This is a genomic window from Ruegeria sp. YTSA072 (genome assembly GCF_059610285.1).
The window spans coordinates 572,606-628,647 of record NZ_JBXWNI010000001.1 but is presented as its reverse complement, the minus strand read 5'-3'; the positions used below and the strand labels follow the sequence as shown (position 1 = coordinate 628,647).

Annotated in this window: 58 protein-coding genes and 1 other RNA gene (2 of these 59 running past the window's edge); 26 read left to right on the top strand and 33 right to left on the bottom strand. The window is 56.6% G+C overall.

Annotated features, from left to right (window positions below; genetic code table 11):
• The 6 genes from AC2FIB_RS03050 to AC2FIB_RS03025 all read left to right on the top strand — a co-directional run.
• A protein-coding gene (locus AC2FIB_RS03050) for a DUF4345 family protein (protein ID WP_058277883.1) crosses the window boundary here: on the top strand, positions 1-137 show its end. 226 nt of this gene lie to the left of the window's left edge; only the last 137 of its 363 coding nucleotides appear in the window; its start codon lies off the left edge, out of view; the stop codon is at positions 135-137.
• 36 nt (positions 138-173) lie between these two features.
• Positions 174-519: a transfer-messenger RNA gene (gene ssrA / locus AC2FIB_RS03045) on the top strand.
• Between the two features lie 99 nt (positions 520-618).
• A complete protein-coding gene (locus AC2FIB_RS03040) occupies positions 619-1,050 on the top strand; it encodes an ester cyclase (RefSeq protein WP_496733178.1) in 432 nt (143 codons plus the stop codon).
• A gap of 126 nt (positions 1,051-1,176) precedes the next feature.
• Positions 1,177-1,992 carry a chromate resistance protein ChrB domain-containing protein gene (locus AC2FIB_RS03035; RefSeq protein ID WP_496733177.1) on the top strand — a complete coding sequence of 272 codons (816 nt, stop codon included), beginning with the start codon at positions 1,177-1,179 and terminating at the stop codon, positions 1,990-1,992.
• Positions 1,989-3,242, top strand: a complete 1,254-nt coding sequence (chrA, locus tag AC2FIB_RS03030) for a chromate efflux transporter (protein ID WP_496841715.1) — start codon at positions 1,989-1,991, stop codon at positions 3,240-3,242. The genes AC2FIB_RS03035 and chrA overlap by 4 nt, the downstream gene beginning before the upstream one ends.
• A gap of 76 nt (positions 3,243-3,318) precedes the next feature.
• Positions 3,319-3,780, top strand: a complete 462-nt coding sequence (locus tag AC2FIB_RS03025; protein ID WP_058271556.1) for an SspB family protein — start codon at positions 3,319-3,321, stop codon at positions 3,778-3,780.
• Positions 3,781-3,813: 33 nt separating this feature from the next.
• Here AC2FIB_RS03025 and AC2FIB_RS03020 read toward each other — a convergent pair whose 3' ends face one another.
• Complete coding sequence (locus AC2FIB_RS03020; RefSeq protein WP_496733175.1) at positions 3,814-4,401, bottom strand: hypothetical protein; 588 nt, start codon at positions 4,399-4,401, stop codon at positions 3,814-3,816.
• Positions 4,402-4,584: 183 nt separating this feature from the next.
• Between AC2FIB_RS03020 and fumC the strand changes: the two genes are divergently transcribed.
• From fumC to AC2FIB_RS02995, 5 genes are all read left to right on the top strand, one after another.
• On the top strand, positions 4,585-5,976 hold the full coding sequence (fumC, locus tag AC2FIB_RS03015) for a class II fumarate hydratase (RefSeq protein ID WP_109311562.1): 1,392 nt from the start codon (positions 4,585-4,587) through the stop codon (positions 5,974-5,976).
• Entirely contained in the window at positions 5,973-6,497 is a 525-nt protein-coding gene (gene aroQ / locus AC2FIB_RS03010) for a gamma subclass chorismate mutase AroQ (RefSeq protein ID WP_496841714.1), read from the top strand. Before fumC ends, aroQ begins: the two co-directional genes overlap by 4 nt.
• Positions 6,494-6,670: a DUF4169 family protein gene (locus tag AC2FIB_RS03005; RefSeq protein WP_058277875.1), complete on the top strand. Its 177-nt coding sequence runs from the start codon at positions 6,494-6,496 to the stop codon at positions 6,668-6,670. The genes aroQ and AC2FIB_RS03005 overlap by 4 nt, the downstream gene beginning before the upstream one ends.
• Positions 6,667-6,885 (top strand): ribbon-helix-helix domain-containing protein, encoded by a 219-nt coding sequence (locus AC2FIB_RS03000; RefSeq protein WP_496733173.1) that lies wholly within the window; start codon positions 6,667-6,669, stop codon positions 6,883-6,885. The genes AC2FIB_RS03005 and AC2FIB_RS03000 overlap by 4 nt, the downstream gene beginning before the upstream one ends.
• 63 nt (positions 6,886-6,948) lie before the next feature.
• Positions 6,949-7,551, top strand: coding sequence for a DNA-3-methyladenine glycosylase I (locus AC2FIB_RS02995; RefSeq protein ID WP_496733172.1), 603 nt, complete (start codon positions 6,949-6,951; stop codon positions 7,549-7,551).
• Positions 7,552-7,554: 3 nt separating this feature from the next.
• Here AC2FIB_RS02995 and AC2FIB_RS02990 read toward each other — a convergent pair whose 3' ends face one another.
• The 4 genes from AC2FIB_RS02990 to AC2FIB_RS02975 all read right to left on the bottom strand — a co-directional run bounded on the left by AC2FIB_RS02990 (position 7,555) and on the right by AC2FIB_RS02975 (position 11,885).
• Positions 7,555-8,436 carry a fructose bisphosphate aldolase gene (locus AC2FIB_RS02990; RefSeq protein WP_496733171.1) on the bottom strand — a complete coding sequence of 294 codons (882 nt, stop codon included), beginning with the start codon at positions 8,434-8,436 and terminating at the stop codon, positions 7,555-7,557.
• A gap of 72 nt (positions 8,437-8,508) precedes the next feature.
• On the bottom strand, positions 8,509-9,858 hold the full coding sequence (locus tag AC2FIB_RS02985; protein WP_496841713.1) for a cytochrome P450: 1,350 nt from the start codon (positions 9,856-9,858) through the stop codon (positions 8,509-8,511).
• The gene (locus AC2FIB_RS02980; RefSeq protein WP_496733169.1) at positions 9,855-11,069 is read right to left on the bottom strand and encodes a hypothetical protein; all 1,215 of its coding nucleotides are present in this window, start codon (positions 11,067-11,069) and stop codon (positions 9,855-9,857) included. Before AC2FIB_RS02980 ends, AC2FIB_RS02985 begins: the two co-directional genes overlap by 4 nt.
• Before the next feature lie 63 nt (positions 11,070-11,132).
• Positions 11,133-11,885 carry a cytochrome c biogenesis CcdA family protein gene (locus tag AC2FIB_RS02975; protein WP_058271899.1) on the bottom strand — a complete coding sequence of 251 codons (753 nt, stop codon included), beginning with the start codon at positions 11,883-11,885 and terminating at the stop codon, positions 11,133-11,135.
• A gap of 105 nt (positions 11,886-11,990) precedes the next feature.
• Between AC2FIB_RS02975 and AC2FIB_RS02970 the strand changes: the two genes are divergently transcribed.
• Positions 11,991-12,224 (top strand): sulfurtransferase TusA family protein, encoded by a 234-nt coding sequence (locus AC2FIB_RS02970; protein ID WP_109311569.1) that lies wholly within the window; start codon positions 11,991-11,993, stop codon positions 12,222-12,224.
• 45 nt (positions 12,225-12,269) lie between these two features.
• On the opposite strand, the gene AC2FIB_RS02965 is transcribed toward AC2FIB_RS02970, so the two are convergent.
• From AC2FIB_RS02965 to purC, 7 genes are all read right to left on the bottom strand, one after another.
• A complete protein-coding gene (locus AC2FIB_RS02965; RefSeq protein ID WP_496841772.1) occupies positions 12,270-15,098 on the bottom strand; it encodes an Rne/Rng family ribonuclease in 2,829 nt (942 codons plus the stop codon).
• A 508-nt stretch (positions 15,099-15,606) separates the two neighbouring features.
• Positions 15,607-16,941, bottom strand: coding sequence for a sigma-54-dependent transcriptional regulator (locus AC2FIB_RS02960; RefSeq protein WP_108858689.1), 1,335 nt, complete (start codon positions 16,939-16,941; stop codon positions 15,607-15,609).
• A 12-nt stretch (positions 16,942-16,953) separates the two neighbouring features.
• On the bottom strand, positions 16,954-18,732 hold the full coding sequence (locus tag AC2FIB_RS02955; RefSeq protein WP_496733168.1) for a sensor histidine kinase: 1,779 nt from the start codon (positions 18,730-18,732) through the stop codon (positions 16,954-16,956).
• A gap of 36 nt (positions 18,733-18,768) precedes the next feature.
• Positions 18,769-19,437, bottom strand: coding sequence for a phosphoribosylformylglycinamidine synthase subunit PurQ (gene purQ, locus AC2FIB_RS02950; RefSeq protein ID WP_496733167.1), 669 nt, complete (start codon positions 19,435-19,437; stop codon positions 18,769-18,771).
• 23 nt (positions 19,438-19,460) lie between these two features.
• Positions 19,461-19,691 carry a phosphoribosylformylglycinamidine synthase subunit PurS gene (gene purS, locus AC2FIB_RS02945; protein ID WP_058271544.1) on the bottom strand — a complete coding sequence of 77 codons (231 nt, stop codon included), beginning with the start codon at positions 19,689-19,691 and terminating at the stop codon, positions 19,461-19,463.
• 118 nt (positions 19,692-19,809) lie between these two features.
• Positions 19,810-20,478, bottom strand: coding sequence for a MarC family protein (locus AC2FIB_RS02940; RefSeq protein ID WP_496733166.1), 669 nt, complete (start codon positions 20,476-20,478; stop codon positions 19,810-19,812).
• A 138-nt stretch (positions 20,479-20,616) separates the two neighbouring features.
• Entirely contained in the window at positions 20,617-21,372 is a 756-nt protein-coding gene (gene purC, locus AC2FIB_RS02935) for a phosphoribosylaminoimidazolesuccinocarboxamide synthase (protein ID WP_108858692.1), read from the bottom strand.
• A 187-nt stretch (positions 21,373-21,559) separates the two neighbouring features.
• Between purC and AC2FIB_RS02930 the strand changes: the two genes are divergently transcribed.
• The gene (locus AC2FIB_RS02930) at positions 21,560-21,877 is read left to right on the top strand and encodes a DUF1476 domain-containing protein (RefSeq protein ID WP_108858693.1); all 318 of its coding nucleotides are present in this window, start codon (positions 21,560-21,562) and stop codon (positions 21,875-21,877) included.
• Positions 21,878-21,992: 115 nt separating this feature from the next.
• Positions 21,993-23,009 (top strand): betaine--homocysteine S-methyltransferase, encoded by a 1,017-nt coding sequence (bmt, locus tag AC2FIB_RS02925; protein WP_496733165.1) that lies wholly within the window; start codon positions 21,993-21,995, stop codon positions 23,007-23,009.
• Between the two features lie 5 nt (positions 23,010-23,014).
• Here the strand turns inward: bmt and AC2FIB_RS02920 are convergent, their stop codons facing one another.
• The 10 genes from AC2FIB_RS02920 to AC2FIB_RS02875 form a co-directional block, all read right to left on the bottom strand.
• Positions 23,015-23,791: an enoyl-CoA hydratase-related protein gene (locus tag AC2FIB_RS02920; RefSeq protein WP_496733164.1), complete on the bottom strand. Its 777-nt coding sequence runs from the start codon at positions 23,789-23,791 to the stop codon at positions 23,015-23,017.
• A 75-nt stretch (positions 23,792-23,866) separates the two neighbouring features.
• Entirely contained in the window at positions 23,867-24,322 is a 456-nt protein-coding gene (locus AC2FIB_RS02915; RefSeq protein WP_058271538.1) for a cytochrome c-type biogenesis protein, read from the bottom strand.
• Complete coding sequence (locus AC2FIB_RS02910; RefSeq protein ID WP_496733163.1) at positions 24,319-26,283, bottom strand: heme lyase CcmF/NrfE family subunit; 1,965 nt, start codon at positions 26,281-26,283, stop codon at positions 24,319-24,321. Before AC2FIB_RS02910 ends, AC2FIB_RS02915 begins: the two co-directional genes overlap by 4 nt.
• 74 nt (positions 26,284-26,357) lie before the next feature.
• Positions 26,358-26,936, bottom strand: coding sequence for a holin family protein (locus AC2FIB_RS02905; RefSeq protein WP_496733162.1), 579 nt, complete (start codon positions 26,934-26,936; stop codon positions 26,358-26,360).
• The gene (locus AC2FIB_RS02900) at positions 26,927-27,538 is read right to left on the bottom strand and encodes a holin-associated N-acetylmuramidase (protein ID WP_496733161.1); all 612 of its coding nucleotides are present in this window, start codon (positions 27,536-27,538) and stop codon (positions 26,927-26,929) included. The genes AC2FIB_RS02905 and AC2FIB_RS02900 overlap by 10 nt, the downstream gene beginning before the upstream one ends.
• Before the next feature lie 124 nt (positions 27,539-27,662).
• Positions 27,663-28,109 carry a cytochrome c maturation protein CcmE gene (gene ccmE / locus AC2FIB_RS02895; RefSeq protein ID WP_108858699.1) on the bottom strand — a complete coding sequence of 149 codons (447 nt, stop codon included), beginning with the start codon at positions 28,107-28,109 and terminating at the stop codon, positions 27,663-27,665.
• Positions 28,110-28,116: 7 nt separating this feature from the next.
• Entirely contained in the window at positions 28,117-29,145 is a 1,029-nt protein-coding gene (gene argC, locus AC2FIB_RS02890) for an N-acetyl-gamma-glutamyl-phosphate reductase (protein ID WP_496733160.1), read from the bottom strand.
• A 94-nt stretch (positions 29,146-29,239) separates the two neighbouring features.
• Positions 29,240-30,049, bottom strand: coding sequence for a glutamate racemase (murI, locus tag AC2FIB_RS02885; protein ID WP_496733159.1), 810 nt, complete (start codon positions 30,047-30,049; stop codon positions 29,240-29,242).
• Positions 30,050-30,057: 8 nt separating this feature from the next.
• On the bottom strand, positions 30,058-30,936 hold the full coding sequence (locus AC2FIB_RS02880) for a lysophospholipid acyltransferase family protein (protein WP_496733158.1): 879 nt from the start codon (positions 30,934-30,936) through the stop codon (positions 30,058-30,060).
• 80 nt (positions 30,937-31,016) lie between these two features.
• Positions 31,017-34,436 (bottom strand): indolepyruvate ferredoxin oxidoreductase family protein, encoded by a 3,420-nt coding sequence (locus AC2FIB_RS02875; protein ID WP_496733157.1) that lies wholly within the window; start codon positions 34,434-34,436, stop codon positions 31,017-31,019.
• 171 nt (positions 34,437-34,607) lie between these two features.
• Between AC2FIB_RS02875 and AC2FIB_RS02870 the strand changes: the two genes are divergently transcribed.
• From AC2FIB_RS02870 to grxD, 6 genes are all read left to right on the top strand, one after another.
• Positions 34,608-35,513, top strand: coding sequence for a LysR family transcriptional regulator (locus tag AC2FIB_RS02870; protein WP_058271530.1), 906 nt, complete (start codon positions 34,608-34,610; stop codon positions 35,511-35,513).
• 278 nt (positions 35,514-35,791) lie between these two features.
• The gene (locus AC2FIB_RS02865; protein ID WP_496733156.1) at positions 35,792-38,038 is read left to right on the top strand and encodes a mechanosensitive ion channel family protein; all 2,247 of its coding nucleotides are present in this window, start codon (positions 35,792-35,794) and stop codon (positions 38,036-38,038) included.
• A gap of 189 nt (positions 38,039-38,227) precedes the next feature.
• Positions 38,228-40,387, top strand: a complete 2,160-nt coding sequence (purL, locus tag AC2FIB_RS02860) for a phosphoribosylformylglycinamidine synthase subunit PurL (RefSeq protein ID WP_496733155.1) — start codon at positions 38,228-38,230, stop codon at positions 40,385-40,387.
• Between the two features lie 136 nt (positions 40,388-40,523).
• Complete coding sequence (locus AC2FIB_RS02855; RefSeq protein WP_058277851.1) at positions 40,524-40,760, top strand: BolA family protein; 237 nt, start codon at positions 40,524-40,526, stop codon at positions 40,758-40,760.
• Positions 40,761-41,010: 250 nt separating this feature from the next.
• On the top strand, positions 41,011-41,301 hold the full coding sequence (locus AC2FIB_RS02850) for a hypothetical protein (protein ID WP_496733154.1): 291 nt from the start codon (positions 41,011-41,013) through the stop codon (positions 41,299-41,301).
• A complete protein-coding gene (gene grxD / locus AC2FIB_RS02845; RefSeq protein ID WP_108858708.1) occupies positions 41,288-41,650 on the top strand; it encodes a Grx4 family monothiol glutaredoxin in 363 nt (120 codons plus the stop codon). The genes AC2FIB_RS02850 and grxD overlap by 14 nt, the downstream gene beginning before the upstream one ends.
• Here the strand turns inward: grxD and AC2FIB_RS02840 are convergent, their stop codons facing one another.
• The 3 genes from AC2FIB_RS02840 to AC2FIB_RS02830 are packed head-to-tail and all read right to left on the bottom strand — an operon-like array spanning position 41,651 to position 43,190.
• Entirely contained in the window at positions 41,651-42,001 is a 351-nt protein-coding gene (locus AC2FIB_RS02840; RefSeq protein WP_496841712.1) for an MliC family protein, read from the bottom strand.
• A complete protein-coding gene (locus AC2FIB_RS02835) occupies positions 41,998-42,393 on the bottom strand; it encodes a cell division protein ZapA (protein ID WP_058277846.1) in 396 nt (131 codons plus the stop codon). The genes AC2FIB_RS02840 and AC2FIB_RS02835 overlap by 4 nt, the downstream gene beginning before the upstream one ends.
• Positions 42,393-43,190, bottom strand: coding sequence for a hypothetical protein (locus AC2FIB_RS02830; protein ID WP_496695367.1), 798 nt, complete (start codon positions 43,188-43,190; stop codon positions 42,393-42,395). Before AC2FIB_RS02830 ends, AC2FIB_RS02835 begins: the two co-directional genes overlap by 1 nt.
• Before the next feature lie 234 nt (positions 43,191-43,424).
• On the opposite strand from AC2FIB_RS02830, the gene tkt reads away from it, so the two are divergent.
• Positions 43,425-45,449, top strand: coding sequence for a transketolase (tkt, locus tag AC2FIB_RS02825; RefSeq protein WP_496733153.1), 2,025 nt, complete (start codon positions 43,425-43,427; stop codon positions 45,447-45,449).
• Between the two features lie 77 nt (positions 45,450-45,526).
• Here tkt and AC2FIB_RS02820 read toward each other — a convergent pair whose 3' ends face one another.
• Positions 45,527-45,913, bottom strand: coding sequence for a hypothetical protein (locus AC2FIB_RS02820; protein WP_496841711.1), 387 nt, complete (start codon positions 45,911-45,913; stop codon positions 45,527-45,529).
• A gap of 15 nt (positions 45,914-45,928) precedes the next feature.
• Positions 45,929-46,900: a DUF808 domain-containing protein gene (locus AC2FIB_RS02815; protein WP_496733151.1), complete on the bottom strand. Its 972-nt coding sequence runs from the start codon at positions 46,898-46,900 to the stop codon at positions 45,929-45,931.
• Positions 46,901-47,081: 181 nt separating this feature from the next.
• On the opposite strand from AC2FIB_RS02815, the gene gap (AC2FIB_RS02810) reads away from it, so the two are divergent.
• The 3 genes from gap (AC2FIB_RS02810) to gap (AC2FIB_RS02800) all read left to right on the top strand — a co-directional run bounded on the left by gap (AC2FIB_RS02810) (position 47,082) and on the right by gap (AC2FIB_RS02800) (position 49,385).
• Complete coding sequence (gene gap / locus AC2FIB_RS02810; RefSeq protein ID WP_496841710.1) at positions 47,082-48,083, top strand: type I glyceraldehyde-3-phosphate dehydrogenase; 1,002 nt, start codon at positions 47,082-47,084, stop codon at positions 48,081-48,083.
• Between the two features lie 71 nt (positions 48,084-48,154).
• The gene (locus AC2FIB_RS02805) at positions 48,155-48,298 is read left to right on the top strand and encodes a hypothetical protein (RefSeq protein ID WP_282151119.1); all 144 of its coding nucleotides are present in this window, start codon (positions 48,155-48,157) and stop codon (positions 48,296-48,298) included.
• Positions 48,299-48,380: 82 nt separating this feature from the next.
• Entirely contained in the window at positions 48,381-49,385 is a 1,005-nt protein-coding gene (gene gap, locus AC2FIB_RS02800) for a type I glyceraldehyde-3-phosphate dehydrogenase (protein WP_496733149.1), read from the top strand.
• Here the strand turns inward: gap (AC2FIB_RS02800) and coaD are convergent.
• The 3 genes from coaD to AC2FIB_RS02785 all read right to left on the bottom strand — a co-directional run bounded on the left by coaD (position 49,377) and on the right by AC2FIB_RS02785 (position 51,354).
• Complete coding sequence (gene coaD, locus AC2FIB_RS02795) at positions 49,377-49,868, bottom strand: pantetheine-phosphate adenylyltransferase (protein WP_170412872.1); 492 nt, start codon at positions 49,866-49,868, stop codon at positions 49,377-49,379. The two genes, gap (AC2FIB_RS02800) and coaD, sit on opposite strands and share 9 nt — an antisense overlap.
• Before the next feature lie 85 nt (positions 49,869-49,953).
• Positions 49,954-50,391, bottom strand: a complete 438-nt coding sequence (locus AC2FIB_RS02790; RefSeq protein WP_496733148.1) for a CBS domain-containing protein — start codon at positions 50,389-50,391, stop codon at positions 49,954-49,956.
• A gap of 60 nt (positions 50,392-50,451) precedes the next feature.
• Positions 50,452-51,354 (bottom strand): LysR family transcriptional regulator, encoded by a 903-nt coding sequence (locus AC2FIB_RS02785; protein ID WP_496733147.1) that lies wholly within the window; start codon positions 51,352-51,354, stop codon positions 50,452-50,454.
• Positions 51,355-51,458: 104 nt separating this feature from the next.
• Here AC2FIB_RS02785 and AC2FIB_RS02780 point away from each other — a divergent pair, with 104 nt between their 5' ends.
• Complete coding sequence (locus AC2FIB_RS02780; RefSeq protein ID WP_108858716.1) at positions 51,459-52,958, top strand: CoA-acylating methylmalonate-semialdehyde dehydrogenase; 1,500 nt, start codon at positions 51,459-51,461, stop codon at positions 52,956-52,958.
• A 66-nt stretch (positions 52,959-53,024) separates the two neighbouring features.
• Here the strand turns inward: AC2FIB_RS02780 and AC2FIB_RS02775 are convergent, their stop codons facing one another.
• Complete coding sequence (locus AC2FIB_RS02775; RefSeq protein WP_496841709.1) at positions 53,025-53,810, bottom strand: EF-hand domain-containing protein; 786 nt, start codon at positions 53,808-53,810, stop codon at positions 53,025-53,027.
• A gap of 251 nt (positions 53,811-54,061) precedes the next feature.
• Here AC2FIB_RS02775 and AC2FIB_RS02770 point away from each other — a divergent pair, with 251 nt between their 5' ends.
• On the top strand, positions 54,062-54,661 hold the full coding sequence (locus AC2FIB_RS02770; RefSeq protein WP_496733144.1) for a L,D-transpeptidase: 600 nt from the start codon (positions 54,062-54,064) through the stop codon (positions 54,659-54,661).
• A 53-nt stretch (positions 54,662-54,714) separates the two neighbouring features.
• Here the strand turns inward: AC2FIB_RS02770 and AC2FIB_RS02765 are convergent, their stop codons facing one another.
• Both AC2FIB_RS02765 and AC2FIB_RS02760 read right to left on the bottom strand, forming a co-directional pair.
• Positions 54,715-55,191: a fasciclin domain-containing protein gene (locus AC2FIB_RS02765; protein ID WP_496722649.1), complete on the bottom strand. Its 477-nt coding sequence runs from the start codon at positions 55,189-55,191 to the stop codon at positions 54,715-54,717.
• 71 nt (positions 55,192-55,262) lie between these two features.
• Positions 55,263-56,042 carry the 3' portion of a class I SAM-dependent methyltransferase gene (locus tag AC2FIB_RS02760; protein WP_496841708.1) on the bottom strand. It continues 72 nt past the right edge of the window, so 780 of the gene's 852 nt are visible here — the last part of the coding sequence; its start codon lies beyond the right edge, outside the window — the gene reads right to left on this strand; it ends in the stop codon at positions 55,263-55,265.

The following is a 56,042-nucleotide window of genomic DNA, read 5'->3' as shown; positions in this document are numbered from 1 at the left end:
ACGCGGGCGCGGCATTGGGCCGGTTTGTTTCAGTTTTTCTGGACAACCCACCACTGGTCAAGGCGGCTACTTTTGGTGGAATCGAACTGGTACTTGCACTTTGGCTGATACTGGCCAACATCAATAGGGCCGCCTAACCCACTGTAATTATTTCCAACGCCCGGCCAGATTCCCGGTTTGCATCCGGCTGCTGGCTCACCTATATAGGTTATGTCCTTCGGGACTATGGACATAAACGCGCTCGTAATAAGCGGATCGGACCCGGGGGCGGTACCCGGCGGCTCCACCAACATCCTTCATTTGGGGATCATGGGGCCGAAATAGGATCGACGAACGTCTAAAGGGGTTAGCTTTGTCTCGGCGGGGTGCCACCGTATCGGCCCGAAAAGTACAATTGCAAATGACAATCGTGCTCCGGTTGCAGTTGCTGCGTAAGCAGTAGCAAGACCGAAACTTAAGCCCTTGCGCCTAGCCGCGTAAGGCGGGGTTCGCAGGTACCTGGCAACAGAAACCTGCACCTTCCACTTAAAGTCTGAGTTTTTCGCTGAGCATGATCATGTTCAGAGTTTTTTCACTATTTAGTCTCATGCTTACCCCAGCAGAATAAGGAGAGCTGGGATGTCGCACGCAGATCTACTCAGAGAGTGGTATTCCGAGGTTTGGGAAAACGGCAATACCGACGCGATTGACCAATATTTTGCCCCCGAAGCCATGGCTGAAGGGCTTATTCCGGAAATGCAGGTCGGTGCGGATGATTTCCGGGATCTGGTCATGGCCTTTCGCCATATCCTTGGGGACATTCAGGTCGATATGCCCAAAATCATCGAAAACGGCGATTGGGTATCCGCCATCATTCACCTGCGCACAACGCGCGCCGATAACGGTGCCCCGCTTCAAGCCACGGGCAGCGTCATGGGGCGGATTAAAAACGGGCGCATGGTTGAAGCGTATAACCAGTTCGATTTCATCTCACTCTTCGAACAGCTCGGCCAGCTCCCGCAGGACACTTTGCCCGTGTGTATGACCGGTCAAAGGCTGGATTGGGCTTGACCATATAAGCAATCTTGACCCCCTCGGCGCTTACGCGGTAGCAAGTGCCATGGGGTAAGATTGCGAACACCCCGTGAGGCGTCAGCCCAAGTTTCGCATGTATCCGATAAAACCAGGAGACATGCTGTGCCCGCACCAAACTCGATCACCCCAAAGCAATTGTTAAGACTGATCGGCACGCCGCAATCCCCCATACTGATTGACATCTGTATGGATGCGGATTTTGAGGCTGACCCCTATCTTATCGCAGGCTCTATACGCCATCCTGCGAAGGATCTCGAAGGGCTGGTCAACCTGATCGGTGACCGACCTGCAGTCGTGATTTGCCAGAAAGGCAAGAAACTCAGCCAGGCCGTCGTTTCTTTGTTGCGGGGCGAAGGTGTGCAGGCCGAGTATCTGGAGGGCGGCATGTTTGCCTGGCGAGACATGCCGGACGCTCCGCGTGTGCCTGCGAAAGCGTTGTCGATGCTGCAGTCCAAAGGATCTCTTTGGGTGACCCGACACCGACCAAAAATCGACCGCATCGCCTGCCCTTGGCTGATCCGGCGGTTTGTGGACCCAAATGCCCGGTTCCTGTTTGTTGCCCCGTCGGAAGTCGACGCCACCGCTGCAATATTTGACGCGACCCCTTTTGACATCGAAGGCGCTCATTGGAGCCACCGGCAAGACAAATGCACCTTTGACACCATGCTGGACGAATTCGCACTGCACATGCCCGCGCTGGATCGGCTTGCAATGATCGTTAGGGCCGCAGACACCAATCGCCATGACCTCGCACCGGAAGCCGCCGGGTTGCTTGCTGTCTCTGTCGGGTTGTCCCGGCAATACCGTGACGATCACGAAAACCTTGCTGCAGGAATGCATCTGTACGATGCGCTGTATCGCTGGGCGCGCGACGGGTTTGAAGAACAACACGACTGGCCAATGGACCGCAAATCATGACCCCGACCCTATCGGAGCTGGCCCGTATCTTTGGTCGCATCGGGCTTTTGTCCTTTGGGGGGCCTGCGGCGCAAATCTCACTGATGCATCAGGAATTGGTGGAAAAACGCCCGTGGCTGGACGAACAATCGTATCTGCGGGCGCTGTCTCTTTGCATGCTGTTTCCCGGACCCGAGGCCATGCAACTTGCCACATATGCCGGCTGGCGGCTGCGGGGCGTGACCGGAGGGTTGATCGCCGGCGGCCTGTTCGTCATCCCTGGCGCACTGATCATCGCTGTATTGGTTGGGCTTTACGCAGCTTTCGGGGACCTGCCACTGGTTCAGGCCGCTTTTCTTGGGGTGAAGGCAACGGTAATCATCATTGTCCTTCAGGCGCTTAGAAACCTGTCGCGCAAAGCCCTGACCGATGTGGAGCACCGGGCAATAGCCGGATTGGGCTTTGTCGCAATCTTTGCCTTTGACCTGCCTTTTCCCTTGATCATTCTGGCTGCAGCGCTTTGGGGGTATCTGAGCTTCAAGGGTGAGGCCAACACCGCCCAAACGCCCCCTGCCCCAAGTGCGACGCGCCCGCTGCGCACCTGTGCAATCTGGCTGACCCTATGGCTTGGCCCATTGGTGTTGCTGAGCGTTACTGGTCAGAAATTGCTGAGCGATCTCGGGTGGTTTTTTGCCCGCCTGGCTGTTGTTACGTTCGGCGGCGCATATGCGGTTCTGGCGTATATGACCCAAACCGTCGTGGACAAATATCAGTGGATCAGCACGGATCAGATGATTGATGCGCTGGGGCTGGCGGAGACGACACCCGGTCCTCTGATCTTGGTCACACAGTTTGTGGCCATGCTGACAGGGCAGCTCTCAGGGGGGATCCCTTTAGCACTTGCCGCTGGTGCGGTGGCCCTTTGGGCCACGTTTGTTCCGTGTTTCCTGTGGATCTTCCTTGCCGCACCTTATCTGGACCAACTGGCCGCCCGTCCACGGCTGTCCGCAGCCCTGCACGGGATAACAGCGGCGGTTGTCGGTGTGATTCTCAACCTTTCCGTGTGGTTTGCTCTTAACGTTCTTTTCGGAACAATCCCGGAATTGGCATGGGGACCCCTAACCATCCCATGGCCCGAACTTGCAACACTGAACATAAAAGCGCTCCTTTTAACCTTCATGGCCGGGGTGTTGATATTCAAGCTAAAATTCGGCATGGGAATGACCTTGGCCCTGATGGCCATGGCCGGAGTTGGATTTCATTTTCTTTGAACAATCCACCAACTCCCGGTCTTTCGTTTCCGAACGAATCCCCTATGCTTGAGATAACCGCTTTTGAGGATGAAACATGTCGCAGGACATTGACTATGGAACCCTGATGCACACCGCCATGCGCGGCCTCATTCAGAAGGTTCTGACCAACGTTTCTGAAAACGGTCTGCCTGGGGCGCATCATTTCTTCATCACCTTCGATACCCGGCAGGACGGTGTTGAACTGGCCGATTGGCTGCGCGAACGTTACCCCGAAGAAATGACGGTCGTCATGCAGCACTGGTTCGAAAACCTTGATGTCGGCGACAACGGTTTCGCGATCACGCTGAATTTCGGTGACGCACCAGAACCGCTTTATATTCCGTATGATGCGATCAAAACCTTCGTGGATCCGTCGGTTGAATTCGGACTGCGTTTCGAAAGTCCGGAAGACGAAGAAGAGGTTGCGACCCATATCGTCGAAGAATCGATTGAGGTTGAGGAAACTCCGGTTCAGCAAGACGCGGATGTCGTTTCACTGGACAGCTTCAGAAAGTAAACTCAGACTTACAAACCCCGCCTCTCGCGGGGTCTACTGTTTTTCGAGGAACGTATCGACCGAGCGGGATTTAATCCCGTTACGGAACCGCGAAAAGGACAGGTTAAGCCCACCGTCGGCCAGCGTGCGATCGAACTGCTGCAATTCATAGCCACCGTTTTCATCAATGAACAACGAAAACACCGTCAGAGTCTCGCCCTCGATCCGGCCCCAGACGAACGGTTCACCCTGCATCGGGTCCAGGGGCACCTCGTGACCAAACACATTGCGCTTCATCGCCGCTGAATAAACGTCTGACCTGTCAGATTGCTTGAAATCGATCGAGAAGGATTGATCTTTGACCCGGCCATCCGGCTTATAGGTCGTGGTCTTCCAACTGACGTTGAACCCTTCTTTCGTTTCATGGATCGAAACGCTCATATCGCGTGGGGTTTCGGTACCATCATCGTCAACTAAATTGGCTGAACCGACATAATCCCCGATAAAGGGCGTGATGTCCCCGGCCTGGGCCTGAAGATTGGCAAAGACAAGCCAGAATACGGCACCCACCGCGAATGCGGTAAGCCGCAGCGGATTAACCCGGTTAAATTGCAGCACCTGACCCTCCAGCGTTTTGATCATGCTATTCTACCCCAGTCACAGGCGCACACAATGGTCCTAGTACCTGTGTATCAAAGAAAAATGCCCCACCCCAACGCCTATACCTTTGGTCGGCTTACGCTTATGGTGCGCGCAACTGGCCGATTGCGCGATGACGCCGTCACGGGTAAACGGCATACGACTGCATACTAGACGGAGTGACCGATGTCCCAGACCCGCACCGAATCCGACAGCTTTGGCCCGTTGGAAGTTCCCGCCGACAAGTATTGGGGTGCACAGACTCAACGCTCGATCATGAATTTTCCGATCGGCTGGGAAAAGCAACCCGTCGCTATCGTACGGGCGCTGGGCGTTATAAAAAAGGCCTGTGCGATGGAGAACAAAGCTATCGGCAAGCTGGATGCCAAGATCGCAGACGCCGTTATCCAGGCCGCGGGTGAAGTGATTGAGGGTAAGTTTGACGACAACTTCCCGCTGGTCGTGTGGCAAACCGGTTCGGGTACTCAGTCGAACATGAACTCGAACGAAGTGATCGCCAATCGCGCGATTGAAATCATGGGCGGTGTGATCGGCTCGAAAGAGCCTGTGCACCCGAACGATCACTGTAATATGGGTCAGTCGTCGAACGACACTTTCCCGACGGCAATGCACATCGCCACCGCCATGAGCGTACGCGACGTATTGCTGCCCGGGCTTGAGAAATTTGCGTCGGCACTGGAGGCCAAAGCGAAAGAGTTCGCAGGTATCATCAAAATCGGCCGCACACACACTCAGGATGCGACTCCTTTGACCCTGGAACAGGAATTCGGCGGCTATGCACACCAGATCCGTCAGGGTATCGCCCGGGTCGAAGCCGCGATGCCCGGCATCTATGAACTGGCACAAGGCGGTACAGCTGTTGGCACCGGTCTGAACACGCATGATGGCTGGGATGAGGCCGTCGCAAAGAACATGGCTGACATCACCGGCCTGCCCTTCGTTACCGCACCCAACAAATTCGAAGCGCTTGCCGCCCATGATGCTATGGTCTTCCTGTCGGGCGCGCTGGCGACTATTGCTGGCTCTTGCTACAAAATCGCCAACGATATCCGGTTCCTGGGCTCTGGCCCGCGGTCTGGCTTGGGTGAGTTGATCCTGCCGGAGAATGAGCCAGGCTCGTCGATCATGCCCGGCAAGGTGAACCCAACACAGGCCGAGGCACTGACACAGGTGGCCGCGCATGTAATAGGCAACGATGCGGCGATGAAGTTCGCTGGCTCGCAGGGTCATTTCCAGTTGAACGTCTACAATCCGATGATGTCGTACAATTTGCTGCAATCCATTCAGCTGCTGGGTGATGCCACCGACAGCTTTACCGAGCGTATGCTGCTGGGCATCAAGGCCAATGAACCACGCATCGATAAGCTGATGAAGGAATCCCTGATGCTGGTCACGGCGCTGGCCCCGACCATCGGTTACGACAACGCCACTACTGTCGCCAAAACCGCGCATAAGAACGGCACGACCCTCAAGGAAGAGGCCATTGCGCTGGGCTTTGTCGATGAGGAGACATTCGATGCGGTCGTACGGCCCGAGCACATGATCGGCCCCAAATGATCCCGTGGCGTCAGCCTGCCTGCCTGTGCCTGCTTATTGCGGGCACAGCGACCTCGGCTCACGCTGACCTGTTCGACCTGATCGACTCTCGGTTGGAATGGATGCAGGACGTTGCTGCGTTCAAACACGCCAATGACCGCCCGGTCGAAGACATTGAGCGTGAAAAAGTCGTGATTGACAAAACCTTGGAACAAGCAGCGCTTGCGGGCGTTGACCCGGACAGCGCGCAGCTGTTTTTCCAAGTGCAGATCGAAGCCGCGAAAGAGATTCAAACTTGTTGGATTGAACGGTGGACCGAGGACCAAACCTCTGTTCCCGAAAACTATGCGGACCTGACAACCGAGGTACGCCCCGCTCTGTTGGATTTGGGCGGGCAAATCCTTGACACATTGTCAGATCAACCACCGGTCTCAACTGCGTCGCAGGCTGATTTTCTGGACACCGTGAATGTCGAGTGCCTTTCAGATGACAGCCGTGCGGAATTGTTCAATAGTTTGACCAAAGTGAGACATGCGCAATGACGGAACCGGTCAATCTGAACAAATTTCGAAAAGAAAAAGCGCGGACCGAAAACAAGGCCCGCGCTGATCAAAATGCCGTTGCCTTTGGCCGCACCAAGGCCGAAAAGGATCTGGCAAAAAAGCAGCAACACAAGCTGAACCAAGACCACGAAGGCCGTAAGTTGGACAAATGAGCGGACGCCCAGTCAAACGATCCCTGACGCTGAAAGGCCATCGGACATCCGTATCGCTGGAAGATGAATTCTGGCAGGCGTTCCGGACCATTGCCAAGGAAAAAAACCTACCAGTCAACGCTTTGGCAGCCGAAATTGATGTCGAGCGTGACCCGGACATCGGACTTGCATCCGCCATAAGGGTTTTCATTCTAAACTGGTATCAATCCAAGTAAATCAGTCTTGCTCTGACATCCTGAAACCGCTTACAGTAATAGGAACAAAAGGAGTACGAAGCGGTGGTTGATACAGTTCTAGGTCCAGACGGAAAACCACGCTGCGCGTGGTGTCAGGCCGCGCCCGAATTCTTTGACTACCACGATCAGGAATGGGGGTATCCGGTTGGTGACGACCAACGCCTATTCGAAAAGCTATGCCTCGAAAGCTTTCAATCCGGACTAAGCTGGCGAACGATTTTGTCCAAGCGCGAGAACTTTCGGAAAGCTTTCAAAGCTTTTGATATCAACACAGTAGCCGCGTTTGATGATGCAGATACAAAGCGCTTGTTACAAGATGCAGGAATTGTGCGACATCGTGGAAAGATCGAGGCCGTGATTAACAACGCACGTCGCGCGCAAGAGTTAATCGCTGCCGAAGGGTCTCTGGCGGCATATGTATGGCGATACGAGGCGGACTCACCGCCCGCCCCGCAAACCGCGTCAAAGTCGCCAGAATCTGTTGCGATGTCGAAAGACCTGAAAAAACGGGGCTGGAAGTTTGTCGGGCCGACGACCGTGTTTGCCTTTATGCAGGCAATGGGGCTGGTGAATGATCACGCCGAAGGTTGCGTCATGCGTGAAAAAGCGGCGCAGTTGCGCCGCGAATTCACCAAACCCCAATAGTGTTTAGACTGACGCGCGGAAAATCTTGTCGATGTTTCCGCCCAAGGCCGCGTTGAACTCGGCATCTGATTGCTTTTTTGACAGGCCTTCGGTCAACGCGCGCGAGAAGGACGCGATCATCTTACCATTCTGGCCTAGCAGATCGCAGGCCTGTTCCGTCGAATAACCGCCCGACAGCGCAACCACACGCAGAACACGCGGATGATCGGCCAATTCATCATACAGGTTGGCCTGGCTAGGGATCGTCAGCTTGAGCATTACGTCCTGTCCCTCAGCCAACTGATCAAGGTTCTTCAGGATTTCGGCCTTCAGGATATCTTCGGCTTCGGCTTTGGTGGCCGAGTTGATGTTCACCTCGGGCTCAACAATCGGAACCATTCCGGAAGCCACGACTTCACGCGCAACGTCGAACTGCTGTGCAACAACCGCCGCGATGCCTTCGGCGTTTGCCTCATGAATGACCGAGCGCTCCTTGGTCCCGAAAACACCATCGGCTTTGGCCAATGTTGCGGCCAGACCCGGGATGGGTTTCATCATCTGAACGCCATTCGCTTCGTCTTCCAAGCCTTTGTCAATCTTGAGGAAAGGTACAATGCCTTTCACTGACCACAAATAGTCGGCGACCTTCTGACCATCAATTTGCTCGCCCAGAGTGCGTTCGAACAGGATCGCGCCGATCACTTTGTCCTTGGTGAAATCATCCGCCAGAATGATCCGCGCACGCATTTTTTGGATTTCACCGAACATCTCTTCGTCCGAGCTGTATTCAGATGCGTCCACGCCATAAAGCGCCAGCGCCTTGGGGGTCGAGCCACCGCTTTGATCCAATGCTGCGATGAATCCTGCGCCGTCGGACATTTGTGTGCGCTGTTCTGCTGATGACATAAGACTTTCCCGTTCAATATGATTCCGCGATTTCAAACCGCATACAACAAGGCGTGATAGGATGGTAGTTTGTTAGCGCTCAACCAAGCGCAACCAAATTCCGTCTTTCGATCGGACGGTCAAATGCGCGACCGGAACCGGCGTTTGTCCCGCGACCAACTCGAACCGGAAGTGTCGCAACAGCATGGATAACAGAAGCGGCCCCTCGATCATGGCGAACCCGGCACCGGGACATACGCGGGACCCTGTCGAGAATGGAATGTAGGCGTTGCGCTGACAGGTCTTTCCATTCTCAGTTCCCCACCGGGTCGGATCAAATTCGTCGGGACGCTCCCAGAGCCTTTCCTGCCGATGCAGATGCCACGGGCTGATCACGATTTGCGACCCTTCGGCGACAGCCCTATTGCGGAAACGTTCGGGGCATTTCGCTTCTCGAACCATCATCGGCACAGGCGGATAAAGCCGCAGCGCTTCGCGGAATACATCCCGGCTAAGCTTTAGCCGCGACATTACAGAAAAATCGGGCGTGTCGAGCGCCGCAGCTTCCTCGGCCAGGCTGTCCTGCCATTCGGGATACATGGCCATCAGGTACAACGTCCACGCCAGTGCGGACGCGCTGGTTTCGTGCCCGGCAAGAAAGAAGATCGCCACCTGATCGACCATTTCCTGCGTGTCAAACCCACGCCCGGTTTCGGGATCACGCGTGGTCATGATCTTGGTTGCCAGATCATCCGGTGCGCCACCACGAGCGATCAGTTCGGCCCGATCCGCCGTAAGTCGCTGGATTAGCGCCCTGATATCCTTGGCATTCTTCTTGGTGTGTCTTGAATGCAATCGCGGCAACCATTTTGGTAGCGGGACAAAAGCCGCAATGTTCAGGATGGGTTGTTCGCGCTGATAGCTGCGAAACTTGTTAAAAACCTGAGCGGCAATTTCGTGTTCGATGGGCACCGAAAACAAGGTGCGAAAGATGACATCCGCCGCGATATGGCTGGTGACCTCTTCAAACTCAACGACGCCACCAGACTGCAAGCGCAACCGATCCACCGCTGCTTGACCAGCTGCATGCATCGCCGGAAAGGTATCTTTCAAACGGCCGCCTTCGAACGCGGGATCAATGATCCTGCGCTGCCTCTTCCAGGTTTTCCCATTGGTCAGGAAGACAGAGTCCTCCAGCAACGGACGCAGCCCCTCACTTATGCGGTTAGATTTGGGAAAATCATCAGGGCGTTCTTTCAGAACTGTGTCGATCAATTCTGGCTGATTCACCAAGTATGATCGAAAGAACGGCGTGCGAAATTCAGCCATCCACGCGCGGTACAGCCTTTGGGGCTGGGCTGACAGAATGTCCTTGCGAAACAACCTCAGATACCGCCAAAGCGATACTTTTTCAGGGCGCGAAGTTGGCTTGGGCGGCGTCATGCCTTCACCGAAACGTATTTTGAGACCGGCTTATCCATCCGTGATTTCGACGGTGCCCGTCCCTCAAACCTCTGACCTAAGGTTTGAGGCCCGGCAGTGATGCGAAAATAGTCATACCGATCGGGCTTGTCGAAGGCGCAGAGATACTGGAAATGCAGGCGGAAGAATTTCCATCGCAAGTTCTTCCAGCGTTCGGGGGACAGGGTCTGTGTGAAGGCCGCAGACAGAACCAGAGGCCATTTCTTTTCGGCGGTGGCGACTCCGCTGACAGAAACCGGATCGCACAGCGCAAAAGAACAGCCATCACCGGGGGCCGAGACGTCGACCCAGGTCAGGCTTTCCTGCATGGACAAGAATTGCAAATCCGCCCTCAAACCCTGCGCCTCGGGTAGAAATGACACCATGGGCACGACCTGCCCCAATGTCAGGAACGAAAACGCGGGGCTATTGTCGCGCTGCCTGCTGTCTCGGATAACATCGGCCAGAACACTGACACCCAGATGGGCCCCTGAGCTATGGCCGACGACCAGCACCTCGTCTGCGTCTGAATTCAGCGCCTCTTGGATCAACGCACTGAATGCACGCAGGCGATTGCGTAATTCAACTGGCGTCTCCCCCTTGAGTTTCGCGGAATAGGCATAATCATGCATCAGGTAATAGGCAAAAAGTTGGCCGTCTTGCTGGCGAAACCAGCGCATCAGACCGTAGCCGGCACCAACAGCAAGTATTACGCCCAACCAATCGATAAACGGCGTCAAAACCCATGTCATGGCCCCGGCTAGCAGGATCGCCAACAGCATTTGAGCCACCAACATTCCAACCGGGTACAGTGCAGCAATCACCGGTCCTTTGCGCAGCTGCATCAGGCGCCACAGCGTTCCTGAGGACATATAGGTCCATGCGGTCTGCACCAATTGCAGATAGGTCGCCGGAATTGAGTTGGACATGCTGTAACGCACCAGATCCGACCAGACCAAAACACTCACATCGGCCTGAACTTCATCATCATCCTGCCGGGAAGTGACGTGCCATCCATATGGTCCATCGTCTGACTTGGCGGACACCGAAATCTCATAACCGGATATCTCCGCCTGCAGCGAGCCTTCGGTACGATAAAGCTCACGATACCGCCGCGGCGGTATCGGGTCATAGCCGGGAATATAGAATACCCGGCGTTTACGCACCCGAGGTTGATTTTTCTGACTGCTCATGGCCTTACCTTCTGCAGCGCAGGTTAACGCAGGCTAAGCGTCAAGGTAAGTCAGATCAGCAGATCATCCGAAATTCGCCAGTGCCGGGAATGTCTCTAACAGCCACCAGCTGAATTCAGTGAACAGACCGGTGATCAGCATGATGCCCACGAACAGCAACAAGCCACCCATCACCTTTTCGATCGTGCCCATGTAAGGCTTGATCCGATTCATCACCGACATCGACCGGTTCAGGAACATCGCAGCCAGCAGGAACGGAATACCTAGGCCTGCCGCATAGACGCCCAACAACAGGGTTCCCCGTGCGACCGAGGCCTCGGACGCGGCCAGTGACAAGATCGCCCCCAGCTGCGGCCCAATGCACGGTGTCCATCCAAACGCAAAGGCCAGACCAAGGATATAAGCGCCAAACACTGATCCACCAGAATCACCGGTCTCAATCCGCGCCTCGCGGTCCAGAAACGGTATACGGAAGACGTTCAGAAAATGCAGGCCAAAGACGATGACCACTGCGCCAGAGATCTTTGCGAACAACACCTGATTCTGTAGGACAAACACCCCGAAGGCAGAAGCGGTGAAGCCCAGCAACAAAAACACCGTAGACAGGCCCAGAACAAAGAACAGAGCGGCCAAGGTTGCCTTGCGGCGTGCTTTCGCCTCATCCTGCATTTCGTTGATCGTCACACCGCTCATATAAGCCAGGTACGGCGGAACGATGGGCAAAACGCAGGGCGACAGAAAGCTGATCAGCCCGCCCAGCATCGCGATGAACATGGCAGGCAGCAGGCCCGCGTCTATGATATCTATTCCGAACATGTTCAAGCACATATGGTATGAGGCGGCCAACGTCACGGGGCCAATCGGTCACATCCTCGTGGTTGCACGCTGGACACCCCGCCAAAGTGGAAATATCTGAACCTTATGTCAAATCCATCAGAAACACTCGATGCGCTAGGTCTGTTGTGCCCATTGCCCGTCCTGAAAGCGCGCAAGCGTTTGAAATCCATGCCTGTCGGGGCCGTTCTGCGCGTGCTGGCAGATGATCCTGCCGCCATAATTGATGTCCCGCATTTCTGCTCTGAGAGTGGGCACCAATTGCTGTCGCAGGAAGACGCAGACGGCCATCAGATCTATTTGATCCAGAAATCTCACTAAGATCGGCCAAAAGAAAAAGGCGGGCACATGGCCCGCCTCTTCTTGTTACTGACCCAGTGACCACCAACCACGCCGCTTGGGTTTGGCCGGCTGCTCCGGTTCTTCGGCCACGACCTCCAGAACCGGCTCAGGGGCTTCTTCAACCATTACGTCCGCTGGTTCTTGCGGGTCTTCTGCGGCCACTTCGGCCACAGGTTCGGGTTGTTCGGCCTCTGCAGGTTCAACCTTTTCTTCAACGACGCTTTCCGCTTCGGGCGTGGGCAGTTCCGCCACCGCTTCGGCCTGTTCAACCTTCTCGGCGGTTTCGACAGGAGCTTCAACAGGTGCATCTGTCACACCAGTTTCCTTGGCCGGTGCTTCAGGGCTTGCGGCCTGGGCATCCTTGCTCACAACAGCTTCAGCAGCGACTTCTTCCGTAGCTTCAACAGGTTCCGCGTCCTTCTTCTTGCGGCGCGGTGCACGGCGGCGCTTGGGCTTGGCTGCTTTTTCCTCTTCGGCAGGCTCAGATGCTTCACCCTCGGGTTTTGCGTCATCTGCCGCTTCGGTTTTGGCTTCATCCGACTCCTCGGCCGCCACCACGTCACCCTCTTCAGCATTCACCTCAGGAGTTTCGTCAGAACCATTGCTCTTTTTCCGACGGCGGCGACGACGCTTGCGCTTGGGCTTGGCCTCCTCTTCAGCCTGAACGGTGGTTTCCTCTTCGGCCGGCTCATCCTCGCTGGCGTCGACAAGATCCATCAGGGACGCATCCACGGAAACAACGGGCGCGCTGGCTTCGGGAACGATCCGGCTTGCCGTCTTGAATTTCTCCATCGAGAAATCCGGGCTGACCAGATGTACGTCGCCTTCAACACGTACAGACAGGCCATAACGGGCCTCAATCTGTGCGATATGCTCGCGTTTCTGGTTCATCAGGAAGTTGGCGATGCTAACAGGACAACGAACAAGCACCTCGCGCGAACGACGGCGTGTGCCTTCTTCCTCGATCTGCCGCAGGATCGACAGCGCCATGTTGTCGTCCGACCGGATCAGACCTGTTCCGTGGCAAGCCGGGCATGGCTGAGTCGTGGCTTCCAACATGCCGGGACGCAGACGCTGGCGGCTCATCTCCATAAGGCCAAAACCCGAGATACGGCCAACCTGAATACGCGCACGGTCTGTTTTCAGCCGTTCTTTCATACGCTTTTCGACGGCGAGATTGTTCTTGCGCTCGTCCATGTCGATGAAGTCGATGACGATCAGACCGGCCAGGTCGCGCAGACGCAGCTGTCGCGCCACCTCTTCCGCGGCCTCAAGGTTGGTCTTGAGCGCGGTTTCCTCGATCGAGCCCTCTTTGGTCGCCCGACCCGAGTTCACGTCAATCGCGACCAGCGCTTCGGTCACGCCGATCACGATGTACCCACCCGATTTCAGCTGAACGGTCGGGTTGAACATGCCCGCCAGATAGCTTTCGACCTGATAGCGTGCAAACAGCGGCAGCGCATCCTCGTACCGTTTCACGTTCTTCGCGTGTGACGGCATGATCATCTTCATGAAGTCTTTGGCGATGCGATAACCGCCTTCACCTTCGACCAGAACCTCATCAATTTCGCGATTATAGAGATCACGGATCGACCGTTTGATCAGATCGCCTTCTTCATAGATTTTCGCCGGCGCAATGGATTTCAGCGTCAACTCGCGGATCTGCTCCCACATGCGTTGCAGGTATTCATAGTCTCGCTTGATCTCGGATTTCGTCCGCTTGGCACCGGCTGTCCGGATAATCAGACCCGCACCGGTTGGAACGTCAATTTCCGCAGCAATTTCTTTGAGCTTTTTACGGTCAGGTGCGTTGGTGATTTTGCGGCTGATCCCGCCACCACGGGCGGTATTCGGCATCAGAACGCAATACCGTCCTGCCAGAGACAAGTAGGTGGTCAGGGCAGCGCCCTTGTTGCCACGTTCTTCCTTGACGACTTGCACCAGCAAGACCTGACGGACCTTGATAACCTCTTGAATCTTATAGCGACGTGGCCGCGGTTTGCGCACCGGGCGAATGTCTTCGCTGTCATCCTCGTCGGCGACGGATTCAATCGAATCGTCCTTCGCGGTGGCATCGGCTCGCGCTTCTTCTTCAGACTTGCCCTCGTTTTCTTCGGTCGTGTCCTCCGAAGCTTCGGGTGCATCTTGTGCTTCTGCTTCGCTAACCGCGTCATCGGACTTGTCGGCGGCTTCCTCATCTTTGGCTTCTGTCGCCTCGATTGCAGGCGCATCAGCTCTATTCGCTGCCTCGCTACTGTCTTCCGACGACGCACCTTCTGCTGCACCATCAGCGTCGGTTTCAGACGCCCCCACATCATCACCAGGCTCTTCTACCGGTGTTTCAGCAACGCGATCTGCCGGGGATGTGCCCTCAAGGTCCGGGCCATCAGCGCCGTCTTCGCTTTCGTCCAGATCAATGGTTTCCATGCCGGTGGGTTCGTTCGATACTTCAATCGACTCAACCGCATCGTCAGACTTAACGTCCGCAGCCTTCGACCGCGACCGTGACCGGCGTTTCTTCGGCTTGGCCTCTTCGGCTTCGTCGCGCGCTTTCATTGCCTCTGCATAGGCGCGCTCTTCTTCCATCAGCGCTTCGCGATCGGCCACGGGGATCTGATAGTAATCCGGATGGATTTCCGAAAACGCCAGGAACCCATGCCGGTTCCCGCCATAATCCACAAAGGCCGCCTGAAGTGACGGTTCGACCCGGGTTACTTTTGCAAGATAGATGTTGCCAGCAAGCTGGCGTTTGTTTTCGGATTCAAAATCGAATTCCTCGACCTTGTTTCCGTCAACCACCACGACGCGGGTTTCCTCCGCGTGGGTGGCATCGATAAGCATTTTCTTAGCCATGTGTCCTTGGTGCACCGCGCCAAACGCGTTGTCCTTACCCGTCCGGGGGGACAGGCGCTTTTGGGGTGGTGTCTTGTCAGGGCGATTTCGGACGGCGCGCGGCAGGGTCTGGCGCTGTGGCCCCCTGCCCGTATACTCAATCGTTGCGCGCGCGTCATCGCGGTTCTTCTCCGACAGGCGCAGATCTAACCGCCGCCTGCCCATTTATTCCTTTCGCCCGCTGATGCGGGCTCAGGCGTTCATCTGCCCCTATGGGGCATAATCGGTCTGCTTTGCCTTGCGGGATTGATCACCATCAACGGCAGAGCAGCGAAACTCAAAGATTCGGGACTTTTGGGCGCAAATTAGCCCTGCCCGTCCAGATACAATAAAAGCAGTCCTGTGGAAAACACAATGGGCAAACTGCGAGAAGAACAATACAAAGCCCCGGGATCACTTCATCTGGCCAGAATTATCCCGGGGGTAATTTGAGCCGCAGGCTCAAGAGGGGGCTGGCCCCCTCTCTTTCTCACAAATAGTCCGAGCGCTGCAGCCCGTATTTCGCCATTTTCTCGTTCAAGGTCCGGCGTGGCAGGCAAAGTTCGTCCATCACAGACGCAATCGATCCCTTGTGCCGCCGCATTGTATTGTCGATCAACATCCGTTCGAACGCCTCAACATACTCCTTGAGCGGTTTGCCTTCGGTCGTCATGACCGGCTGCATTTCTTCGTGATCGGACATCAACAGCGACGCAATCGTCCCCGATCCACGTCGCGATTGAAGAACAGCCCGTTCCGCGATGTTGATCAACTGCCGCACATTTCCCGGCCATGGCGCCTGTAACAGCTGCGCCGCTTCTTGGGCACTCACCTGCGGCGCTTCGCAGCCGTACTCTTCAGAAAACTGCTCGCTCAGACGGGTGAACAGCGTCAGGATGTCCTCGCCACGCTGACGCAATGGCGGCATCGTAATCCGCAGCGCCGCAAGGCGATAGAACAGGTCCGGGCGTAGAACGTCTTCGCTGGTTTTTCCTGCTTCCTGAAGGTTGGAAATCGCTATGATCCGCGTTTCAGCCGGAGTGCCCTGATCATTCATCACGCTCAACAGGCGGGCCTGCAGCGTATCGCTTAGTGCTTCCACGTCTTCCAGCACAAGTGTACCGCCCCGCGCCTCTTCGATCGCAGGCAACTGCGCGTCTTCCGGCATCATTGGGCCAAACAGGCGTTTCGACAGCGCCTCTTCCTCAAGCGCGGCACAGGACACCAGTACAAACTTCTTACCAGCACGGCTGCCGACCGCGTGCAGCGCATGGGCCACAAGTGTCTTACCGGTGCCGGTCTCACCATCGATCAGTACATGGCCATCGGCTTGGCCCAGATCGAGGATATCTTCGCGCAGACGCTCCATGACCGGACTGGCCCCGATCAGTTTGTTCATGATCTGGGTTCCACCTGACAGTTCGCGCCGCAAGGCACGGTTGTCCAAGGTCAGTCGGCGCGCGTTGCTGGCGCGTTTGGCCAGTTCCGACATGCGATCAGGGTTAAAAGGCTTTTCAAGGAAATCAAACGCCCCTACGCGCATCGCTTCCACTGCCATTGGCACATCGCCATGGCCAGTGATCATGATGACCGGCAACGTGCTGTCAGCCCCCATCAGCTTTTTCAGGAGCTGAATGCCGTCCATGCCCGGCATTTTGATATCCGAGATCACGATACCCGGATATTCCGGTCCCAACACTTTCAGCGCGTCCTCTGCGCTGGCGAAGGTTTCCGTGTCATATCCCGACAGTGCCAGCCATTGGCTGATCGACTGGCGCATGTCCTGTTCGTCATCCACAATGGCGATCTTCATGGCCTGTGCCATAGTCATTCCTCGTTATTCCGCGGCCTCGAGGCCGTCGCTTCCCAGTATCGGCAACTGCATCTCGAACACGGCCCCGCCTTGCGGGCTGTTTCGTGCTGTCAGCCGTCCACCATGGTCGTTCACGATCCCGGATGAGATGGCAAGCCCCAGACCGACCCCGTCGCCGGGCTGTTTCGTAGTATAGAACGGTTCGAACAGGTTTTCGATGTTCTCGATTCCATAGCCGTTATCGCGCACTGTCAGCACTGCCGTATCGCCCGCTGCCAATATGATTTCGATATCCGGTTCTGATACAGATTTGGTGGCGTCCAGCGCATTGCGCAAGAGGTTCACCATCACCTGCTCGATCCGCATCCGGTCCCCCATCACAGACACCGGTTCGTCAGGCAGTATCTGGGTGATCTTGACGTGACGCTGGCGCAGTTGCGGCTCCATCATGGACAGGGACGATGCCAGCGCTTCACTAAGATTTACTGGGGAAAACGTATCCGCACCCTTCCGCGCATAGGATTTGAGCTGGCGGGTAATCGCCCCCATCCTCTCGATCAGACCATCGATCCGACCAAAGCTTGCCAGCGCCTCTTCCGGCCTATTCCGACGCAGCAAAAGACGCGCGCCGGCCAGGTAGGTCTTCATTGCAGCCAGAGGTTGATTTAGCTCGTGGCTCACGGCCGCCGACATCTCGCCCAAGGCGGCCAGTTTCGAGCTTTGCGCCAACGTCTGTTCAGCAACTTCCAGTGTTTTTTCAACCCTTTCCCGCTCAGCAATTTCCCGCTTTAACCGTGTGTTCAATGCGCGAAGCTCTGCCGACTCGCGTTGGAACAACGCCATCCTGAAGGTGGCCCGACGGCTGAGCGCATAGAAGGCCAGTGCCAGAAGAATCGCAAAACCCATGATTTCGAGTGCGATGACACTGTTCACCTTCTCCCGAATCGACTCGTAAGTGGTGAACGAGGTCATTTTCCAACCTCGGAACGGAATGCGCGTTTCCATCCGCATTACTGCTTCGCCCTGCAGGTAGGCGTCTGGCGGCAACGCGGTCCAGTCAGTCGTGGCGCGTATTGCCCGCTGGATGGCACCTTGCGCCGGTTGGCGCAGCAACGCGGCACTTTCCTCAAGTCCGCGCCATTGCGGTTCAGTGGACAGAATGATCGATCCGGTACTGTCGGTCACCATCACTGCGTCGGAAATACCTGCCCAGGCGCGCTCGAATTTCTGCAGGTCGACTTCGACTACTATAACGCCAAGAACCTCGGCATTGGCCTCCATTCGTCTTGAATAGACAAAGCTGTAGCCGCCTGATTCCTTTTCAATAACCGTGAAGATCGTCGAATTCGCCCGCACTGCATCAATGAAATACGGCGAACTCCGGTGTGGTTCTCCCAAGCGGGCACGATCAGTGGCCGCAACAGTACGCCCGTCGCCGTCCAGCAGCATCAGCGAGGCCGCACCGATCTCTTCAACAAACGAGATCAAACGCTGGGTGGACAGCGAATAGTCACTGGATTGCAACGCGGAAATCAACGTGGGGTCGCGGGCTAGAAGCTGCGGAACAATTGCGTTTCGGCGCAGTTCGCTTAGCAAGTTGCCGGAATACAGCGCCAGCCGCACTTCGGCCCGGTTTCGTGTGGATTCGGTAAACCGGTCCGTCAGAAGACGGTTGGTTACATAAACCGTGGTAACCGTTGCGATCAAAAGAATGATAATCGCCAAGCGCAGCCGCCAACCCAATGGCGCACCACGAAACGGTTTTGTCAGAAAGGACCAGCTAGAGCGAACTTCGGAACTCATCCCGGAAAGTTACGCGGGCTGGATCGTAACCTCAAGTCACGCCGGAGCAAGAACGCCAGACAATGCGCGGAACAATGCCGTTCCGTCCGTTCCGCCATGGCCGTCGTCTGCCGCACGTTCAGGGTGTGGCATCATTCCCAGCACCCGACGGTTTTCAGACAGGATACCGGCAATATCCCCGACCGAGCCGTTCGGATTCTCGGTATAGGTGAACGCGACCCGATCCTGATCCTGCAGTTTGGCCAGTGTGGCGTCATCGGCAAAATAGTTTCCATCATGGTGCGCGATCGGAATACCGATCACATCGCCCGCATTGTAACCTTCGGTGAACGCGCTGTCGCTGGTTTCCACCTTCAGGCCAACCGTGCGGCAGATGTATTTCAGACCGGCATTTCGCAGCAAAGCACCCGGCAGGATGCCGGTTTCTGTCAGGATCTGAAACCCATTGCAGACACCAATGGCATAACCGCCACGTTTGGTATGATCGACCACGGCCTTGCAGATCGGCGACTGTGCGGCGATGGCACCGCAGCGCAGGTAGTCGCCGTAGGAAAAGCCACCGGGAACACCGACGATATCCACACCTTCGGGCAGCGCGGCGTCTTTGTGCCAGACCATATCGACCTCAAAACCTGCCTGTTCGAAAGCGACGGCAAGATCCCGATCACAATTGGACCCTGGGAATACAATGACAGCTGCGCGCATGGCGGGGCCTCCGGGGATAAGGTTCAGACCAGTTCGACTTCGTAGCGTTCGATGACCGTGTTGGCCAACAGCTTTTCACACATCTCGGTGATGTCCGCCTCGGTCGCGCCTTCGGCCAACTCAAGGTCGATCACCTTGCCCTGCCGCACACCTTCGACCTGATCAAAGCCCATGGCACCCAATGCGTGACGCACCGCCTCACCCTGCGGGTCGAGGACCCCGTTTTTGAGCATCACATGCACACGTGCTTTCATTCTCGCAACTCCAGCTGAGGGCCGATGTTGTCGGCCCGTTCCGTTGCGCGGGGGATAACGTGCCAGAAGGCGTTCGACAACCCTTCTTAAAGTGGGCAGATGACCGCACTTACACCCACTACCCGCCACCTCGGGAATTCAGGCCGGGATAGTGCGCGTCGATTGCATTGAACGTGCCCGTCAAAACCATCTCGATTGCGACCGCCACAAGTATGAGAGCCATGACCCGGGTGATGACATTAATCATCGTCATACCCAATAGGCGCGAGATCGGATCGGCGAACAACAAGCCAAGGCCAACGATCAAACAGGCAATCACGATTGCCGTTCCAAGGGTTACTACTTCGGCACCATCGCTAAGCGTATGAGAGTAAACGATTGTTATCGCAATAGTGCCAGGCCCGATAGTCAACGGAATAGCAAGCGGTACAACGGCGATGTTTTCTTTTTTCCTATGCCCATCCTCTACAGCTTGCTGATCCCCTTGCGGCCTGTCCGACGCGTTCAGCATCGACATACCAATTCCGAAGATGATTAGCCCCCCGGCAATACGGAACGAAGGTATGTCGATCCCGAACACAGCCAGGATCTCTTCTCCGATCACAACCGCTATCAGACCGACTATAATCACCGTCCCTGTCACGATAAACGCTACCCGCCGACGTTCGGGGGCCGAATATCCTTTTGTCATGCTAAGAAAAATCGGGATTCCGTAGAGCGGGTTGAAAATAGCCAGAAGGGCTGCAAGGAATTTTAGAAAAACTGCCTGATCAAACAATTCGGCCATGTATAGCGCCACCCTCGCTTTCGAATTGGCCCGACAATGCCGGACAACCGGTAACCCTGTCAAACCGCCAGATACAAAGAAAAAAGCACCGCTTTGGGTAAAGCGGTGCTTTTAACAATATGCGGTTCGCCTGTGTGATCAGTTGATCAGCGTAGGCTTAGCGACGTTACTTTTCGGCAAAACGCCCAGCCGGCGTGCGACTTCGGAATAGGCGTCCGTCAGACTGCCCAGATCGCGGCGGAATACGTCTTTGTCCAGTTTTTGACCGGTTTCGATATCCCACAGACGGCAACTGTCGGGGCTGATTTCATCGGCCACGATCAAACGCTGGAAATCGCCGTCATAAACGCGGCCAATCTCGATCTTGAAATCGACCAGACGAATGCCGACAGCCAGCATCATGCCGCTCATAAAGTCATTGACGCGCAGCGCGAGGCTCAGGATATCGTCCATGTCCTGTTGGCTGGCCCAACCAAAGGCAGCGATGTGTTCCTCGGTAACCAGCGGATCGCCCAACGCGTCGTCTTTATAGCAATATTCGACAATCGGGCGCGGCAGTTGTGTACCTTCGGCAATGCCCAAACGTTTCGACATTGTTCCCGCGGCATAGTTGCGAACGATAATTTCAAGCGGAACAATCTCGCAATTGCGCACCAATTGCTCACGCATGTTCAGGCGACGGATGAAGTGGGTCGGAACACCAATCTGGTTGAGGCCGTTCATGAAGAACTCGCTCAGACGGTTGTTCAGCACGCCTTTACCGTCGATGACATCTTTCTTTTCCGCATTGAACGCGGTGGCATCATCCTTGAAATACTGCACAATGGTGCCAGGCTCTGGGCCTTCATACAGAATTTTGGCCTTACCTTCGTAGATCTTTTTGCGACGCGCCATGAGCGACCTTTCCAGTCCGGGGCGAGGGAATGAGTCCCTTCGCGTTGGCGCCCTCATAGTCCAAGCCCCCCTTTCCCGCAAGTTCAGCGGACCGAGAGGCTTTGACGCAGCGCAATTCCCTTGCACAGGCGCTCAGCTATAGTCATATCATCAATTAAGAAGATGTAAGCTATGAGGTCCGCAAACAATGACCACTTTTGACGAACGCGAAAACGCTTTTGAAGCCAAATTCGCTCATGACGAAGAAATGCAGTTCAAAGCACAGGCGCGCTGCAACAGATTGTTGGGCCTCTGGGCCGCAGAAAAGATGGGCAAGTCCGGCGAGGACGCCGAAGCCTATGCTAAAACCGTAGTAATCGCCGATTTCGAAGAAGCCGGGCACGAAGATGTTGTGCGCAAGGTTTCCGGTGATTTGGGCGCGCTGTCGTCCGACGAGGAAATCCGCGCAAAAATGGCCGAGCTTTTGCCTGAAGCCAAAGCACAGGTCCTGAGCGAAACCGAATAAAAAACACTCGGCTCATGATCTTCATGAGTTTTATGAATTTGATTTGATGCCCCGGTCATGAGACACGGGGCATCTCTATTTTTAACGGCCCAATTCGGCTATTTGGGAATACCCCATGACAAATGCGCTCAATAAACTTCTTGAAACAAATGATGCTTTGCTGGCCGATGGTGCCACGGGCACGAACTTGTTCAATATGGGCCTGCAATCAGGTGACGCGCCCGAGCTGTGGAATATCGAAGCACCAGATAAAATCCGCGCTTTGTACCAAGGTTCGGTTGACGCCGGCAGCGACTTGTTTCTGACCAACACCTTCGGCGGCACATCCGCGCGCCTGAAACTGCACGACGCCCAGAACCGGGTTGGTGAGTTGAACCGGATCGGTGCCGAACTGGGCCGTGAAGTGGCGGACAAATCCGGGCGCACCATTGTTGTTGCAGGTTCGGTTGGTCCGACCGGTGAGATCATGGAACCTATTGGCAGCCTGTCCCATGCCGGCGCCGTTGAGATGTTTCACGAGCAAGCCGAAGCGCTGAAAGAAGGTGGCGCAGACGTTCTATGGGTCGAAACCATCAGCGCACCCGAAGAATTCAGAGCGGCGGCAGAAGCTTTTGCGCTGGCCGACATGCCCTGGTGCGGCACCATGAGCTTTGACACTGCCGGACGTACCATGATGGGTGTGACCTCGGCCGATCTGGCCCAATTGGTCGAGACCCTGCCCAATCCGCCAATCGCATTTGGGGCCAACTGCGGCACCGGTGCGTCAGACATCCTGCGAACTGTGCTTGGATTTGCGGCGCAGGGAACAGAACGTCCGGTGATTTCCAAAGGCAACGCGGGTATCCCGAAATATGTCGATGGCCATATCCACTATGACGGCACGCCTGAATTGATGGGGCAGTACGCCGCGATGGCACGGGATGCGGGTGCCACGATCATCGGTGGATGCTGTGGCACCATGCCAGATCACCTGCGCAAAATGCGCGAGGCACTGGATACAACCAGCCGCGGCACGCGCCCGACGCTGGATCAGATCACGGACGCTTTGGGCCCGTTCTCATCAGCCTCGGACGGAACCGGAGACGATGCGGCAGTGCCCGAACGGCGCAATCGCCGTCGGCGTCGCGCTTAAATCTTTTAGCGCCCCTCGAATTTCGGGGGGCGCTTTTCCATGAAGGCCACGACCCCTTCGGCAAAATCGCGCGAACGGCCACAGTCGCCCTGCAAATGCGCCTCCATCTCCAGTTGCTGCGGCAGAGTGTTGGCGTAAGTTCCGCGGATTGCCTGTTTGATCGCGCCAAACGCGGTGGTCGGTCCGTTTGCCAGATAGGCAGCTCGCTTGCGCCAATGCGCGTCGAAATCTTCGTCAGCCACCGCTTCCCAGATCATTCCCCATTCGTCCGCCTGTCTGGCACTGACCTTGTCGGCAAACAGCGCAGCGCCCATGGCCTTGGCGAACCCCATCTGGCGTGGCAGGAACCACGTGCCGCCCGCATCCGGCATCAAGCCGATACGGGAAAACGCCTGCAGGAAATACGCGCTTTCAGTCGCAATCACCACATCGGCGCTGAGCGCAATGTTCGCCCCGGCCCCGGCAGCTGGTCCGTTTACGGCTGCGATGGTTGGGACCGGACAGTTGTAGATGGATTCCAGCATGGGATCGTATTCGTCGCGCAGTGTGCGTTCCAGATCAATCCGGCCAGTGCTGGAAGAATCGCCCAGGTCCTGACCTGAGCAGAAGGCGCCCCCTGCCCCTGTCAGCACGATTGCCCGCGCATGCCGGGCCGCATGTGTCATCGCATGGGTGACCTCGGCCCGCATCTGTGCGGTCAGCGCGTTCATCTTGTCTGGTCGGTTCAGGGTTACCACTGCCAGATTGTCAGTGATTTCCAGCAGTATAGCCTCATAATCCATGTAGTCCTCTCCCCATGCTCACGGCATTAGGGAACCCTGACTCAATTCAAGACGAAGGGAAAGAAATACGGTGGGTCAGTCGTCAAGAATTTGGCGCAGGCGTTCTTTCTCAGCTTCGCTGAGGCCGTCCTTGACTTCAGTGCCCACCGCCTGAGATCGGTTGCGTAAAAAACTCCAGCCTATCACGGCGGCGATCAACAGCATGATCGGACCGGCCAGCCATAGCATCAGGTTCGCCCCCGTAACCGTAGGCTTTAACAGAACGTATTCACCGTAACGATCCACGATAAAATCGACCGCTTCCTCATCGGTATCGCCCGCGACCAGCCGTTCGCGCAGCAACAAACGTAGATCGCGGGCAAGTTCGGCATTGCTTTCGTCGATGCTTTCGTTGCGGCAGACAAGGCAGCGCAGGCCGGTGCTCAGGTCACGCGCGCGTTGCTCCAGGACCGGGTCCTCCAGTACCTCGTCTGGCTGCACCGCAAACAAGGGCGATGCGATCAGGGCGAAAATCAGGATCAGACGCTTCATTCCGCCGGTACTCCGCCCGAGGGTGCTTTGCGCGCACCCGCTGCCACCCGGAACCTGCGGTCCGTCAGGCTAAGAAGCCCGCCCAATGCCATCAGGATACATCCGCCCCAGATCCAGTTGGCCAGAGGTTTGATGTAAGTCCGCATGACCCAACCACCATCGGCCTGCTGGTCCCCTATCACGACATAGAGGTCGCCCCAAAAGCGGTAGTCGATCGCCGCCTCGGTGGTAGGCATCCGGGCAACGGGGTAATTGCGTTTCTCGGGATGCAGCGTGCCCATAGACCGCCCGTTCTTTTCAACCTGAACATCCGCAGTGGTTGAGAAATAGTTCGGTCCCTTAACTTCGCGGACGTTTCCAAGCGTCAGTGTGAACTGCCCTACGTCAAACGGCTGACCGGGCTGCGCAACGCGGATATCTTCAACTTCCCACGCGGTCAGACCGGCAATGGCAAAGATAGTCACGCCAAGCCCGGTATGAGCCACCGCTTTACCCCAGTCCGCGCCCGGCAAGCGGAACAGACGTTGGATGCTGCCCTTGCGACCGGTACGGCTCCACAAGTCAACGGCCGCACCTAAGGTGATCCAGGCCCCCAGAAACAGACCGATTGGCCCAAGGGCGCTGCGTCCGGTCTGCATAACCCAAACCAACAGGGCCAATGCGACCGACAAGATGAACACATAGCGCAGGGAATAGGCCGTCTTTCCCAATTTGCCCCGCTTCCATGGCAACATGGACCCTATTGGCAATGCGATACCCAAGGCGACCATAAAGGGAGTAAAGGCCGCATTGAAGAATGGCGCCCCGACCGAGAGCTTACGGTCAAACGCCATCTCCGCCACCATCGGCCACATCGTTCCGAAAAACACCACGAAACAGCTGACGGCCAGCAGAATGTTGTTTAGAATCAGCGCGCTTTCTCGGCTGACCACGCTGAACACACCCTTTGCCTCCATCGCTTGCGCGCGGGCCGCGAACAGGGTCAGTGCCCCACCGATGAAGAGCACCAGAATGATCAGGATAAAGACGCCGCGTTCCGGGTCATTTGCAAAGGCATGCACAGATGTCAGCAAGCCCGACCGCACGATGAATGTCCCGATCAGCGAAAAGCCAAATGCGATGATGGCCAACAGGATGGTCCAGCTTTTCAACGCTTCGCGTTTTTCAACCACGATGGCGGAATGCAACAGAGCAGCGGCCAAAAGCCATGGCATGAACGAGGCGTTTTCCACCGGGTCCCAAAACCAGAAACCGCCCCAACCCAGTTCGTAATAGGCCCACCATGATCCCAGAGCGATGCCAATGGTCAAGAATATCCACGCGGCCAGGGTCCAAGGACGCACCCAGCGGCCCCATGCGGCATCAACGCGCCCTTCAATCAGGGCCGCCACAGCAAAACTGAATGCCATGCTAAGCCCCACATAACCCAGATAAAGGAACGGCGGATGGAAGGCCAAACCGGGATCCTGCAACAACGGGTTCAGGTCGCGACCGTCAAACGGGGCGACGATCAGCCGATCAAAGGGGTTCGAGGTAAACAGGATGAACGCAAAAAACGCCACCGCAATCATCGATTGAACCGAAAGAACGCGCGCCTTCAACGTTGGCGGCAGGCCACCTCCGAAAAACGCAGCCATCGCTCCGAACAATGACACGATAAGAACCCACAACAGCATCGAGCCCTCGTGATTTCCCCATGTTCCGCTGATCTTGTACAGCATCGGCTTGGCCGAATGGCTGTTCTCGACGACCACACGCAGGGAAAAGTCCGAAGTCACGAACGCCCAGACCAAGGCTCCGAACGAGAAAGAAACCAGCAAGAACTGGACGATTGCGGCGGGTTCCGCGACCCCCATCCAGCCGACCCAGCGTTTGGCTGCGCCGATCAAGGGAACGATCGACTGCACGATTGCGACGAGGAAGGCGAGGATCAGGGCGAAATGGCCAAGTTCTGTAATCATGCCCCGGATATAATCCTGTTGCGTGACAAGCACCAATCACTTTCGCCCTCTTGCCGCGAACATAGTGTCGCGGGTCAGCCGGTCCTTTTACGCCGCCATGTCTCTAACGCTGGGTTTTCGTCGGATTTTATTGTGTCTGCTGTCAGTGCCGCGTCCGGGTCGGCATTGGCCACACCCACGCTGTCGCTACGCATCGCCGCCAGCGCCTTTATGTTCCCAAGTACCTGCGGAGTGCGCATCATTGTGGCGGAAATTTCGCGTTGCAATTCTTGCACCTTGGCCTGATGCCGCGCGCCGAAATAAAAGGACACAATCACCCCCAGCAACCACCACAACGGCTCGGGCACCAGGGCGATCCCCTGCATACGTGCCGAAAACCAGATCGGATCGACCATTGCTGCAACAAAAAGGCCAAGCGTTCCCAGTGCCATCGCGGGCCTGGGCAGGCGGTTAAGACCGTCGATAAACCGATCAAACGGAGCTTTTCCAGCGCCACGGAATTCTTCCCCGAACTGACTGACGGCCTGCTGTCGGACTTGCAAACCCCTCTCGGCGCCGTTTTCTGCATTTTCCCGAAAAACCTCGGCAGTTTCTCGTATGATGTTGCGCTCGTTTCCAAACAAAAAAACCAAAATGCCCGAGATCAATCCCATCGTGAAACCCTCTTTTGAAACTCTGCATCCGTTAGGTGGTAGGGCGGCGAAACAAACTCTTCCGCCCGTCGGATCCAGCCTCCTTTACCGCCCGCCCTGCTACGCGCGTATTTACGGGACGCGGGCCTTCGATCCGCGAGACGGAAGTAATAGTTGCGGCGCGCGACCCCATAGGCATCTGCGAACGTTACCGGGTCGGGCTTGGCCGCGCTTTGGCATGCCCGAGCTGTCTGTGGCCCGACCACACCGTCAACGACTACGTCGAATCCCATTTCGCACAACAATCGCTGCAGAATCCGGACTGCCTGCGCACCGGCATTGACGTACATGTCAAAAACCGAGGGTTGGACCACCTGGGGCAACAGTCTCAGGAGCGGAAGCTCAAAATAATGCCGGACGAAAATGTCGATGGCTTGTGCTTTGCTGAGCCTTCGCACATCCGTTCGGTCCACCACTCCATCACCGGACAAATCCAGACCCAGACGCCGCATGGTATGAACGGTCACACCATAGTTTGTTGCGCCGCCCGTATCATCCGGGTCATCTACGAAGCCGCCCTCTCGCCCCACGATCTCAGTCGCAATTTGCCGAACCGTCTGCATCGCTCCCTCCGCCTGTGATTGCGCAAAGGCTCGGTCAAATTCGTTAACACGTGGCAATTAAACAGGGCGCTGAGTGTCATGTGCACGCAACGCCCTTGTTTTCAAATTTGAATTTGGTCCTGGATCAGCCTCCGTCGACCTCCTTATAGACACCCTGTTCCTTCAAGGCATCTACGACCTCTTTCGGCATGTAGGTTTCATCGTGTTTGGCAAGAATTTCAGTGGCTTCGAAAACGCCGTTTACGTAAGATCCGGTGCCGATCATTCCCTGATTTTCTGTGAACAGGTCCGGCAGAACGCCGGTAAAGGCTACGGGAACACTATCGCCGCCATCGGTCACGACGAAGCGTACCGTCTTGCCCTGCCCCCGCACGATCGAGCCTTCTTCGACCAGCCCGCCAATCCGAAACACTTCGGTCGGCTTGGGGGGCTCGGCGATCACCTGGCTGGGTGAACGGAAGAAATTGATGCCGTCCCGCATGGCATACCCAATCAACGCCGTCGACAGCGCCAAAGCGACAGCTGCCAGCACAATAACCTGAATTCGACGACGTTTCTTGAGCGTTTTCATACCGTCCTCACGGGAACAAGGGGGCCATCATCAGGCCCCGGGTTTCATTCTCACCTAACATCAGGTTAGCGTTCTGCAAGGCTTGCCCACTGCTACCTTTTGTCAGGTTATCCAACGCGCCAATCACAATGGCCCGGCGTTCGATCCGATCTGCCACCACACCGATATGGCAGAAGTTCGATCCCCGCACATGGTGGGTCGAGGGTGCCTCGCCAAAGGGCAGCATCTGGATAAAGGGTTCGTCTACGTAAGCCTTTGCCAGCGCCTCATATACGCTGCTCGGATCACCCTTGACATAAGTCGTTGCCAGAATACCCCGGTTGGCCGGGATCAGGTGTGGTGTGAATTGCACATGAACGGTCCGCCCGGCCAGAGCCGAGAATTCCTGATCAAACTCACCCAGATGTCGATGCGTGCCGCCAACCGCATAGGCGTTATAACCTTCGCTAAGCTCTGCATGCAGCAGGTTTTCCTTCAGCGACCGCCCTGCCCCGGACACAGCGCATTTCAGATCCAACACAATATCGTCCAGATCTATGACGCCGGCCGAAATCAGCGGGCGCAGCACGTACTGACCAGTCGCCGCATTGCAGCCGGTTCCGGCCACAAGGCGCGCATTGCGGATCTTATCCCGATAGAACTCGGTCAGGCCATAGACCGCCTCTTCCTGCTGCTCCATTGCCACATGCGGGTTTCCGTACCACTTCTCGTACTCTTCTGGGTCGCGCAGCCTGAAATCCGCAGACAGATCGACGATCTTCAGGGACTTGGGCAAGTCCCGAATGACCTCTTGGCTGGTTTTATGCGGCAGCGCGCAAAAACACAGGTCGACTTGCGAAAAGTCGATCTCGGAGATTTTGCACAGATCCGGCAAGTCCATGTGCCGCAGATGCGGAAAGACCTGCGCCATCGACTGACCAGCCTTACGCTCGGCTGCCAGCGCGACGATGTCCATATTCGGGTGCTCAGCGATCAGCCGCACCAGTTCAGCGCCGGTATAACCAGATGCGCCCAAAATTGCGATTCTATGGGTCATGTGAGACCTCTTGTTTCAGTGTGTCACAGGATACGATCGCCGGTGTGACGGTCGTTGAACTACGGGATCAAACAGGCTGCGTCCTTGACCTAAGTCAGGCAGCCTCGAAGGTGATTTGTCGTCGGAGGAATTGCGTCGCCCTGTCGCTGACAAACGCGGGCTTGCCGGTGGTTAAAAATCCACCCTCGCCGTTTCCTTGCATTTTCGGGTGCCGTTGCAGGTAGTCCGCAAGGCTTTCGGCAACCAAATCACCCTGACTGTACACCTGAACGTCCGACCCCAGTGCCTTTTGGAAGGTCTCAGCCATCAACGGATAGTGGGTACAGCCTAGAATCGCGGCTTGCGGTTCCGGCATTTTGCGCCTTAGCGCGTCCACATGGGACCGAACCAGCGCTTCTGCCAGGATCATGTCGCCGTCTTCAATCGCGTCTACGACGCCTCCACAGGCCTGCGCTTCTACATCCACGCCGATAGCTCGAAATGCCAGTTCCCGCTGAAAGGCCCGACTGGACACTGTGGCAGGCGTTGCAAACAGGGCCACGTGCTTCACTGCAACCTCACGCGGAGGACTGTTGTCGCCCCACTGCCGTTCCGTCAGCGCTTCGATCAGCGGAACAAACACGCCAAGCACGCGCTTGCCTTCGGGCACCCCCTCTTCTTGCATCCGGCGTAACGCCGCAGCGCTAGCGGTATTGCAAGCCAGAATCACTAGATCACAGCCCCGATTCCACAGATCGTTCACCGCCCTGCGTGTCAGGTCGTAAATGTTTTCAGCGTCCCGAACCCCATAAGGCGCGTGTGCGCTGTCCGCGAAATACAGAAAATCCACGTCCGGCAGACGTTTCTGCGCGGCGTTCAGGACGGTCAAGCCGCCCAACCCGGAATCAAAGATGCCTACTGCCATTTGCCCCTTTAGGCGCGATGCCGTTCCTCAAATTCATAGCCGTAGTCATAGGACTTCAGCGGCTTTGGGGACAGCTCATACGTGGCTTTGCGCAAGAAATCCATCATCTTGCGTTTGTCGGTGGCCAACGGGTTCAAAACGTCGCGGGAAATCGGCTCTCCGATGACCACTTTAACCGGTGTATCGACGCGTTTCTTGAACTCTTTGATCAGCAATCCCATGCGCAAAGTGTTGTGCAGATGGCTGGCAACCTGGAAAAAGCGCGAGGTGTGTCCGTCAAAGAAAACCGGCACGACAGTCGCGTTAGATTTGGCCACCATTCTTGCGGTAAACCCGCGCCAGCCCGGATCCATCGGATGAGAGAACGGTTTTAAGCCAGTGCTGACCGTTCCACCCGGAAAAATTCCTATTGCACCGCCATTACCAAGATAGTTCAGTGCGGTTTTCCGGGTTTCTATATTCTGCTTCATCGCCTCTTTCGTTTCATCAAACGATATCGGCAGGATAATGTTGTCCAAGTCTTCGGCTTTCCGAAACACGTGGTTCGCCAGAATGCGAAAATCGCCGCGCGCTTCGGACAAGATATGCCCCATCATCATCCCGTCCAGAATGCCATATGGATGGTTGGCAATCAGGATCAGTGGCCCGGTTTTGGGAATGTTGGACAAAGACCCGCCGACCACGTCCAGCGAAAGCCCGTACCTCTCAACCATGACCGACCAGAAATCACGCCCGTCGGCAACTTCTTTTTCATACCCGTCCGCACGTTTAATCAGGCGCATGCGACCCGTTGTATTCTCCATCAACTTAATGACCATACGCCCGCCTTTGGTTTCCGCGGAATAGGCATAAGAGATGTCACGAGCAACATGGCGGCGCGAGGGCATTTCGAACTCCGATACTTGGCACCTGCTAGATAGTGCCAAGTAACAATTTTGCCTAGCTATCGTGACAGGCTTGTGACGGATTATTCAGCGGCGGCTTGCATTTCAGGACCGCCATTTCGAATGGTCGCCAACAGTTCTTCGCGCCTTTTTGCGGCCCTAGCCTCGTTTTCAAGTAGAACCGGGCCAAAGCCCTTAATCTCAAGCGGCAGCTTGGCCAAAGCGACAACCGCATCGTGAGTTTGTGGTGTAACCAAGGGCGTTATCTCTTTGAGATCATGTTCATATTGCCGGATCAAAGCGCGCTCCATCCGTCGCTCGGTGCTGTAGCCAAAGATGTCCAGAGGAGTACCACGCAGGCCTTTCAACCTGGAAAGCAACTTCAACGGACCCAACATCCACTCTCCGAATGCGCGTTTGCGTGGCCGGCCTTCTGCGTCCTTGCCACCCAAAATCGGTGGCGCAAGGTGCAGGGTCATTTTGAAGTCGCCGTCAAACTCGGCCGCAGCCTGTTCGCGACTACGCAGCAGCAGACGCGCAACTTCGTATTCGTCCTTGTAGGACAACAGCTTATGATACCCTTTTGCGACGGCCTCTTTGACAGATTCATCCTCGAAGCTATCGACAAGCTTACGATAACGTTTTGCCAGACGGGCGCCTTGGTAGTCGGTCAGGTGCTGCGCACGGAAATCAATCAGCTGTTCTAAAGTTTTTGGCAGCTCAGTCACCTGAGGGCTCAAAATCGCGGTGACGTCCTGCGGATGCAGAACGGCCCAACGGCCGATATCAAAGGCGCGTTTGTTGCGCTCAACCGCGGTCCCGTTCAACTCGATCGCCTGTAACATCGCTTCATGGCTGATCGGTAGCAAACCACGTTGCCACGCGGCACCCAGGACCATCATGTTAGAGTAAATTGAGTCGCCCATCACCGCGCGCGCCAGATCGGTGGCGTCGAACAGCGACAGACCCTCTTTCAGCCGTGCCTGCAGCGCAAGCTCTAGTCGATCGCCGGGGATCTGAAAGTTTGTGTCGCGGGTAAAGTCGCCCGTCACGGTTTCATGGCTGTTAACCACGGCACCGGTTTGACCCGTGCGGGTCAGACCCAGGGTTTTGGCCCCAGCGGACACAACAAGGTCGCCCCCGATCAGCGCATGCGCCTCGCCGGTAGCCACACGAATGGCGCTGATATCTTCGGGTCGGTTGGCCAGACGGCAGTGGATGTGCACTGCGCCACCTTTTTGGGCCAGACCCGCCATCTCCATCATCCCGGCGCCCTTGCCGTCGATCTGAGCCGCTTGCGCCATCACAGCGCCCAGAGTGACCACTCCGGTCCCGCCAATACCGGTAATGACCACGTTATGTGTACCGTTGATCGTCGGCAGAACGGGCATCGGCAAGTCCGGCAAATCGATCTCGGTCGTGGCCTCTTTGCGGATCTTGGCCCCTTCCAATGTCACGAAAGACGGGCAAAACCCTTTTAGGCAAGAGAAGTCCTTGTTGCAGCTGGATTGGTCGATGGCGCGCTTACGCCCAAGTTCAGTCTCTTTCGGAACGATCGAGACGCAGTTCGACTGAACCCCGCAATCGCCGCATCCTTCGCAAATGTCCGAGTTGATGAACACGCGCTTGTCTGGATCCGGGAACGTACCCCGCTTGCGTCGGCGACGCTTTTCTGCCGCACAGGTCTGAACGTAGACGATGACCGAAACACCTTCGATCTCGCGGAATTTCTTCTGCACGTTCATCAGTTCGGCGCGCTCAAAGGTTTCCACGCCGGACGGCATCGCCCAGAAGTTCACATCTTCTTTTTCATCGTACACCACCGCCACATGCTGAACGCCCATGGCCTTGACCTCGGCCACGATCCGCTCTGCGCTCAGATCACCTTCGTTATCCTGCCCGCCGGTCATGGCGACGGCATCATTGAACAGGATTTTAAAGGTGATGTTGGTGCCTGCCGACAGCGCCGCTCGGATCGATTGAACGCCCGAGTGGTTGTATGTCCCGTCGCCAAGGTTCTGAAACACGTGATCGGTCGTCGAAAACGGCGCTTCGCCGATCCAGTTTGCACCTTCTCCGCCCATCTGGGTGAACCCGGTGGTTTCCCGATCCATCCACTGCACCATGTAGTGACAGCCGATCCCTGCATAGGCCCGGCTGCCGTCGGGCAGTTTGGTCGAACTGTTATGCGGGCAGCCTGAACAGAAATACGGCAAACGCGTTGCAATCTCTTCTGCATTATCCGCCCGGCGCGCTTCCGAGAGTTTGGCCATCCCGGCGCGCACCCCGTCTGTATCACGCCCTTCCTCGATCAGGATATCGCCCAGTTTTTCGGCGATCATGATCGGGTCCAGCGCGCCGCGTGTCGGGAACAGCTCTTCACGATGCAAGGTACCGGCCCCGCCCTTGTACCAGCCGTAGACGCGACGCCCGCGGCGGTCGTCAAAGATGGCCTCTTTGACCTGAACCTCGATCAGCTTTCGCTTTTCTTCAACGATTACAATCAGGTCCAAACCCTCGGCCCAGTCATGGAAGCCTGCCATATCCAGCGGGAATGTCTGACCAATCTTGTAAGTCGTAATGCCCAGGCGCTCGGCCTCTGCCTCATTGATATTCAGCAGTGACATGGCGTGCGTCAGGTCCAGCCAGTTCTTGCCGGCCGCTACAAACCCGATTTTCGCACCCGGCTTGCCCCATACGCGCTTGTCCATCTTGTTCGCACGCGAGAACGTCTCGGCCGCGAACCGCTTATAGTCGATGACCCGTGCTTCCTGTAGGTGCGGTGTGTCACCCAACCGAATGTTCAAACCACCTTCAGGCATGTCGAATTCGGGAACCACCACATTCATGCGATCCGGGCTGCCATCCACGACCGAGGTAACCTCGATCGTGTCTTTCATCGTCTTCAGGCCGACCCAGACGCCTGCAAACCGGCTGAGTGCGAACCCGTAGATGCCATAGTCCAAGATTTCCTGCACACCAGCGGGACTGACCACAGGCATATACATGTCGACCAACGACCACTCGGATTGATGCAACACGGTCGAGCTTTCGCCGGTATGGTCATCGCCCATTGCCATCAGAACGCCGCCATGTTTGGCGCTTCCGGCCATGTTCGCGTGACGCATCACGTCGCCGGAACGGTCCACTCCCGGCCCCTTGCCGTACCAAAGACCAAAAACGCCGTCGAACTTGCCGTCGCCGCGCAACCCGGCCTGCTGACTGCCCCATAGTGCCGTGGCGGCCAGATCTTCGTTCAGCCCGAACTGAAAGGTCACATCGCTTTCAGCCAGATGTTTCTGGGCTCGCATCATCTGTTGATCTACAGCCCCAAGGGGCGAGCCGCGGTATCCGGTCACAAGACCCGCGGTATTCAGACCCGCCTCATTGTCCCGTGCCTTCTGCATCAGCATAAGACGCACCAGCGCCTGTGTGCCGTTCAAAAGAACGGGGTTTTTCTCAAGATCGAACCGGTCGTTTAGCGATATTTGTGGCTGACTCATCAGACGCCTCCCCTCGTCAGATCAGTGTGCTTCATTCATACGCATTTTAGGTCAAAAAAGCTGACCTGTATAGGACCTACCAGTCTGTTATTGTAACGTTTCAACAGTTTGAATGTAGAACTTGTTACCTATTTCATATAGGGCTTCGGAAGGATAACGAAAGTTGCGGCGATGGATTGGGACAAGTTAAGGATATTTCACGCGGTTGCGGATGCGGGCAGCCTGACTCATGCGGGGGACAAGCTGAATCTGTCCCAATCCGCGGTCAGCCGGCAGATCCGCGCGCTTGAAGAATCGCTTGATTCGACACTTTTTCACCGCCACGCCCGGGGACTGATTCTAACCGAACAGGGTGAGCTGCTGTTCGACGCGACATCGGCCATGTCGAAACGCCTGGATGCTGCCGCTGCCCGCATTCGCGACAGCGAAGAAGAAGTGTTCGGAGTTCTGCGCGTCACCACCACGTTTGGCTTCGGTACACTGTGGCTGGCGCCACGCCTCCCGAAACTATACGAGCAGTACCCCGATCTGAACATCGACCTGATGCTGGAGGAGCGTGTTCTCGACCTGCCGATGCGCGAGGCTGATGTAGCCATCCGCATGAAAGAGCCCAGCCAGGCCGATCTGGTGCGAAAACGCCTGATGACCGTGCAGATGCAGCTTTATGCTACGCCGGAATACCTGGAAGAACGGGGCAGCCCGGAAAGTCCCGAAGACATCTCGAAACACAGGTTGATCTGCCAGACACCCTCGGCCCCGCAGGTCGGCGCAAGCGCGATGATGGTTCGGCACCTGATGACCTACAATCCGACCTCGCTGTTGACGGTGAACAACTATTTCGGTGTTTTACAGGGTGTTTTGCACAACCTCGGCATCGGTGTGTTGCCGGATTACGTGACCCATGACTTTCCGCATCTGCAGTCGATCCTGTCGGATATCGAAACCGCCGATGTCCCGGTTTATCTCGCCTACCCCGAGGAACTGCGCCATTCCAAACGCGTCGCGGCGTTCCGCGACTTTGTTCAGGATGAGATCATTGCGCAGCGCAAGCAGTTGAAGCAGATGGGAAAACTGTAGCTATGCACCAGTAGCATAGCGGCAATGATCTGCGATCAGTCTATAAAACCTTGATAGTACACAAACCGCCCCCTAAATGAGCAATCGAAGGCGGTGATGCTGTAACGCTCATCATCTTCACCTCCCTGTTGGACTACGGCCGAGCTTAGTGCTCGGCCTTTTTTTTTGCCCGCAACACTAAATTCATATCTGAAATGGGTGAAACATCTGGGAAAATCCTGCACTTAAGCCTATGATCACGAAAAAATCATCAAGACTTATGGTCGAGGACAGATTCGATGTTTCACCTCACTCGCCTGTTAATGGCGTTCTTCTCCATTGCGCTATTATCTGGGCCAGCACTTGCCCAGGTCACTAGTACCTCTAGTGCACCGACTACCGTCACAATTCCCGAGGATCTGACGCCCGAACAAGTCGATGACATGGTCGCACGTATGTCCGACGACCAGGTCCGCGCGATTTTGCTGGAGCGTCTGGACGCAGTTGCGGAAAAAAACGCCGCCGAAGCGGAAGATCGCGAAGACCCAATTACGGAAATCAATGAGATCTGGGCCGAAATGGTGGCGTCGTGGACTCAGGTTATCGTCACGGTCCCGAACATCTTCAGTGCGCAAGCCGACGCTTTCAAAAACTTTTCGACAACCTTTGGTACAACCGGCGCGTTTACCCTGCTGGGCCTGATCCTCAGTGTACTTGTCGTCGGCTTCCTCGCTGAAAAGCTGTTCGAATTCCTTACTCGGCGGTGGCATGAACATTCTGAAGTTGGGGATGAAAATGACCTTTGGGGCGCCGTCAGGTACCTGTTTCGCCGTTTTTGCCGCGAGATCGCAGGATTGGTCGTGTTCTATGTCGTAATCCGCGCGGTCGGGCGTGGGCTTCTGACTCCGGAACAAATCACCTACGCGGCACCCTTCGTTTTCTACCTGATTTGGATTCCACGTTTGGGCGCAGCGGCCTCGCGGTTCGTACTTGCACCAAGCAAACCACACTACCGGCTGGTGAACATCGATGATCACTGGGCGAAATACCTACACCGCAACCTGATCGGTCTGCTTATTTTGGTCGGTTTCACGCTGTTCCTGCTCCACTTCAACAGACTGAACGGCATTACCGGCGGCGAAACACGCATTGGTTTCTGGCTGAACGCAGCGATCCATATCTATATCGGCGTCATCGCCTGGACCGCGCGCGAAGGCCTGTCTCAGATGATGTTGGGTACCGACCCTGATCACTCCAAATTTGATGAGGAAGTCGCCCATTACTACCCCTACTTCGCAATCGGCGTGTCGGCGGTAATCTGGCTGCTTGTCGAGTTTATCGTAGCGCAACGCAATCCTTCGTCCTTGGCGCTGCTGGTCAAGGGGGCGCATTTCACCACCATGGCATGGCTGCTACTCGCACCTGCCTTGGATACACTGATACGTGGGCTGGTTCGCCATCTGCAACCACCGATGCTTGGCGAAGGCCCGGTGGCCGAGCGCGCATACAAGTCCACCAAACGCAGCTATATCCGGATTGGCCGGGTCTTGGCCGGCATTCTTGTCATCCTGATGATTGCCCGGGCTTGGGATCTCGACCTCAGTGAAATCGCGGGTGGTGGGGATGAATCCGGTAGCAAGGTCATCCAGTTCTTCATCATCATTGCTGTTGGCTACATCCTGAACGAGGTCGTTTCGCTTTGGATCAACCGTCGGCTTGCGAAAGAGCAAACTGCGGTTGAACAAAGTGCCGATCAAGAAGCGGGCGAAGGCGGCGGTTCTGGCGGATCACGTCTGGCGACGGTTTTGCCCCTGCTGCGTGTGACGGCTCAGGTCGCGATTGCGGTTATCTTTGTCCTACTCGCGCTTGGCGCGCTGGGTCTGGATATCACGCCGTTGCTTGCTGGTGCCGGTATACTGGGCCTGGCCATCGGCTTTGGTGCGCAGAAACTGGTCTCTGACATCGTCGGCGGGATTTTCTTCCTGATCGACGATGCGTTCCGGGTCGGTGAATATGTCGATATCGGCGGTACCATGGGTACGGTCGAAAAGATCTCGATCCGCTCGATGCAATTGCGCCACCACCGCGGTCTGGTTCACACCATCCCCTATGGTGAGATTCAGAAGATCACCAACTTCAGCCGCGACTGGGTCATCATGAAGCTGAAATTCACCGTGCCCTTCGATACCGATCCGAACAAAGTGAAGAAAATCTTCAAGAAGATCGGTGCCGAGATGATGGAGGATGAAGTTCACAAGGACGGCTTCCTGCAACCATTCAAATCTCAGGGTGTTTTCGACTTTGACGATGTCGGCATGATCATCCGCGGTAAATTCATGGCGAAACCGGGCAAGCAGTTCACCCTGCGCAAAGAGATCTTCAACCGGGTCAAGGCCGCCTTCAAGGAAAACGGCATCGACTTTGCCCGTCGCGAAGTTCGCGTCGCTATTCCGGGGCTGGATGACGCCGAAAATCTGACCGAGGAGCAAAAGGCAGCCGTTGGCGCTGCGGCTGCAGATGCGTCCAAGGCGCAAAACCCGGCCTAGCGGCATCGGTTCAGCCGCTGATTGGACACTGATTGACACCCTCATTTTCAAAACAACAGACGGAACCGGCCCAATCGCCGGTTCCGTTTTTTACTTTCACAATTGGCCTGCGCTGACTTGACCCTTTCCACAGACGGCACCTTGCCCTAAAAGGCCCGCAATCCCGGCCAACCTGGACAAGGACAAACGATGCAAGAGCCCGCCATCACCCCGGATCTGATTGCCGCACACGGGCTGAAGCCCGACGAATACGATATGATCCTCGAAATCATCGGGCGCGAGCCGACTTTTACCGAACTCGGCATCTTTTCGGCCATGTGGAACGAACATTGTTCCTACAAATCGTCCAAGAAATGGCTGCGCACCTTGCCCACCTCCGGGCCTCAGGTGATCTGCGGACCGGGCGAAAACGCAGGTGTGGTCGATATTGGCGACGGGCAGGCAGTAGTTTTCAAAATGGAAAGCCACAACCACCCTTCATACATCGAACCCTATCAGGGCGCGGCCACGGGTGTTGGCGGCATCTTGCGTGATGTCTTCACCATGGGCGCGCGCCCTATCGCATCCATGAACGCGCTATCCTTTGGCGAGCCCGGCCACCACAAAACCCGCCAACTGGTCAATGGTGTGGTCGAAGGCATCGGCGGCTACGGCAACTGTTTCGGAGTACCATGTGTTGGCGGTGAAGTTCGTTTCCACCCAGCCTATAACGGCAACTGTCTTGTAAACGCCTTTGCCGCCGGATTGGCCGACAGCGACAAGATTTTCTACTCGGCAGCCTCCGGTGTGGGAATGCCGGTCGTCTATCTGGGCGCCAAGACCGGTCGTGACGGTGTTGGTGGCGCGACTATGGCCTCGGCCGAATTCGACGACACCATCGAGGAAAAACGTCCCACTGTTCAGGTTGGAGACCCGTTCACCGAAAAGCGCCTGATGGAAGCCACGCTTGAGCTGATGCAGACTGGTGCCGTGATTTCGATCCAGGATATGGGTGCAGCGGGTCTGACCTGTTCCGCCGTTGAAATGGGCGACAAGGGTGGTCTGGGTGTGCGTCTGGATCTGGAAAACGTTCCTCAGCGCGAAGAAGATATGACAGCCTATGAGATGATGCTGTCTGAATCACAAGAACGCATGCTGATGGTCCTCAAGCCCGAGCTTGAAGCCGAAGCCCGCGCCGTCTTCGAAAAATGGGACCTGGACTTCGCCATCGTCGGCGAAACCATCGCCGAAGACCGCTTCCTGATCCTTCACAACGGCGAAGTCAAAGCCGATCTGGTCCTGTCCAAGCTGTCCTCGACGGCGCCAGAATACGACCGCCCATGGGAAGCCACGCCAGAAGCCGAAGAACTGGCTGAAGTCCCGCAAATCGACCCAATCGACGGTCTGCGCGCCTTGCTCGCTTCTCCAAACTATGCAGGCAAGCAGTGGGTTTATGAGCAGTACGACACCATGGTCATGGCCGACACCGCCCGAACCCCAGGTCTGGGCGCAGGCATGGTCCGCGTGCACGGCACTGACAAGGCACTTGCCTTCACCAGCGACGTAACCCCACGCTATGTTCGCGCCAACCCTGTTGAGGGCGGCAAGCAGGCTGTGGCCGAGGCCTACCGCAACCTGACCGCCGTTGGAGCCAAACCATTGGCGACCACCGATAACCTGAACTTCGGCAACCCCGAAAAGCCCGAGATCATGGGCCAGTTCGTCGGCGCGATCCAAGGTATCGGCGAAGCCGTAGCCGCGCTGGATATGCCGATCGTGTCGGGCAACGTCTCACTGTACAACGAAACCGATGGTCAGGCGATCCTGCCGACCCCGACCATTGGCGCGGTAGGTTTGCTGAACCACACGGACGAGATCATCGGCAACGAGGTTCGCGAGGGCCATGTCGCGCTAGTCATCGGAGAGACAAACGGCCATCTTGGCCAATCTGCCCTGCTGGCCGAAGTGTTCAACCGCGAAGACGGCGACGCGCCGCATGTCGATCTGGATGCCGAAAAACGCAATGGCGAATTCATCCGTGCCAACCGCGAGATGATCAAGGCCTGCACCGATCTGGGTGACGGTGGTCTGGCGCTGGCAGCTTTTGAGCTGGCGGAATCCGCAGGCGTCGGCGTTCACCTTGATGAGGCCTCGACCGAGTTCCTGTTCGGCGAGGATCAGGCCCGTTATCTGGTCGCGTGCAACTTTGATCAGGCCGAGGCATTGATGATCGCTGCTGGTCAGGCAGGCGTCCCTCTGGTGTCCGTAGGACGGTTCACTGGCGACAGCATTCGGGTTGGCAACTCTGAGGCCGCGTTAGAGGATTTGGCTACCACGTTCCGCACCAGCTTTGCTGAGGCTGTCGCCTAACACCGAAGCAATATTTGCAAAATGAAACCTGCGCCTGTCCCGGCGCAGGTTTTGTCGTTTCAGGGCCTCTATCCTCCCCTTGCACGCCCCGTCCGGGCGCTCTACATCTTGAGAAAGACCTTCAGGAGAAACCTACATGCCGATGAGCGCCCACGAAATCGAAGCCCTACTGCGTGAAACCTTTCCGGATGCGGAAATTCAGGTTGGCGGCAGCGATGGCGTGCATATGTCCGCAATGGTCGTGGACGAAAGCTTTCGCGGGAAAAACCGGGTGCAACAGCAGCGCGCGGTCTATGCGGCCCTGAAGGGCAAGATGGACGGCGCGGACGGCGAGTTACACGCTCTGGCGCTGACCACGAAAGTGCCTGAGTGAGCACGGCTTTTTGGGCATATTCGCTTTGGGGCGCCGTGTTTGTCGGCATCGTCGGTATTTATGTCGTCGCCATTGTCAGGCGTAGCCGCTCTGCACGAAGACCCATCACGCGTGGACGCAAAGGGGCGACCCCCAGTCAGAATGCCAGCGTGGTCGCCTCAACGATGGACGGAGGCAGGGGGGGCGCGGTGAGTGCGATAGTTGTTCCGCGTGATCCGCAGCAATACGCAAAGACAATGGCTCCCCAAAAATGAACGGCTGGCTCTTCTGGATAGGCATCATTGCAGCATTGATAGTTGCCGCGGCACTTATCGAATCCTATGTGAAGCGCAACAGAAAGCGTAAGCTGGCCGACATGCGCCCGGACCCGGACAAGATCAGCAAGGTCGGCGGCATTGAAAGATACGGGCTGGATCCGCTGGCCCTGGCACAGGCCGAGCATCGGCGACTAGAAGAAGAAGGATGGGTCCCGGACCCGCCAAAGGATGAAACGACCGCCCCCGACGCGGGTGAAAAGGACAAGCAAGATGACCGACGTTAAGACTCAGATCAACGAAACCGTCAAAGCCAACGATGTGGTGCTCTACATGAAAGGCACCAAAGAGATGCCCCAATGTGGGTTCTCGTCCCGCGTGGCCGGCGTGCTGAACTACATGGGCGTTGAATATGCCGATGTTAATGTTCTGGCCGACGAAGAGGTTCGTCAGGGCATCAAGGATTATTCTGACTGGCCGACCGTGCCACAGCTGTACGTCAAAGGTGAATTCGTCGGCGGTTGCGACATCATCACCGAGATGACCCTGTCGGGCGAATTGGACACGCTGTTTGACGAAAATGGTGTCGAATTCAACAAAGAAGCAGCTGACAAAATTCGCGAAGCAAACGCCTGATCAGCGACTGCTGCAATTCTCCAGAACAACCTGCTCACTGGTGGCCCCACTGGCCGCCAGAAAGCTGACGGTCGCATCCCACCCTTTTGACCGAAGGATATACGACCCGGTCTCTCCTTTGGATTCATAGCGAATACCTGATCCGCTGGGCACTTGCTGCAAGGCAACCAATTGGTTGTCTACCATCATCGCCGCCGCACCGGAGCCGTCGGACGCATTGAAATACGCAACCTGCAACTCAATGCCATTCTGGCAGGCGAAGCTAACCGGCAGGATATCCATGTCCGCCCAGGCCAAGCCCCCTGGTAGACCGAACAATCCGGCCAACGCTACCGTTTTCAACGCATTCATTTCGCCGTATTCTCCTCAACCACCGAGGCCAAGGCCTCAGCGCGTGCGGCCAGTTCGGCCAGTGTGTCCGTGACCGAAGGCGGGACGACCGCCACTTCAATCCTTTCAGGCTCGGGCTCGGGCCGGTTGCGCAGGCTTTGCAATTCGGCTTCAACTTCGGCCAGCTTGGCCTCTGCCCGTTTGAGCTTGTCATCTGTCGCGGCGGTCTTGTCGGCCAGCATCAGCCCAGCCATCAACAGCATGCGTGCTTCGGGCATCCGACCGATCTGATCAGACAAAACCTGCGCTTCGTCATCCAGCATTTTCGCCGCAGATTGCAGAAATGGCTCTTCACCGTCCTGGCAGGAAACGTCAAAACCACGGCCACCGATATGAATGGTCAATTCGGGCATTACTCTACCTCTCCCTCAGCCAGCTTTGCCTGCGACAGCAACGGCTCCAGCCGGGCCAGTACAGCCTGAGCTTCGGCAGCGTCGGTTGCCTGTGCAGCCTTTGTCGCCTCAAGTTCGGCCACAGTCGCGCGGTTCAACAGCTCGGCATCGGCCAGACCGTCCTTGCTGGCCGCCCGCAATTCATCCACCGAGTTGCGCAGTTGTTCGTTCGCCTTGCGCATACGTTGAAGATCATCATCCAAACGCGACATGGCCGCGCCGTGGCTGGCACGTTCCGCACGCAACATCTCAAGCTCTGCGCTTAACTCCGCAACACGCTCGCTGTCGGCCAATTCGGACCGCAACTTTTTATTCTCATCTTCAAGCGACTGCGTTTTGCTCACAACCGCTTTAAGTTCATCGTTTTCTGTCTTGAGAACAACCAGTTCGTCCTGGTTTTCCAATGCAGCTTTAGCCTCTGCCAACTCGGCCCTGGCCGCTTCGACCGCCGCCAATTTGGCGGTGGCCTCTGTAAGCTGCTGACGCAACGCGCCGTTTTCAGGATCTTCGGCTGTCGTTGCTTTCAGCGCATCCATGTCGGCGCGCATCGCGTCGACTTCCTTCTCGTGCCGTTCCTTGAGGGATTTCAGCCGCTCTTCCAACTGCGCATTGGCGACGCGCTCGTCTTCCAATGCCGTGTGCAAAGCGGTGTCATCACCGCCACTTGCGGGCACCGTGTCACGCAGGGCGTCAACACCGGTTCCAATCCTCTCCATCGCGGCAACGATACGGCGCTGTAATTCTTCGATCTGGCTCATGCCCCTGCCACCTCTTTACCAAGGTTCACTTTTTCGCGGCCTGTCCGAATCAATACAGGCCGGGTATTGGCCTAGTCTAACCGAATGAAACGGAAAATACCCACTGTTTGCTTTCAATCACTTGGACAGCATTCTTGAACCACGAACGCGACGCAACCCCCGGTTCCACTTGCACTTTGGGGGGTGGATGGTATTGAGCGCCTCATCTGCCTGTAATCCAAAGGAACAACGCCCGTGGACCTGACTGCGCTGCGCAATGCCAATCCTGAACACTGGAACAAGGCTGCGGCTATCCGCACCCTGACCCTTGACGCCGTCGCTGCCGCCAATTCCGGCCATTCCGGTATGCCAATGGGCATGGCCGACGTTGCGACCGTGCTGTTTGAAAAGCACCTGAAATTTGACGCCTCGGCCCCGAACTGGCCTGATCGTGACCGGTTCATCCTGTCTGCTGGTCACGGTTCGATGCTGGTCTATTCTCTGCTGTATCTCACCGGTCATGCGGACGTGACGCTGGACGAGATCAAGAACTTCCGCCAGCTGGGTGCGAAAACTGCAGGCCACCCGGAAAACTTCCTGGTGGACGGGATTGAAACCACGACCGGCCCGCTGGGACAAGGTATCTCGAACGCCGTGGGTTTTGCCATGGCCGAAGAAATTCAGCGCGCGCATTACGGCAAAAAAGTCGTCGATCATTACACTTACGTGATTGCGGGCGACGGCTGCCTGATGGAAGGCGTCAGCCAGGAAGCCATCACTCTGGCTGGCCGTCATGAGCTGAGCAAGCTGATTGTTTTCTGGGACAACAACAACATCACCATCGACGGCACCGTGGATATTGCCGATCGAACCGATCAGGTGCGCCGTTTCAAGGCTTCGGGCTGGAACGTGATTGAGATCGATGGCCATGATCCGATCGCGATTGATGCGGCCATAGTACAAGCCAAATCATCGAACAAACCATCCATGATCGCCTGCGAAAGCCATATCGCGCTGGGTCACGCCGCACAGGATACCTCCAAAGGTCACGGCGCATTGACCGATCAGGATCAGCTGAAAGCCGCCAAAGACGGCTATGGCTGGCCCCATGACGCCTTCGTGGTCCCTGCTGACGTCAAATCGGCTTGGGAGGCCATCGGGGCCCGTGGCGCGGCTGAACGCGCCGAATGGGAAGAGCGTTTCGCGCAGATTTCCGAACGCAAACAGGCCGAATTCAACCGCGCCTATGCGTTTGATGCACCCAAGAAACTGGCCGGTGCGATCCGTTCGTTCAAAAAGCAGATGTCAGAAGATCAGCCGAAACTCGCCACCCGCGCGTCTTCGGAAAAGGTTCTGAACGTCGTGAACCCGATCATGCCCGAGACCGTTGGCGGTTCGGCCGACTTGACCGGGTCGAACAACACCAAATCTGCGGATATGGGCGTATTCCTGCCGGAAAACCGCAAGGGTCGCTATATTCACTATGGTATCCGTGAGCACGGAATGGCCGCAGCGATGAACGGTATGGCGCTGCACGGCGGTATCCGCCCATATGGCGGCACGTTCATGGCGTTCACCGACTATGCCCGCCCTTCGATGCGTTTGGCCGCTTTGATGAAGGTGCCTACGGTCTTCGTGATGACCCACGACTCGATTGGTCTGGGCGAAGACGGCCCGACCCACCAGCCGGTTGAGCATCTGGCCATCTCGCGCGCGACGCCGAATACTTATGTGTTCCGTCCAGCCGATGTGGTTGAAACGGCTGAGGCATGGGAACTGGCGCTGACGTTCAAGGACAGCCCTTCGGTTCTGTCGCTGACCCGTCAGGGCGTGCCGACGGTTCGCAAAGAACACAAGACCAAGAACCTGACCGCACAGGGCGCGTATGTTCTGGCCGACGCGGACAGCAAACGTCAGGCCATCCTGATCGCCACCGGGTCCGAAGTATCGCTGGCGATGGAAGCCAAAGCGATGCTTGAGGCTGAAGGCATTGGCACCCGCGTCGTCTCAATGCCCTCGATGGAGCTGTTCGCCAAGCAGGATGAAGCCTATCGAAAGCGCGTCCTGCCAGGTGGACCCGTCCGCGTTGGTATTGAGGCCGCCGTTCGCGCCGGTGGCTGGGATCGCTGGTTGCTGGGTGAACGTGGTCGCGAAGCCAAAGCCGGCTTCATCGGCATGTCCAGCTTCGGTGCGTCGGCCCCAGCCGGTGAACTGTACAAGCATTTCGGCATCACCGCCGAGGCGACAGTGGCCAAGGTCAAGGAACTGCTGGGTCAATAAACGCTCGGCTCATCAGCCAGATACAAAAAGGGCGGCTTTGGCCGCCCTTTCCTATTTTGGCTGCTTTAGCTCGGCCTTCAACGCCGTATAGGCCCGTTTCGCATAATCCAACCGCAACTCATACCGTTCTGCTGGCACAATCCCATCGGCACGTTCAGCCCTGCAGCAGACAAAACCTGCCTAACATGCGTTCCATATAGCGGAATGAATTGCGCCGACTGGCCGCTGAGCAGGTTAAACAATCGCCCCCCTGCCCACTTGGCGCGTCGGGCCGCAGTCTCCGCCGTGTCGATCCGGAAATACAGTACCTGGTAAAGCCTGAGCGGTTCAAACGGCATTTGTTCCACGCCAAGGTTCATGGCCGACAAGGCCGCCGTTTTGCGTTTGGCTGCGCGCCCCTTCAATTGTATGCGGACCCAACTCTGAACCGGTCGATAAGCCGGCAAATGGCTCAGGTCACTCATTTCAGGATTCTCAATTCAATGGGCATCAGTCTTCTTTGAAAACATCCCGATCATCGGCCCGACCACCTTTGTCGCCACCGGGATCAGAGCAAACCCCCATGCCAGACCGAACACACCGTCCATCGTCGCCTTGGATACCCATTCAACAACACCGGTCCACTGCTCAGACACGGAATGACCAATGGCATAGGCCCAGTCGTGGATGTGGTGTCCCAGCCACCCAAAGCCCAGAACCTCCATCCCGTGAATGATGATGGAACCGCCGACCCACAACATCGCGGCGGTGCCGATTATGGACAGGATTTTCATGACAACCGGCATAGCTTTGACCAACCCGCGCCCCAGCCCTCGCCCAATCGGTGTCGGTGCGTTTTGCGCGAGGTACAGCCCGACATCGTCCATCTTCACGATCAGGGCAACTGACCCGTAGACCGCCACGGTGACACCGATCCCCACAACCGCCAAGGTCGCGGCCTGCATCCATAGGTTTGGGGCCTCAATCGCGGCCAGCGCAATCGTCATGATTTCAGCCGAAAGGATAAAATCCGTCTTGATCGCGCCTTTGACCTTTTGCTCTTCCAGGTGGCCGGGGTCGCGAATGGCCATGTCTTCGTCGATAACGTGACTGCCATGAGGGAATAGGACATGAAATATCTTCTCGGCCCCTTCGAAACACAGGTAAGAGCCGCCGATCATCAACAAAGGCGTAATCAACCACGGAGCAAAATTTGCAAGTAGCAAAGCAACCGGCAGCAGCAGGATAATCTTGTTGAATATGGAGCCACGCGCGATGCGCCAAATGATGGGCAACTCGCGCGCCGGGGCGAATCCTTGAACGTATTTCGGGGTCACTGCGGCATCGTCGATGATCACACCAGCGGTCTTTGCACCCGCCTTTCCGGCCGCCGCGACCACATCGTCCACGGACGAGGCCGCAACCTTTGCAATACCTGCTACGTCATCCAATAGGGCCAACAGACCGCTCATGGTGTTTCCTTTCACTTCACCTGCCACAACCGGAGCCTACCCGATCCGACGGCTAGCGCAAGCGTTAGCGCAACCGGCGCAGGTTTGCGCTAACACGTTAAAAATATGTCACTTTTGGTCTTTTGAGAAAGCGCTTTGACAGCTATATGGCGTCCAACGCAAGCGCATTTGGAGACAGCACATGACCATCAAGGTCGGTATCAATGGTTTTGGCCGCATTGGCCGCTGCACGTTGTCGCATATCGCGGCATCCGCCCGCAACGACATCGAAGTGATCAAGGTCAACGCAACCGGCCCGCTGGAAACCACAGCGCACCTGCTAAAGTATGACAGTGTCCACGGACGTTTCCCCCGCGATGTCGCAATCGATGGCAAAACCATGGATCTGGGCCGCGGCCCGATGGAGATGTTCTCGACCTATGACATGAACGAACTGGACTGGGATGGCTGCGATGTCGTTCTGGAATGCACCGGTAAATTCAATGACGGTCTGAAAGCCAAAACGCACCTGGATCGCGGTGCACAAAGGGTACTGCTGTCTGCCCCGGGCAAAAACGTCGATAAGACCATCGTCTATGGTGTAAACCACAACAGCCTTGTGGCCGATGACAAAATGGTCTCGAACGGCTCGTGCACCACGAACTGCCTTGCTCCGCTTGCCAAGGTACTGGATGAGGGCATCGGCATCGAGAACGGCATCATGACCACGATCCATGCTTATACCGGCGACCAGCCGACCCTGGACCGCCGTCACAGCGATTTGTACCGCGCCCGTGCTGCCGCGATGTCGATGATCCCGACCTCAACAGGTGCCGCGAAAGCACTGGGCGAGGTTCTGCCCAACCTGAAAGGTCGCCTGGATGGTTCGGCCATTCGTGTTCCGACCCCGAATGTTTCTGCGGTTGATCTGACATTCCGCGCCGTACGTGATGTAACGGTAGAAGAAGTGAACGCCATCGTACGCGAGGCCTCGCAGGGTTCGATGCAGCGCGTTCTGGGCTATGAGCCCGCTCCGCTGGTTTCGACCGATTTCAACAACACCGAAGAAAGCTCGATCTTCGCACCCGATCAGACCCGCGTGGTCGGCGACCGCATGGTCCGCGTTCTGGCATGGTACGACAACGAATGGGCGTTCTCGGTCCGCATGGCAGACGTTGCAGTTGCCATGGGTCGCCTTAACTAAGGTTGCTTTGAAATCTTGAACCTTTTCGCCCGCTCAGGTTAACTGGGCGGGCGTTTTCGTCCGGGGCTAGCATGACAAATCAAATCGCCATTTGGCTTGCCCTGCTCATTCTGGGCTTGTTCGTTATCAGCTATGCCCTCTTTGGAACCGAACAATTCGTGTTCCTTGGCAAGAAACTCTACTTCTTTCTGGACTGGCTCGCCTTCTGGCGTTGACTGAGGTTTTGCTTGACTTTTTCTCTGATCTGGCTTTGTTAGCGCTAACTTCATATTGGCCGCAATTCGCACGGAGCAGGACATGACACTCAAGCTGGCAATCAACGGATTTGGACGGATCGGACGCGGCGTGCTGCGGGCCGTCATGGAATCCGGGCGGACGGACGTTGAAATCGTTGCGATAAACGACTTGGCGAAGCCGGAAATGAACGCGCATTTGTTCGAATTCGACAGCGTCCATGGCCGGTACGGCAAACCGGTCACTTTAACCGAGGCAGGCCTGGACGTTGGAAACGGTCCGATCCGCCTGAGCAGCGAACGCGAGCCGGAAAAACTGGATTGGTCCGATGTGGACGTCGTTCTGGAATGCACTGGCGTATTCCGCACACGCGAAGCTGCATCCCGCCATTTCACGAACGGATCGAAGAAGGTTTTGATCTCGGCCCCAGCCCGCGGCGATGGCGCGGTAAAAACGATTGTGTTCGGCGTCAACGATCACGAGCTGACGGCTGAAGATAACGTGGTGTCCAACGCGTCTTGCACGACCAATTGCTTGTCACCGGTTGCCGCAGCACTGGATGCAGGGCTTGGCATTGTGCATGGCAACATGACCACGGTTCACGCCTACACAGCCAGCCAACCCGTCCACGACACTGCCGGGAAAGACCCATACCTGTCCCGCGCGGCAGCATTGTCGATGATTCCGACCACAACAGGCGCGGCCTCTGCCGTTGGCCTCGTCTTGCCGCAATTGGCCGGAAAACTGACAGGTCAGGCTATTCGTGTCCCAACCCCGAACGTGTCCGTGGTTGATCTGGTCGCCGAAGTCTCGCGCCCGACAACGGAAGAAGAAGTCAACGCGCTGTTTACCGAAGCCGCAGCCAGAATCCCCGGAGTTCTGGCGGCAGAGAACCGCCCGTTGGTCTCGGTGGATTTTAACCACGACCCACACAGTTCGACCGTTTCATTGCCGGAAACCAAGGTGACCGACGGCACACTGGTGCGTGTGCTGGCGTGGTATGACAACGAATGGGGTTTTTCGAACCGGATGCTAGACACCGCCGCGGCGATGGGAGCCCTATCCTAAACGGTCACGCAGCGCAGCATTGACGCGGGGCGTGACGAATTTCGACACGTCCCCGTCCAACCGGGCGATTTCCTTAACCAACTTGGAGGCAATGGCCTGATGCCGCGCCTCGGCCATCAGGAAGACCGTCTCGATCGAGTCGTCCAATGCCCGGTTCATTCCGACCATCTGGAATTCATACTCAAAATCCGCAACAGCCCGCAGCCCGCGGACAATGATCTGCGCCCCAACATCACGGGCGCAGTCGATCAGCAGGTTTTCAAAGGGATGCGCAACGATTTCGGTTCCCGTTTGCTCGGTCAGATGAGCACATTCCGCCTCGATCATCGCAACGCGTTCCTCGAGCGAGAACAAAGGCCCCTTATCGCGGTTGATCGCAACGCCAATGACGAGTTTGTCCACCAAAGCAGCCGCACGGCGAATGATATCGATATGACCCAAGGTGATTGGATCGAATGTTCCGGGATATAATCCAACCCTCATCGCGGCCTCCTGCGCAATAAAATTTCTGCGCAAGCAAACATAACTTCGCCGCAGGTGCAAGAGGCAGCTTTGGGGTTCAAGGGCCTCAATGCCCCATGATCATGCCTTGCAGCGCGTCTTTTTCCATAGCCAGTTCTGCCAGCTGCGCCTTTACCACGTCGCCCAGTGTGACGATCCCCACCAGCTTGCCATCTTCGACAACGGGCATGTGGCGAAATCGTCCTTCGGTCATGCGGGTCATGATATCCTGAACCGTGTCCTGCTGAGTGGCTGTCACAAGGTTACGGGTCATATAGGCGCTGACTGGCTTCGCCAGGCAACCACTGCCGCTTGCGGCCAGCTCCCTTACGATGTCCCGCTCGGAAAGGATGCCAGATGCCGTTTCGCCGCCATCTTCTGATACAACAACCGTCCCGATCCGTTTTTCGGCCAGGATTTTCGAGGCGTCAGCCACAGTGATTGTCGGGCTGACTGTCTCGACCCCTCCGGTGGCCTTGGATTTCAGAATGGCCTGAACGAGCATAAGCGTAACCTCCGAAATAATGTCCTGTTTTCCAAAGCGTTGCCGGAATGCTTAAACCTGTCAAGGTGACACTTGAGCCTCAAGCCGCTCAACCTCTTCCCGAATACCCTGCGTCAAGGCCTGCGCAAACCGGTTCAATCTTTCATTCCGCTGATCGCCCTGATGTCGCACCAGGTGAAAACTCCGGGTCAAACTCACCTGATCCGCCAGGATTTTCTGCAGGTTGGGATGAAACGGCAAGGTGAAGTCATGCGCCACACAAACCCCCGTTCCAAGCGTGGCCTGCCGCAGCTGAACCGACACCGAATTCGATGCAAGCGCGACACGGTCAACACCGATATCCACTAGATAATCCAGCTCGCGGTCAAAGATCATATCCGGAATGTAGCCAATCATGCGATGGCCACTCAGGTCCTGGATCGAACGGATTGCCGGGTAAGAGGCCAGATAGTCGCGCGTCGCAACAAGGTGCAGTTTGTAATCGGTGATTTTCTGGACCAGAAGGCTCCCAGCTGTTGGTGCACTGACGGTCACCGCCATATCAGCCTCGCGCCGGGACAGGTTGATCACGCGCGGCAGGGCCAGAATCTGAATATCCAGATCGGGGTTTGCATCGCTGATTTTCGCGCAGACCTGCGGCAAAAGATAGTTGGCCGACCCGTCCGGCGCGCCAATCCGTATTTGTCCGCTGAGCGTTTTCGACGTGCCCGCCATCGCGCCAGCTGCCGCGCGCATCGCCTCTTCGGCTTTCAGCCCGTGTTCCATCAGGCGTTCGCCCGCAGCGGTCAAAAGGTAGCCTTGTTGCGACTTGGTAAACAGGGGGGCTTCCAATGAGGCTTCCAACCGAGCAATCCGCCGCCCGACGGTGGCTGGGTCTATCTTGAGCTGACGCCCGGCAGCCGAAAGGCTTTCTTCGCGCGCGACGGCCAGAAAGACCCGCATATCATCCCAGTTTGGTGTCACGCCCCGCCCTTTGCATTTTTGCAAAACATCTTTGGGACATTGCCTCTATTCAAGCAATTTATGCAAGCCTATTGTGCGCACAAACGCATCGGAGGAGATCTGCAATGACCGAGCTGTCCCATTTCATCAACGGCGAGAATGTCGCCGGAACCTCAGGACGATTTGACGACGTCTTTAACCCCGCCACTGGCGAGGTTCAGTACAAGTGCCCGATGGCAAGTGCTGCTGAAACCACGGCGGCAATCGAAAGCGCAGCCGCCGCGCAGCTTACCTGGGGTGCAACCAATCCACAGAAACGCGCACGTGTCATGATGGCCATGGTTCACCTGATGAACCGCGACATGGACAAACTGGCCGAGGCGCTCAGCCGCGAGCATGGCAAAACCATCCCAGACGCCAAGGGCGACTTGCAGCGCGGTCTGGAAGTGATCGAATACTGCATCGCCGCACCGCAGATGCTGAAGGGAGAGTTCACCGACAGCGCAGGCCCTGGCATCGACATGTATTCCATGCGGCAGCCGCTGGGTGTTGTTGCATCCATTATGCCGTTCAACTTCCCAGCCATGATGCCGCTTTGGCACGTAGGCCCTGCCCTGGCCTGCGGCAACGCAGTGGTTCTGAAACCGTCCGAGCGTGATCCCTCCGTTCCCCTGATGCTAGCAGAGCTGTTTGTCGAAGCCGGCCTGCCCAAGGGCGTCTTCCAGGTCGTCAATGGCGACAAAGAGGCCGTGGACACTCTGCTGGACAGCGATACCATTCAGGGCGTGTCCTTTGTTGGCTCGACCCCGATCGCGCAATACATCTATTCCCGCGCGACTGCGAACGGTAAGCGCGCGCAGTGTTTCGGCGGCGCCAAGAACCACATGATCGTCATGCCTGACGCGGATCTGGATCAGGCGGCCGACGCTTTGGTCGGTGCCGGGTTTGGCGCGGCGGGCGAACGCTGCATGGCCATCTCGGTTGCTGTGCCCGTTGGCGAAGAAACAGCCGACGCACTGATCGAAAAGCTGATTCCACGCGTTGAAAAGCTGAAGGTCGGCCCCTACACCGCCGGCGATGACGTCGACATGGGCCCAGTTGTAACCGGTGCTGCCAAAGAGCGTATTCTTGGTCTGATCAACTCGGGCGTAGAACAAGGCGCGAAGCTGGTTGTTGATAACCGCGACTTCAGCTTGCAGGGCTATGAGGACGGCTTCTTTGTCGGCCCACACCTGTTCGATAACGTGACGCCCGAGATGGACATCTACAAGCAAGAGATCTTTGGCCCGGTTCTGTCGACCGTGCGCGCAGGCTCTTATGAAGAAGCACTGAAACTGGCGATGGATCACGAGTACGGCAACGGCACTGCAATCTTCACTCGCGATGGCGACACCGCGCGCGACTTTGCCAGCCGTGTGAATATCGGCATGGTCGGGATCAACGTTCCGATCCCTGTTCCGCTGGCCTACCACACCTTTGGCGGCTGGAAAAAATCTATGTTTGGTGACCTGAACCAGCACGGTCCGGATAGCTTCAAGTTCTACACCCGCACGAAAACCGTCACAGCGCGCTGGCCGTCGGGCATCAAAGAAGGTGGCGAATTCAACTTCAAAGCGATGGACTGATTTCCCACCCAAACAAATTCAAAAGGCCGCCCCGTTGGGCGGCCTTTTTCGTTGCGCGGCGAGGGGTCAGTTCTGTAGAAATTCGCGCAATGTGACTCTGCCATCAAAATTCGCGTCAAACTCGGCCATGACCATCCGCAGCTCGTGCGCAGGGATACAAGCTTTGGCAATGCCTTCGATCTTGTCGCTTTCAACCATGGTCAAGCATTCGGCCGACAGCGGCTCATCCATTTCCGGATCGGGGAACTCGATGAGATCCCGCACTTCCATGGCCACAAATTCATCCGGGGACACCACGCCATTTTCGTCGGCATCATATTCGAGAAACTCCACCGCCCGCTCTGCCAGATAGAAGATTTCGAATTCAGAATATTCGACGTGACCATCTGCGTTGGAATCCGCCCGATCGATCTCCTCGGCTGCAATAGCCTCTGGTGTGCAGGATTCTTTTGCCGCATCACAATCATTCCCGACGATGAGGCCCTCTTCTTCCGTCAGGAATTGGTACAATTCCGGTTCAGTAATCACCCCATCCCCGTCGCGATCCAACTCGGCAAAGAAGATCCGCGCCATCGGCGTTGCTTGTGCAGGTGTTTGGGCAGACCCCCAATAAAGACCAGCCAGTAACAAGACCGGCAGCAGATAGAGCGTCTTAGGGGCAAAACGGCTGAGCGTTCGAATGGGCATTTCATCTTCTCCGACGGTGTCTGGTGAAGGCCCTGCCAGCTCGCGGTCGATCACACCACGCACGAGTTCGCTCATCGACGATCCGCGCTGTTCGCTCAGATCTGCCAACTTGCTTTTCAACTCATAAGATACGCGAATTTCCAAGGTTTCCGATTTCTTGGTCATATCGTGCGGTCTCCGAACATCTGTGGGCCTGCCCCCTAGAACTGGAGCAGACATGCCCGAAAAAATACCCCAAGCCGTGTCCCGCAAACAGCAAAAACCTGTCCGGACACCGAGTATTCCCCCGTCCGGACAGGCAATAAACTGCGTCAAATGTGTAAATCTCACGGAAAATTTAAGCCAAGCATCTGGCCCTGAGGGACAGCAGTTACTAAATTGCCGGAAACCATAGAGCATTCCTTCAGGAGGCATCCGTGTCCAGTTCCCGTATTAATCGTCGTACCGCCTTGCTGGGTGTTGCGTCCGTCCTAGCGACGCCGACGCTTCTGCGCGCCCAAAGCTCAGATGCTTTCCCAACAACAGAAGAGGCGATCGGCACGCAATTGCCGGTGCGCCGCAATGTCTCGTCCTTCTCGCAACAGAACTGGCAGGACCATTTTGACCAGCTGGGCGCTGGCGCTTTGCTGGCCGATATCACAAGCCGCGCGGTGCACTATTGGGGACCCGATGGCACCTACAAGCTGTACCCCAGTTCGGTACCGATGAGCGAAGAGCTGACCAAGCGCGGCTATACCAAAGTTGTGCGCAAAGCGGAAAACCCAAGCTGGACGCCGACCGCCTCGATGCGCGAACGCGACCCGCTTTTGCCGGTTCGTATGGAAGGCGGGGAGCCCGGCAACCCGCTGGGTACACGCGCCATGTATCTAGGTTGGCCAGCTTATCTTGTGCACGGAACTCATGATACGCGAAAGATCGGACGCCAAAGCTCGTCAGGGTGCATTGGCCTGTATAACCAACATGTCGAGGAGCTTTATCCTCTGGTAAAAGTCGGAACCCAAGTCAGATTAGTCTAACGAAAAAGCCCCGGTCATCAGAACCGGGGCTTTCTTCTTCTCAGATGGGGGTCTTATTCCGGCAGGATCACCGCATCGACGACGTGGATCACACCATTGCTGGTTTCGATGTCGGCCTGAACGACTTTAGCGTCGTTCACTTTTACGCCGTTCTTGGCGTTCACGCTCAGACGGTCGCCTTGTACGGTAAGCACCTTCGCACGTTTGCCAGCGATATCACCCGACATCACCTTGGCCGGGACCACGTGATAGGTAAGGATTTCGACCAACTGATCTTTGTTTTCCGGCAACAGCAGCGTTTCTACCGTGCCTTCGGGCAATGCAGCAAACGCCTCGTCCGTTGGCGCGAAAACGGTGAACGGTCCGTCGCTTTTCAGCGTATCGACCAAACCGGCGGCCTGAACGGCGGCGACAAGGGTGTTGAACGAACCGGCTGATACTGCGGTGTCCACGATATCTGCAGCCTGCGCCTTTACAGGCAAGGTCAGTGCAATTGCGGCGGCGGCGCCCATAAACGTGCGACGAAACATGGCTGTCATCTCCTCTCCAGCTTGTTATGGAAAGGGGTACGGGCGCTTTGTCGCACCGGATCACTATCAGATCAATTTTCTTTGACCTGCACCCAGATGCTTTGGGCACGGCCGTCTTTCAAAAACGGCAAAGCTTCGACCGCGTCGGGGCGATCCTGTTGCAGGTAATATCCGGGCCAAAGCATTGAATATGCACCAGATTGCAGCAAGGCATGCAGCATGTACTGCTCACCCCAGCCCGGGCAATCATAGAAGAACCGGTTGGGATATTCGTAGGGCAGAAAAACATCGTGCACATGAATGACCACACCGGGTTTGAGCGTCGGAATGATGCGGCAGAACAGGTGCGCGACGTCATTGCTCATGCGAACAACGTGGCTGGAATCGATGAACAACACGTCACCGGATTCGAGTTGCTCGAACAGTGCCGGATCGACTTCTTCCAGACGTTTTTGTTCGAACTCATCCACCACATGCGCGATATCTGCCCGTGGATGCGGATCGATTGCGGTGACCTTGGTCTGCAATCCGCCGTCAATTATCGCCTGTCGCGTCACACGGGTCGAGTTGCCGCAACCCACCTCAATCACACGCTTGGGTTTGAACCGGCGGATCATCAGATACAGCGCGTCCGCATCCGGACTGTCGTAGTAGCCGTTGTTAATACGATATCCGGTCTTGTTGCGCGCAGGGTCTTTCAGAGCTTCCAGCGAAGCGGAATGTTCTTGGTATTCCGACACCAGCTGGGCAATGTCGAACCCCTCCATCCCCGGTGACAGGGCATAGGCAGGCCGGGTCAAACCCCCTGCCCGTTCGAACGCCTCAAGACGCGCACGCTCATCCCGTTCGGT

Bases quoted from the DNA above. Each gene is read 5' to 3' on its own strand.
- bmt (WP_496733165.1), top strand. From the start codon at position 21,993: ATGACAAATGCGCTCAATAAACTTCTTGAAACAAATGATGCTTTGCTG.
- AC2FIB_RS02985 (WP_496841713.1), bottom strand. From the start codon at position 9,858: ATGACGCCGCCCAAGCCAACTTCGCGCCCTGAAAAAGTATCGCTTTGG.
- AC2FIB_RS02970 (WP_109311569.1), top strand. From the start codon at position 11,991: ATGTCAAATCCATCAGAAACACTCGATGCGCTAGGTCTGTTGTGCCCA.
- gap (WP_496733149.1), top strand. From the start codon at position 48,381: ATGACACTCAAGCTGGCAATCAACGGATTTGGACGGATCGGACGCGGC.
- AC2FIB_RS02835 (WP_058277846.1), bottom strand. From the start codon at position 42,393: ATGCCCGAATTGACCATTCATATCGGTGGCCGTGGTTTTGACGTTTCC.
- AC2FIB_RS02780 (WP_108858716.1), top strand. From the start codon at position 51,459: ATGACCGAGCTGTCCCATTTCATCAACGGCGAGAATGTCGCCGGAACC.
- AC2FIB_RS02775 (WP_496841709.1), bottom strand. From the start codon at position 53,810: ATGACCAAGAAATCGGAAACCTTGGAAATTCGCGTATCTTATGAGTTG.
- AC2FIB_RS02765 (WP_496722649.1), bottom strand. From the start codon at position 55,191: ATGTTTCGTCGCACGTTTATGGGCGCCGCCGCCGCAATTGCACTGACC.
- AC2FIB_RS02910 (WP_496733163.1), bottom strand. From the start codon at position 26,283: ATGATTACAGAACTTGGCCATTTCGCCCTGATCCTCGCCTTCCTCGTC.
- AC2FIB_RS03000 (WP_496733173.1), top strand. From the start codon at position 6,667: ATGAGCGGACGCCCAGTCAAACGATCCCTGACGCTGAAAGGCCATCGG.
- AC2FIB_RS02990 (WP_496733171.1), bottom strand. From the start codon at position 8,436: ATGTCATCAGCAGAACAGCGCACACAAATGTCCGACGGCGCAGGATTC.
- purC (WP_108858692.1), bottom strand. From the start codon at position 21,372: ATGGCGCGTCGCAAAAAGATCTACGAAGGTAAGGCCAAAATTCTGTAT.
- AC2FIB_RS02820 (WP_496841711.1), bottom strand. From the start codon at position 45,913: ATGAGTGACCTGAGCCATTTGCCGGCTTATCGACCGGTTCAGAGTTGG.
- AC2FIB_RS02815 (WP_496733151.1), bottom strand. From the start codon at position 46,900: ATGAGCGGTCTGTTGGCCCTATTGGATGACGTAGCAGGTATTGCAAAG.
- AC2FIB_RS02790 (WP_496733148.1), bottom strand. From the start codon at position 50,391: ATGCTCGTTCAGGCCATTCTGAAATCCAAGGCCACCGGAGGGGTCGAG.
- AC2FIB_RS02850 (WP_496733154.1), top strand. From the start codon at position 41,011: ATGAACGGCTGGCTCTTCTGGATAGGCATCATTGCAGCATTGATAGTT.
- purQ (WP_496733167.1), bottom strand. From the start codon at position 19,437: ATGCGCGCAGCTGTCATTGTATTCCCAGGGTCCAATTGTGATCGGGAT.
- AC2FIB_RS02975 (WP_058271899.1), bottom strand. From the start codon at position 11,885: ATGTTCGGAATAGATATCATAGACGCGGGCCTGCTGCCTGCCATGTTC.
- fumC (WP_109311562.1), top strand. From the start codon at position 4,585: ATGTCCCAGACCCGCACCGAATCCGACAGCTTTGGCCCGTTGGAAGTT.
- AC2FIB_RS03040 (WP_496733178.1), top strand. From the start codon at position 619: ATGTCGCACGCAGATCTACTCAGAGAGTGGTATTCCGAGGTTTGGGAA.
- AC2FIB_RS02900 (WP_496733161.1), bottom strand. From the start codon at position 27,538: ATGCAGACGGTTCGGCAAATTGCGACTGAGATCGTGGGGCGAGAGGGC.
- AC2FIB_RS02875 (WP_496733157.1), bottom strand. From the start codon at position 34,436: ATGAGTCAGCCACAAATATCGCTAAACGACCGGTTCGATCTTGAGAAA.
- AC2FIB_RS02905 (WP_496733162.1), bottom strand. From the start codon at position 26,936: ATGGGATTGATCTCGGGCATTTTGGTTTTTTTGTTTGGAAACGAGCGC.
- AC2FIB_RS02870 (WP_058271530.1), top strand. From the start codon at position 34,608: ATGGATTGGGACAAGTTAAGGATATTTCACGCGGTTGCGGATGCGGGC.
- purS (WP_058271544.1), bottom strand. From the start codon at position 19,691: ATGAAAGCACGTGTGCATGTGATGCTCAAAAACGGGGTCCTCGACCCG.
- AC2FIB_RS02960 (WP_108858689.1), bottom strand. From the start codon at position 16,941: ATGGCACAGGCCATGAAGATCGCCATTGTGGATGACGAACAGGACATG.
- AC2FIB_RS02805 (WP_282151119.1), top strand. From the start codon at position 48,155: ATGACAAATCAAATCGCCATTTGGCTTGCCCTGCTCATTCTGGGCTTG.
- AC2FIB_RS02880 (WP_496733158.1), bottom strand. From the start codon at position 30,936: ATGCCCTCGCGCCGCCATGTTGCTCGTGACATCTCTTATGCCTATTCC.
- AC2FIB_RS03005 (WP_058277875.1), top strand. From the start codon at position 6,494: ATGACGGAACCGGTCAATCTGAACAAATTTCGAAAAGAAAAAGCGCGG.
- AC2FIB_RS03025 (WP_058271556.1), top strand. From the start codon at position 3,319: ATGTCGCAGGACATTGACTATGGAACCCTGATGCACACCGCCATGCGC.
- gap (WP_496841710.1), top strand. From the start codon at position 47,082: ATGACCATCAAGGTCGGTATCAATGGTTTTGGCCGCATTGGCCGCTGC.
- AC2FIB_RS02840 (WP_496841712.1), bottom strand. From the start codon at position 42,001: ATGAATGCGTTGAAAACGGTAGCGTTGGCCGGATTGTTCGGTCTACCA.
- AC2FIB_RS02915 (WP_058271538.1), bottom strand. From the start codon at position 24,322: ATGAAGCGTCTGATCCTGATTTTCGCCCTGATCGCATCGCCCTTGTTT.
- grxD (WP_108858708.1), top strand. From the start codon at position 41,288: ATGACCGACGTTAAGACTCAGATCAACGAAACCGTCAAAGCCAACGAT.
- AC2FIB_RS02830 (WP_496695367.1), bottom strand. From the start codon at position 43,190: ATGAGCCAGATCGAAGAATTACAGCGCCGTATCGTTGCCGCGATGGAG.
- chrA (WP_496841715.1), top strand. From the start codon at position 1,989: ATGACCCCGACCCTATCGGAGCTGGCCCGTATCTTTGGTCGCATCGGG.
- AC2FIB_RS02865 (WP_496733156.1), top strand. From the start codon at position 35,792: ATGTTTCACCTCACTCGCCTGTTAATGGCGTTCTTCTCCATTGCGCTA.
- AC2FIB_RS02980 (WP_496733169.1), bottom strand. From the start codon at position 11,069: ATGAGCAGTCAGAAAAATCAACCTCGGGTGCGTAAACGCCGGGTATTC.
- argC (WP_496733160.1), bottom strand. From the start codon at position 29,145: ATGACCCATAGAATCGCAATTTTGGGCGCATCTGGTTATACCGGCGCT.
- AC2FIB_RS02930 (WP_108858693.1), top strand. From the start codon at position 21,560: ATGACCACTTTTGACGAACGCGAAAACGCTTTTGAAGCCAAATTCGCT.
- purL (WP_496733155.1), top strand. From the start codon at position 38,228: ATGCAAGAGCCCGCCATCACCCCGGATCTGATTGCCGCACACGGGCTG.
- AC2FIB_RS02920 (WP_496733164.1), bottom strand. From the start codon at position 23,791: ATGGATTATGAGGCTATACTGCTGGAAATCACTGACAATCTGGCAGTG.
- AC2FIB_RS03020 (WP_496733175.1), bottom strand. From the start codon at position 4,401: ATGATCAAAACGCTGGAGGGTCAGGTGCTGCAATTTAACCGGGTTAAT.
- AC2FIB_RS02940 (WP_496733166.1), bottom strand. From the start codon at position 20,478: ATGGCCGAATTGTTTGATCAGGCAGTTTTTCTAAAATTCCTTGCAGCC.
- AC2FIB_RS02855 (WP_058277851.1), top strand. From the start codon at position 40,524: ATGCCGATGAGCGCCCACGAAATCGAAGCCCTACTGCGTGAAACCTTT.
- coaD (WP_170412872.1), bottom strand. From the start codon at position 49,868: ATGAGGGTTGGATTATATCCCGGAACATTCGATCCAATCACCTTGGGT.
- murI (WP_496733159.1), bottom strand. From the start codon at position 30,049: ATGGCAGTAGGCATCTTTGATTCCGGGTTGGGCGGCTTGACCGTCCTG.
- ccmE (WP_108858699.1), bottom strand. From the start codon at position 28,109: ATGAAAACGCTCAAGAAACGTCGTCGAATTCAGGTTATTGTGCTGGCA.
- AC2FIB_RS02965 (WP_496841772.1), bottom strand. From the start codon at position 15,098: ATGGCTAAGAAAATGCTTATCGATGCCACCCACGCGGAGGAAACCCGC.
- aroQ (WP_496841714.1), top strand. From the start codon at position 5,973: ATGATCCCGTGGCGTCAGCCTGCCTGCCTGTGCCTGCTTATTGCGGGC.
- AC2FIB_RS02955 (WP_496733168.1), bottom strand. From the start codon at position 18,732: ATGAGTTCCGAAGTTCGCTCTAGCTGGTCCTTTCTGACAAAACCGTTT.